63 protein-coding genes and 2 tRNA genes (2 of these 65 cut by a window edge) are annotated in these 57,671 nt (G+C 34.3%); 38 read left to right on the forward strand and 27 right to left on the reverse strand.

Features of this window, described 5'->3' with window-relative positions; translation table 11 throughout:
- From H5T44_02000 to H5T44_02010, 3 genes are all read right to left on the reverse strand, one after another.
- On the reverse strand, positions 1-326 hold the 5' portion of the coding sequence (locus H5T44_02000) for an epoxyqueuosine reductase QueH (GenBank protein ID MBC7081008.1). Its footprint begins 202 nt before the window's first position; the window shows 326 of its 528 coding nt (coding positions 1-326); its start codon is at positions 324-326; its stop codon lies beyond the left edge, outside the window.
- 62 nt (positions 327-388) lie between these two features.
- A tRNA-Pro gene (locus H5T44_02005) sits at positions 389-493 on the reverse strand.
- Positions 494-523: 30 nt separating this feature from the next.
- Positions 524-1,717: a PKD domain-containing protein gene (locus H5T44_02010; GenBank protein MBC7081009.1), complete on the reverse strand. Its 1,194-nt coding sequence runs from the start codon at positions 1,715-1,717 to the stop codon at positions 524-526.
- Positions 1,718-1,765: 48 nt separating this feature from the next.
- Here H5T44_02010 and H5T44_02015 point away from each other — a divergent pair, with 48 nt between their 5' ends.
- Together H5T44_02015 and H5T44_02020 are read left to right on the forward strand one after the other, a co-directional pair.
- Entirely contained in the window at positions 1,766-2,983 is a 1,218-nt protein-coding gene (locus H5T44_02015; protein MBC7081010.1) for a dihydroorotase family protein, read from the forward strand.
- Positions 2,976-3,440: a small multi-drug export protein gene (locus H5T44_02020; GenBank protein MBC7081011.1), complete on the forward strand. Its 465-nt coding sequence runs from the start codon at positions 2,976-2,978 to the stop codon at positions 3,438-3,440. Before H5T44_02015 ends, H5T44_02020 begins: the two co-directional genes overlap by 8 nt.
- Positions 3,441-3,448: 8 nt before the next feature.
- Here the strand turns inward: H5T44_02020 and H5T44_02025 are convergent, their stop codons facing one another.
- The 6 genes from H5T44_02025 to H5T44_02050 are packed head-to-tail and all read right to left on the reverse strand — an operon-like array spanning position 3,449 to position 8,407.
- Positions 3,449-4,552, reverse strand: coding sequence for a fructose 1,6-bisphosphatase (locus tag H5T44_02025; protein ID MBC7081012.1), 1,104 nt, complete (start codon positions 4,550-4,552; stop codon positions 3,449-3,451).
- A 36-nt stretch (positions 4,553-4,588) separates the two neighbouring features.
- On the reverse strand, positions 4,589-5,551 hold the full coding sequence (locus H5T44_02030) for a phosphoribosylformylglycinamidine cyclo-ligase (GenBank protein ID MBC7081013.1): 963 nt from the start codon (positions 5,549-5,551) through the stop codon (positions 4,589-4,591).
- A 33-nt stretch (positions 5,552-5,584) separates the two neighbouring features.
- Positions 5,585-6,205: a hypothetical protein gene (locus H5T44_02035; protein MBC7081014.1), complete on the reverse strand. Its 621-nt coding sequence runs from the start codon at positions 6,203-6,205 to the stop codon at positions 5,585-5,587.
- A gap of 55 nt (positions 6,206-6,260) precedes the next feature.
- Positions 6,261-7,031, reverse strand: a complete 771-nt coding sequence (locus H5T44_02040; protein MBC7081015.1) for a DUF4430 domain-containing protein — start codon at positions 7,029-7,031, stop codon at positions 6,261-6,263.
- A 45-nt stretch (positions 7,032-7,076) separates the two neighbouring features.
- Positions 7,077-7,853 (reverse strand): hypothetical protein, encoded by a 777-nt coding sequence (locus H5T44_02045; protein ID MBC7081016.1) that lies wholly within the window; start codon positions 7,851-7,853, stop codon positions 7,077-7,079.
- Positions 7,850-8,407: a GMP synthase subunit A gene (locus H5T44_02050; GenBank protein ID MBC7081017.1), complete on the reverse strand. Its 558-nt coding sequence runs from the start codon at positions 8,405-8,407 to the stop codon at positions 7,850-7,852. Before H5T44_02050 ends, H5T44_02045 begins: the two co-directional genes overlap by 4 nt.
- Positions 8,408-8,453: 46 nt before the next feature.
- Between H5T44_02050 and rimI the strand changes: the two genes are divergently transcribed.
- Positions 8,454-8,879, forward strand: coding sequence for a ribosomal protein S18-alanine N-acetyltransferase (rimI, locus tag H5T44_02055; protein MBC7081018.1), 426 nt, complete (start codon positions 8,454-8,456; stop codon positions 8,877-8,879).
- Here rimI and H5T44_02060 read toward each other — a convergent pair.
- A complete protein-coding gene (locus tag H5T44_02060; protein ID MBC7081019.1) occupies positions 8,876-9,187 on the reverse strand; it encodes a nascent polypeptide-associated complex protein in 312 nt (103 codons plus the stop codon). The genes rimI and H5T44_02060 overlap by 4 nt on opposite strands.
- A gap of 75 nt (positions 9,188-9,262) precedes the next feature.
- Here H5T44_02060 and H5T44_02065 point away from each other — a divergent pair, with 75 nt between their 5' ends.
- The gene (locus tag H5T44_02065; protein ID MBC7081020.1) at positions 9,263-10,657 is read left to right on the forward strand and encodes an NAD(P)H-hydrate dehydratase; all 1,395 of its coding nucleotides are present in this window, start codon (positions 9,263-9,265) and stop codon (positions 10,655-10,657) included.
- Here H5T44_02065 and H5T44_02070 read toward each other — a convergent pair.
- Together H5T44_02070 and H5T44_02075 are read right to left on the reverse strand one after the other, a co-directional pair.
- Complete coding sequence (locus tag H5T44_02070) at positions 10,644-11,633, reverse strand: bis-aminopropyl spermidine synthase family protein (protein MBC7081021.1); 990 nt, start codon at positions 11,631-11,633, stop codon at positions 10,644-10,646. The genes H5T44_02065 and H5T44_02070 overlap by 14 nt on opposite strands.
- Before the next feature lies 1 nt (position 11,634).
- Positions 11,635-11,976 carry an S-adenosylmethionine decarboxylase gene (locus H5T44_02075; protein MBC7081022.1) on the reverse strand — a complete coding sequence of 114 codons (342 nt, stop codon included), beginning with the start codon at positions 11,974-11,976 and terminating at the stop codon, positions 11,635-11,637.
- 304 nt (positions 11,977-12,280) lie between these two features.
- On the opposite strand from H5T44_02075, the gene radA reads away from it, so the two are divergent.
- The 5 genes from radA (at position 12,281) to H5T44_02100 (ending at position 17,454) form a co-directional block, all read left to right on the forward strand.
- Positions 12,281-13,219 carry a DNA repair and recombination protein RadA gene (gene radA / locus H5T44_02080; protein MBC7081023.1) on the forward strand — a complete coding sequence of 313 codons (939 nt, stop codon included), beginning with the start codon at positions 12,281-12,283 and terminating at the stop codon, positions 13,217-13,219.
- Positions 13,212-14,240, forward strand: a complete 1,029-nt coding sequence (gene hypE, locus H5T44_02085) for a hydrogenase expression/formation protein HypE (GenBank protein MBC7081024.1) — start codon at positions 13,212-13,214, stop codon at positions 14,238-14,240. Before radA ends, hypE begins: the two co-directional genes overlap by 8 nt.
- Positions 14,241-14,394: 154 nt before the next feature.
- Positions 14,395-15,564: a right-handed parallel beta-helix repeat-containing protein gene (locus tag H5T44_02090; protein MBC7081025.1), complete on the forward strand. Its 1,170-nt coding sequence runs from the start codon at positions 14,395-14,397 to the stop codon at positions 15,562-15,564.
- Between the two features lie 108 nt (positions 15,565-15,672).
- Entirely contained in the window at positions 15,673-17,136 is a 1,464-nt protein-coding gene (locus H5T44_02095) for a cysteine--tRNA ligase (GenBank protein MBC7081026.1), read from the forward strand.
- 21 nt (positions 17,137-17,157) lie between these two features.
- Positions 17,158-17,454: a transcription factor S gene (locus H5T44_02100; protein ID MBC7081027.1), complete on the forward strand. Its 297-nt coding sequence runs from the start codon at positions 17,158-17,160 to the stop codon at positions 17,452-17,454.
- A 13-nt stretch (positions 17,455-17,467) separates the two neighbouring features.
- Here the strand turns inward: H5T44_02100 and H5T44_02105 are convergent, their stop codons facing one another.
- Together H5T44_02105 and H5T44_02110 are read right to left on the reverse strand one after the other, a co-directional pair.
- Positions 17,468-20,119: a hypothetical protein gene (locus tag H5T44_02105; GenBank protein MBC7081028.1), complete on the reverse strand. Its 2,652-nt coding sequence runs from the start codon at positions 20,117-20,119 to the stop codon at positions 17,468-17,470.
- A gap of 36 nt (positions 20,120-20,155) precedes the next feature.
- Entirely contained in the window at positions 20,156-20,377 is a 222-nt protein-coding gene (locus H5T44_02110) for a hypothetical protein (GenBank protein ID MBC7081029.1), read from the reverse strand.
- Between the two features lie 102 nt (positions 20,378-20,479).
- Here H5T44_02110 and smc point away from each other — a divergent pair, with 102 nt between their 5' ends.
- Genes smc through scpB form a run of 3 tightly spaced genes read left to right on the forward strand, consistent with a single transcriptional unit; the run spans position 20,480 to position 25,258 of the window.
- Entirely contained in the window at positions 20,480-24,001 is a 3,522-nt protein-coding gene (gene smc, locus H5T44_02115; protein MBC7081030.1) for a chromosome segregation protein SMC, read from the forward strand.
- A complete protein-coding gene (locus tag H5T44_02120; GenBank protein ID MBC7081031.1) occupies positions 23,998-24,780 on the forward strand; it encodes a hypothetical protein in 783 nt (260 codons plus the stop codon). The genes smc and H5T44_02120 overlap by 4 nt, the downstream gene beginning before the upstream one ends.
- Entirely contained in the window at positions 24,770-25,258 is a 489-nt protein-coding gene (gene scpB / locus H5T44_02125) for an SMC-Scp complex subunit ScpB (GenBank protein ID MBC7081032.1), read from the forward strand. The genes H5T44_02120 and scpB overlap by 11 nt, the downstream gene beginning before the upstream one ends.
- Here the strand turns inward: scpB and H5T44_02130 are convergent.
- From H5T44_02130 to H5T44_02140, 3 genes are read right to left on the reverse strand one after another with little or no spacing between them, the layout of a single operon-like run.
- Positions 25,255-25,569, reverse strand: a complete 315-nt coding sequence (locus H5T44_02130) for a 50S ribosomal protein P1 (GenBank protein ID MBC7081033.1) — start codon at positions 25,567-25,569, stop codon at positions 25,255-25,257. The genes scpB and H5T44_02130 overlap by 4 nt on opposite strands.
- A 3-nt stretch (positions 25,570-25,572) precedes the next feature.
- Complete coding sequence (locus H5T44_02135) at positions 25,573-26,397, reverse strand: 50S ribosomal protein L10 (protein MBC7081034.1); 825 nt, start codon at positions 26,395-26,397, stop codon at positions 25,573-25,575.
- A complete protein-coding gene (locus H5T44_02140) occupies positions 26,397-27,041 on the reverse strand; it encodes a 50S ribosomal protein L1 (protein MBC7081035.1) in 645 nt (214 codons plus the stop codon). Before H5T44_02140 ends, H5T44_02135 begins: the two co-directional genes overlap by 1 nt.
- Positions 27,042-27,327: 286 nt before the next feature.
- Between H5T44_02140 and H5T44_02145 the strand changes: the two genes are divergently transcribed.
- Positions 27,328-27,735 (forward strand): DUF296 domain-containing protein, encoded by a 408-nt coding sequence (locus H5T44_02145; protein ID MBC7081036.1) that lies wholly within the window; start codon positions 27,328-27,330, stop codon positions 27,733-27,735.
- Here H5T44_02145 and H5T44_02150 read toward each other — a convergent pair.
- Both H5T44_02150 and H5T44_02155 read right to left on the reverse strand, forming a co-directional pair.
- Positions 27,730-28,191: a ferritin family protein gene (locus tag H5T44_02150; protein ID MBC7081037.1), complete on the reverse strand. Its 462-nt coding sequence runs from the start codon at positions 28,189-28,191 to the stop codon at positions 27,730-27,732. The genes H5T44_02145 and H5T44_02150 overlap by 6 nt on opposite strands.
- A 1-nt stretch (position 28,192) precedes the next feature.
- Entirely contained in the window at positions 28,193-28,621 is a 429-nt protein-coding gene (locus H5T44_02155; GenBank protein MBC7081038.1) for an Lrp/AsnC family transcriptional regulator, read from the reverse strand.
- 129 nt (positions 28,622-28,750) lie between these two features.
- On the opposite strand from H5T44_02155, the gene H5T44_02160 reads away from it, so the two are divergent.
- Genes H5T44_02160 through H5T44_02195 form a run of 8 tightly spaced genes read left to right on the forward strand, consistent with a single transcriptional unit; the run spans position 28,751 to position 32,967 of the window.
- On the forward strand, positions 28,751-29,428 hold the full coding sequence (locus H5T44_02160) for a peroxiredoxin (GenBank protein MBC7081039.1): 678 nt from the start codon (positions 28,751-28,753) through the stop codon (positions 29,426-29,428).
- Complete coding sequence (locus H5T44_02165) at positions 29,425-29,913, forward strand: ferritin (GenBank protein MBC7081040.1); 489 nt, start codon at positions 29,425-29,427, stop codon at positions 29,911-29,913. The genes H5T44_02160 and H5T44_02165 overlap by 4 nt, the downstream gene beginning before the upstream one ends.
- Positions 29,914-30,294: a desulfoferrodoxin gene (locus H5T44_02170; protein MBC7081041.1), complete on the forward strand. Its 381-nt coding sequence runs from the start codon at positions 29,914-29,916 to the stop codon at positions 30,292-30,294.
- The gene (locus H5T44_02175; protein MBC7081042.1) at positions 30,294-30,875 is read left to right on the forward strand and encodes an antibiotic biosynthesis monooxygenase; all 582 of its coding nucleotides are present in this window, start codon (positions 30,294-30,296) and stop codon (positions 30,873-30,875) included. Before H5T44_02170 ends, H5T44_02175 begins: the two co-directional genes overlap by 1 nt.
- A 4-nt stretch (positions 30,876-30,879) precedes the next feature.
- Positions 30,880-31,365: a rubrerythrin family protein gene (locus H5T44_02180; protein MBC7081043.1), complete on the forward strand. Its 486-nt coding sequence runs from the start codon at positions 30,880-30,882 to the stop codon at positions 31,363-31,365.
- A gap of 8 nt (positions 31,366-31,373) precedes the next feature.
- Positions 31,374-31,532, forward strand: coding sequence for a rubredoxin (locus tag H5T44_02185; GenBank protein MBC7081044.1), 159 nt, complete (start codon positions 31,374-31,376; stop codon positions 31,530-31,532).
- Entirely contained in the window at positions 31,529-32,692 is a 1,164-nt protein-coding gene (locus tag H5T44_02190; GenBank protein ID MBC7081045.1) for an FprA family A-type flavoprotein, read from the forward strand. The genes H5T44_02185 and H5T44_02190 overlap by 4 nt, the downstream gene beginning before the upstream one ends.
- Positions 32,689-32,967 carry a hypothetical protein gene (locus H5T44_02195; GenBank protein MBC7081046.1) on the forward strand — a complete coding sequence of 93 codons (279 nt, stop codon included), beginning with the start codon at positions 32,689-32,691 and terminating at the stop codon, positions 32,965-32,967. Before H5T44_02190 ends, H5T44_02195 begins: the two co-directional genes overlap by 4 nt.
- Here the strand turns inward: H5T44_02195 and H5T44_02200 are convergent.
- From H5T44_02200 to H5T44_02210, 3 genes are read right to left on the reverse strand one after another with little or no spacing between them, the layout of a single operon-like run.
- Complete coding sequence (locus H5T44_02200) at positions 32,938-34,173, reverse strand: pyridoxal phosphate-dependent aminotransferase (GenBank protein MBC7081047.1); 1,236 nt, start codon at positions 34,171-34,173, stop codon at positions 32,938-32,940. The genes H5T44_02195 and H5T44_02200 overlap by 30 nt on opposite strands.
- Before the next feature lie 11 nt (positions 34,174-34,184).
- Positions 34,185-34,856, reverse strand: coding sequence for a diphthine--ammonia ligase (locus H5T44_02205; protein MBC7081048.1), 672 nt, complete (start codon positions 34,854-34,856; stop codon positions 34,185-34,187).
- Entirely contained in the window at positions 34,853-35,839 is a 987-nt protein-coding gene (locus tag H5T44_02210) for an HlyC/CorC family transporter (GenBank protein MBC7081049.1), read from the reverse strand. The genes H5T44_02205 and H5T44_02210 overlap by 4 nt, the downstream gene beginning before the upstream one ends.
- Positions 35,840-36,007: 168 nt before the next feature.
- Here H5T44_02210 and ligA point away from each other — a divergent pair, with 168 nt between their 5' ends.
- From ligA to H5T44_02225, 3 genes are all read left to right on the forward strand, one after another.
- Positions 36,008-38,011, forward strand: a complete 2,004-nt coding sequence (gene ligA, locus H5T44_02215; protein ID MBC7081050.1) for an NAD-dependent DNA ligase LigA — start codon at positions 36,008-36,010, stop codon at positions 38,009-38,011.
- A gap of 80 nt (positions 38,012-38,091) precedes the next feature.
- The gene (locus tag H5T44_02220) at positions 38,092-39,435 is read left to right on the forward strand and encodes an NADP-dependent malic enzyme (protein MBC7081051.1); all 1,344 of its coding nucleotides are present in this window, start codon (positions 38,092-38,094) and stop codon (positions 39,433-39,435) included.
- Positions 39,432-39,842 (forward strand): toprim domain-containing protein, encoded by a 411-nt coding sequence (locus tag H5T44_02225; GenBank protein ID MBC7081052.1) that lies wholly within the window; start codon positions 39,432-39,434, stop codon positions 39,840-39,842. The genes H5T44_02220 and H5T44_02225 overlap by 4 nt, the downstream gene beginning before the upstream one ends.
- Here H5T44_02225 and H5T44_02230 read toward each other — a convergent pair.
- Genes H5T44_02230 through H5T44_02240 form a run of 3 tightly spaced genes read right to left on the reverse strand, consistent with a single transcriptional unit; the run spans position 39,829 to position 43,099 of the window.
- Entirely contained in the window at positions 39,829-41,565 is a 1,737-nt protein-coding gene (locus H5T44_02230; GenBank protein ID MBC7081053.1) for a succinylglutamate desuccinylase/aspartoacylase family protein, read from the reverse strand. The two genes, H5T44_02225 and H5T44_02230, sit on opposite strands and share 14 nt — an antisense overlap.
- Positions 41,566-41,624: 59 nt before the next feature.
- Positions 41,625-41,720: a MetS family NSS transporter small subunit gene (locus tag H5T44_02235; GenBank protein ID MBC7081054.1), complete on the reverse strand. Its 96-nt coding sequence runs from the start codon at positions 41,718-41,720 to the stop codon at positions 41,625-41,627.
- On the reverse strand, positions 41,702-43,099 hold the full coding sequence (locus tag H5T44_02240; GenBank protein ID MBC7081055.1) for a sodium-dependent transporter: 1,398 nt from the start codon (positions 43,097-43,099) through the stop codon (positions 41,702-41,704). Before H5T44_02240 ends, H5T44_02235 begins: the two co-directional genes overlap by 19 nt.
- 899 nt (positions 43,100-43,998) lie before the next feature.
- On the opposite strand from H5T44_02240, the gene H5T44_02245 reads away from it, so the two are divergent.
- The 6 genes from H5T44_02245 to H5T44_02270 all read left to right on the forward strand — a co-directional run bounded on the left by H5T44_02245 (position 43,999) and on the right by H5T44_02270 (position 51,141).
- Positions 43,999-45,294, forward strand: a complete 1,296-nt coding sequence (locus tag H5T44_02245) for a radical SAM protein (protein ID MBC7081056.1) — start codon at positions 43,999-44,001, stop codon at positions 45,292-45,294.
- 23 nt (positions 45,295-45,317) lie between these two features.
- Positions 45,318-47,162, forward strand: a complete 1,845-nt coding sequence (gene gatE, locus H5T44_02250) for a Glu-tRNA(Gln) amidotransferase subunit GatE (protein ID MBC7081057.1) — start codon at positions 45,318-45,320, stop codon at positions 47,160-47,162.
- Between the two features lie 1,752 nt (positions 47,163-48,914).
- On the forward strand, positions 48,915-49,415 hold the full coding sequence (locus H5T44_02255) for an HDIG domain-containing protein (GenBank protein ID MBC7081058.1): 501 nt from the start codon (positions 48,915-48,917) through the stop codon (positions 49,413-49,415).
- On the forward strand, positions 49,412-50,533 hold the full coding sequence (locus tag H5T44_02260; GenBank protein MBC7081059.1) for an HpcH/HpaI aldolase/citrate lyase family protein: 1,122 nt from the start codon (positions 49,412-49,414) through the stop codon (positions 50,531-50,533). Before H5T44_02255 ends, H5T44_02260 begins: the two co-directional genes overlap by 4 nt.
- 25 nt (positions 50,534-50,558) lie before the next feature.
- Positions 50,559-50,654: transfer RNA gene (locus tag H5T44_02265), tRNA-Leu, on the forward strand.
- A 46-nt stretch (positions 50,655-50,700) separates the two neighbouring features.
- A complete protein-coding gene (locus H5T44_02270) occupies positions 50,701-51,141 on the forward strand; it encodes a peptidase (GenBank protein MBC7081060.1) in 441 nt (146 codons plus the stop codon).
- A gap of 12 nt (positions 51,142-51,153) precedes the next feature.
- Here the strand turns inward: H5T44_02270 and H5T44_02275 are convergent, their stop codons facing one another.
- Positions 51,154-52,491: a Glu/Leu/Phe/Val dehydrogenase gene (locus H5T44_02275; protein MBC7081061.1), complete on the reverse strand. Its 1,338-nt coding sequence runs from the start codon at positions 52,489-52,491 to the stop codon at positions 51,154-51,156.
- 136 nt (positions 52,492-52,627) lie between these two features.
- Here H5T44_02275 and H5T44_02280 point away from each other — a divergent pair, with 136 nt between their 5' ends.
- Positions 52,628-53,812, forward strand: coding sequence for a magnesium transporter (locus H5T44_02280; GenBank protein ID MBC7081062.1), 1,185 nt, complete (start codon positions 52,628-52,630; stop codon positions 53,810-53,812).
- On the opposite strand, the gene H5T44_02285 is transcribed toward H5T44_02280, so the two are convergent.
- Positions 53,801-54,052, reverse strand: a complete 252-nt coding sequence (locus tag H5T44_02285; GenBank protein MBC7081063.1) for an RNA-binding protein — start codon at positions 54,050-54,052, stop codon at positions 53,801-53,803. The genes H5T44_02280 and H5T44_02285 overlap by 12 nt on opposite strands.
- A gap of 243 nt (positions 54,053-54,295) precedes the next feature.
- Between H5T44_02285 and H5T44_02290 the strand changes: the two genes are divergently transcribed.
- The 7 genes in view from H5T44_02290 to H5T44_02320 are tightly spaced (at most 45 nt apart) and all read left to right on the forward strand, a layout consistent with a single transcriptional unit that may run on beyond the window.
- Positions 54,296-54,568: a hypothetical protein gene (locus tag H5T44_02290; GenBank protein ID MBC7081064.1), complete on the forward strand. Its 273-nt coding sequence runs from the start codon at positions 54,296-54,298 to the stop codon at positions 54,566-54,568.
- Positions 54,529-55,134, forward strand: a complete 606-nt coding sequence (locus H5T44_02295; protein MBC7081065.1) for a hypothetical protein — start codon at positions 54,529-54,531, stop codon at positions 55,132-55,134. Before H5T44_02290 ends, H5T44_02295 begins: the two co-directional genes overlap by 40 nt.
- Positions 55,135-55,179: 45 nt before the next feature.
- Complete coding sequence (locus tag H5T44_02300) at positions 55,180-55,518, forward strand: hypothetical protein (protein ID MBC7081066.1); 339 nt, start codon at positions 55,180-55,182, stop codon at positions 55,516-55,518.
- An 8-nt stretch (positions 55,519-55,526) separates the two neighbouring features.
- On the forward strand, positions 55,527-55,706 hold the full coding sequence (locus H5T44_02305; GenBank protein ID MBC7081067.1) for a right-handed parallel beta-helix repeat-containing protein: 180 nt from the start codon (positions 55,527-55,529) through the stop codon (positions 55,704-55,706).
- A gap of 27 nt (positions 55,707-55,733) precedes the next feature.
- A complete protein-coding gene (locus H5T44_02310) occupies positions 55,734-56,123 on the forward strand; it encodes a hypothetical protein (GenBank protein ID MBC7081068.1) in 390 nt (129 codons plus the stop codon).
- 34 nt (positions 56,124-56,157) lie between these two features.
- A complete protein-coding gene (amrS, locus tag H5T44_02315) occupies positions 56,158-57,162 on the forward strand; it encodes an AmmeMemoRadiSam system radical SAM enzyme (GenBank protein MBC7081069.1) in 1,005 nt (334 codons plus the stop codon).
- A 39-nt stretch (positions 57,163-57,201) separates the two neighbouring features.
- A protein-coding gene (locus H5T44_02320) for an NTPase (protein MBC7081070.1) crosses the window boundary here: on the forward strand, positions 57,202-57,671 show its 5' portion. It continues 79 nt past the right edge of the window; 470 of the gene's 549 nt are visible here — the first part of the coding sequence; it begins with the start codon at positions 57,202-57,204; its stop codon lies off the right edge, out of view.

Below are 57,671 nucleotides of genomic sequence, written 5' to 3' on the forward strand. Positions count from 1 at the left end.
GTCGTTGAAAAAGCATCAAAGTAATTATCTTTCGCATATTTTGCGGTTTTATTAAGCCTGTATTCATAGCAATAAATGCATCTGTTGGGCCTTTCAAAATTTTTCATCTGCCTTAAATAATCTATAAAATCATATTTTTCATAAATTATTTTAACATCCTCAATTTTTGAATATTTAATCAAAGTATCCTTCCTTGCTTTATATTCCATATAAGGATGTATATTTGGATTATACCAATAACCAACAACTTCATATCCTTCATCATTCAATTTTTTATGAGGGTATACAAAACATGGCGCACAGCATACATGCATTAGAATTTTCATAAAGTTAAAACATTCTAAAAATTTAATTTTACCCATTAATTTATTTTGCTTTTTGCCTTTTATGGGCCCGCCGAGATTCTCAAGCAACCCGCAATGGGAGTTGCAATTTGAACTCGGGTCTATGGCTCCCGAAGCCACAAGGATAAGCCAAACTACCCTACGGGCCCATTTTGAAAAAATTTACTAATTTTTAAATTTTAAGATAATCTATTTTCCTCTAATAAGGCATTTTCGCTCCATGGTTTAAACAAGCTAAATATTGTAACTTCTATTGATGAAAATGAATTTAAGCCCGCATAATCATAAGCTATTACGGTTAAATTTTTACTTCCAATAGCTCCTCCCCATCTCCATTCATATGGTGGCTCAGTGTCATTATATTTTTCCTCCTCATTAACATAGAATTTTACCATGTTTATACCTATATTATCACTCGCACTCGCCTCAACTGTTATCTTTCCAACTATTATTGTTTTTCTAAGTGTGGGCAAGATTTTTCTTCCAAATACATAGAATTTTCTTTCTTCAGGTGTAATTATGCTTATTGAAGGGGATGTTTTATCTATTTTTATTGTTACATTTTTTATTTCTTCGCTATTTCCAGCAACATCAGTTGAATAAAACTCAAGAAGATGAATTCCTTCGCTACTTATATTGAAAGTTCCATTATAAACAGTCCAGTTTCCTCCATCCAGCCTGTAAAATGTTTTATTTACACCACTTGTCGCATCAGTTACGTTGAATGTAACATTTACATCGCTTATATACCATCCATTCTCGCCAGATGTACCATTTAACACACATTCTGTTACTGGTGCAACTGTATCTATAGTTACATTGCATATATCTGTTGCATAAGAACCATTGTTATCAGTTACATTCAAAACAACAGTGAAATTTCCATCTATCGCATAAATATGTGTTAAAATTTTACCGCTTCCAGTTGAGCCATCTCCAAAATCCCAGTTATAGGCAGTAATATTTCCATCTGGATCATAACTTGCGGATGCATCAAAAGTAACATTTCTAACATTCAAAATCTGGTCAGGGCCCGCATTCGCGACGGGCGGGCGGTTCAAAATTACTATTGTTTTCTCTCTCGAAGAGCCATAAATGGTGCCACTTATATTCCAAAGAACAACAAGCTTTACAGTATAGTTTCCAGGTTTTTCATATATATGGGTAGGATTCTTTGTTGTTGCTCCATATCCGTCACCAAAATACCAGACTCTATCTATAATCTGGGATTGATTTTGAGATGTATCATTAAAATGCACAACTTCCCCGGAAGAAGGTGTGGCGGGATACCAATCAAAATCAACTATGGGATCTGAGGCAATCACTGGCATAGCCATGATGATAGCCAAACTCAATACAAGCAATTTCTTCATGTGTTTATATGCAGAAAGAGTTTTTAAGCATATCGGCTTTTAATAATAATGATTGTTTGTGGTAATATTTATAAAAATGGCATAAAAAATGCCTGCTTGATTATAGAAGATGGGAAAATAGTTGGAATAAAAAAATATATAAAAGGGAGTAAAATTGATTATGGTAATGCAATCATTTTTCCTTCCGCTATTGATATACATGTGCATTTCAGAGAACCAGGAAATGAAGAAAAGGAAGATTTTTTTACTGGCACAAGAGCTGCTTCCCTTGCTGGAGTAACCTGTGTTTTTGATATGCCAAATAACAAGCCTCCCGTATCTAATAAAAAAATTTTTGAGGAAAAGAAAAGAAGAGTGAGCAAAAAAGCTTGCATTGATTTTGCTCTATATGGGGGAATAAAAGAGAAAGTTGAGGAAATGGATTGTATAGCATATAAGTTATTTTTATCGAAGGATAATGAGCTTTTTTGTGAGAATGTGAAAAAAATTCTTATTGAAGTAAAGAAAAGAAATAAAATAGTTGCAATACATGCGGAGAGCGAAGAATGTATACAAAGAAAAAAATCAAGGAATCTGGTAGAACATGAAAAAAATAGGGGCTTGGAATGCGAGCTAAATGCAATAAAGAAAATAGTTGATTTAAATAAAAAAATAAAAGCTAAAGTACATATATGCCATGTCACATCAAAAAAATCAATAGAAATCATAAAAAGGAAGGCAAGTTTTGGAGTAACCCTTCACCACCTACTATTTTCTTTTGAAAATCTTTTTAAAAAAGAGGGTTTTGGAAAAGTAAATCCTCCTTTAAGGAATAAATTTGAAAGGGAAATGCTTTTTGAAGTATTCAAAAAAGGAGAGATTAAGATTTTTGAGTCAGACCACGCCCCTCACTTGGTGGGGGAGAAGGAAAATTTTGAAGATGCGCCATGCGGGATGCCAGGGGTGGATGCTTTTGTGCCAGTTCTTCTTTATTTTGCGAAAAATGGAATGATTGATTTCAAGATAATTGAAAATTCTTTTTGCAGAAATCCAGCAAAACTATTTGGCATAAAAAAAGGAGAGATTAAAGTTGGAAATGATGCGGATTTCATGGTTATAGACTTAAGAAAAGTTAAAAAGATTAAGCCATTATCAAAATGTGGATGGAGTCCATATGAGGGAATGAAATGCATCTATCCAATGCATGTATATCTTAGAGGAGAAAAGGTGGTTGATAGCTTTGAATTTGTTGGAGAAAAGGGAAAGGGCAGGATGATAAATGGATGAAATAATAAAATGGCTTATAGTTATTGGTGCATCTCTCTCACCTTTTTCGGAGTTAAGAGGAGCAATACCTCTTGCATTCTATTATAAGCTAAACTTATTTTTTGCAATCCCATTGATATTATTTGCAAATTTTCTTCCTTCCCCTTTAATAATTAAATTTCTTTATCCTGTTGAAAGATGGCTTAGAAAATGGAATTTTTGGAATAAATTTTTTGAAAAAATGTATAAATATACGAGAAGAAAAACTGAAAAAAGCATCGAAAGATGGGAAACACTCGCCCTGATAATATTTGTAGCGATTCCCTTGCCTTTTACTGGAGCATGGACAGGAAGCTTAGCATCCTATCTTTTTGGCTTAAATTTCAGAAAATCATTGATATGCATATTTACAGGGATATGCATTGCTTGCATGATAGTTACATTACTTACATTTGCGGGAGTAAAAATTTTTGGATAATCAAAATTTCAAACTTCTTCAAATCTATCTTTAAGTTTTTCCATAATCTTTGGGAAAGTTGTATATTCCATTTCCTCTAATGGGAGGCGATGTGGTTCAAATGGGCCATGCCTGCGCATATATTCCGCTATTTCCATTGCTTTTTGGCGGGTGTAATCAAATGCGGGGTCATCAAATAAGTCTTCATGGGAAGTAATTTCTCCATTTTTTACTTGAAAACCAATTGCGGTAACCCTTGGAGGGCCATCAAAGCGTGTGCACTTTGCATTTTTAAGCGAGACGGGCATAATCGGGCCATTGTGGCTTCCTCTCATCCATCCAGAAACAAGATGGGGGAAAGAGAATGGTTCGAGAATTTCTCCGACCGCGGGCAGGCCCGATTGAGCTCTTACCGCAGCAACAGGGTCATCTTTTCCTACATATTCACCCGCTATCTGATATAATTTTTCTGTTGATATCACCGCTACAGGCTCATTTGTTGGCAATTTTTCTCTCGGAAAAACTCTTTTTATTACAAATCTCGATTTTGCTCCTATTAAAGCCAATAGGTCATACATTTCCTCAGGGGTATTCATCAGCACTTTTTTATGCTCTTTTATGTCCCATACCTCAAATGTAAATCCTGAATGCAGGCTTGGATCTATAATTAGGCCAGCGGTATTAAATGGATCAGCGAATATTTTAAAAATTGGCAGGTTAAATGCTCCCGGCTCCGTTTTATCCATTAAGAATGCAATAACCGGCTCTGATTTTCTTTCAGTAAATTCCATCTCTGCTATTCCTGGACCCATTCCCTTTATATTTCCGGAAAATGCATCTTTCAACAAGTCCTGACCCGCTCCATAAAATCCAAGTTTATTAGCTATATCGCTTGCGGATTTAAAAATATCCCATGCCAATGAATGCACTTCTTCATTATCCTCTCCTCTATGATGGGTCATTATAAGCTCTAAATCATCTCCACAATTGGTTACAAAAAAATCCTTTATCACTCCTTTCTCTTTTGCATCTTTAAGCATTTCCTCCGCTTTTTTTATAAGTCTTTCATCAACCCTTGAATGGCCTGGTGAGCCACCTACATCCGCTTTTATTATACTAAATGTAGTTTTCATGAAAGTGTAACGCATTATATGTTAAATTCTTTACTGTTAATATCTCAATCCAAGTTTTGGAACCTCTATACCATTACCTTTTTTAACTTTACCAACAATTTTTGTTTCTTCATATTTATTCAAAAAATCAACAACATCATCCGCAATTTCTTTTTCCACCGCCAATGCCATTCCCATTCCCATATTAAATGTCTGATACATTTCTCTATCACTTATTTTTCCCAATTTTTGGATTATCTTAAATATGGGTTGTGGCTCAAATGGTTGATCTATGCTTAAAAGGGCATTTTTTGAAATCCTCCTCATTTTCCTTAGCCCTCCTCCAGTAATATGTGCAATTCCTTTTATTTCAAAATTCTTCCATAAAGCAACAATTGGCCTGACATAAATTTTTGTTGGCTCAAGCAGCGCGTGTCCGATTATCCCTATTTCATCAATTTCATCATGAAATGAGTAACCATTTTCCTTAAAAACTTTCCTTGCTAGAGTATAACCATTCGAGTGAATTCCACTGCTCCTTATACCTATTATTACATCTCCTTCCTTCACTTCTTTTGGTATATCCTTTTCTACAATCCCCACACATGTCCCAGCCAGATCAAATCCTCTTATTATTTCAGGCAAGCTGGCGGTCTCACCCCCTATTATTGAAATATTTGCTTCATCTGCCCCCCTTTTTAATCCTCTTGCAATTTCCCTTGCTATCTCAACATTTAATTTCTCAAAAGCTACATAATCAACAAATGCAACTGGCCTCGCCCCCATTACAAGAGCATCATTGACATTCATTGCAATGCAATCAATTCCAACTGTATCCCATTTTTTCATTTCATTTGCAACCATTACTTTGCTTCCGACTCCATCAGTACATAAAACAATTTTAAAGCCATTTATTTCAACCCTGTCTTTTTTAAAACCTATTCCTTTTAAAATTTCATTAACAATTCTCTCTTCCTCATCAATATCAACTCCCGCTTTAGCATAAGTTAGTTCATCCATGCTTGAAATATTGCATCAGTAATTAATTTTTCCCTAAATTATTAAAGAAAAGAGGCTAATTATTGCAAGAGAGGTAATTGGAATTGCTGAATATTTTGATATCCCTGCATTCTCTCTTAGCTCAACTCTTTCAAAAACAAAAACAAAGATTGGAAGAACTAATGAAGTTGAGATTATATGCCATATCATAAAAGGAATTGCCAAGGTATAGCATAAGCTCAGATATTTCAAGTTTCCACCATAGTAGCCAAGCCACCACCCAAAATTTGTCCATAAATCATATAAAATTATAGATGGAATACTTAAAGATATAAAACATTTTGCGGATTTTTTTCTGAGCAAATAGCCAATTCCCGCAATTATTGAAAACCCTGACCATGTAAATAAAAATATAAAGTTATTCCCTATGAAAACATCAGTTATCACCATTATTATGAAAGGAACAAGAAAAGTAAAATATTCCTTCAAATACCTTCCAGAAATTAAGGAAATAGATGCAATCACAAAGAAAACATCTCCCGCTATAAAAATCGGTTGCGATATACCAAAAATATTCAAGTATATGGGGGGCGGTGGCGGGAGGAAGTTTCTCAGGAATATTCTCGAAATTATTCCAATTGAAATAAGTAGCGATGCTATTGCTATTTTTTTCATGTTCTGGGGCATATTCATGGATATCATTTTACCATTTAAATTTTTAACCATCTTATCACACCTTGAATAATATAGCTTCATCACTTGCGTTATTTCCCGCCATATCATATGCAATTGCATTTAATTTATATTTTCCTTTTCCATTATCAAAAAGCCAGATATAAGGCTCTTTTTCAGCCCTATAAACCAATTCACCATTTAGATAAAATTCTACTTTTTCTATCTCGCATTGCAAATCGTTTGCATCCACTTCAACATTGATTTCTCCTATAACAATGGAAAATCCAGGAAATGAAATTATCTGTCTATCAAAAATGTATATGCCACCACTCGGCTTTTTTATTTTTACAGAAGGGGCAATATCATCAACTGAAACATGAACGCGTATCCTTATCAATATATCGCAATTGCTTGGATTGCTTGAAAAATCCCCGTAGAACCAATCAACAACATCTCCTTCTTTTACTTCATATCTATCCGCCCCAACCCATGGGAGAGGTTCATCTGGATAATTTACCCAGTATTGCCATCCTTTCATCCCTTCATTTTTAATGCCATTTACTGAATCAACAAGCAATGAGCCATATTGGACATACCAACTATCATCGATAGTGTAGCTAAATTCCGCAATTTTTGATGCTTCATGCAAAGCTCCTAATGCGGTTGCATGATTTATTTTATATTCCTTTCCACTTTTCGCAATAGCTCTGAATTTCGCATTTTTAAAAAGATTTACATCTCCTTCCCACCCATCGATTGCTAAAGCAGGTATCATAGTGGTTGTTAATATTATTCCTACTAATATTGCAATTATTCCTTTTTTCATTTCATCACCTGTAAACTTTTTTTTACAATTGTAAAATAAATTTTACTATTTAAATTTTTGCAAGCCACAGCAAAAATTCCTTATTTCAACTTTTTTTGCTTCCTGCATTGCTTTTTTTGAAGGAATTGCAATTTCCTTTATTCCAAGCTTTACCAGCTCTACATCAAATTTTCTGGGGCGCATGCAACCTATTGAGAAATTAAAACCCTTTGAATATTCTATAAATTTTAATACTTCTTCCTTATTTATGGCTAGATTTTCAAAAGGGGTAAAAGGGGTTGGCATTACTATATTTAATACTATTTTTTTTATCTTATAATTTTTAAGTTTATCAATTACTTCCCATTCCTCAACTTTTCCATAGTTCAATCCGATTGTTATATGAGGCGTTATCTCATTTCCTGCTTCAATAAGGCGATTCATATTGGCAAAGTAATCATCGGATTTTTTTTCTAGATTAAAAACGTTTTTTATTGCATTATCAGATGGTAAATCAACAAATGCAATATCACAAGCCTCAACTAGTTGATCAGCCATTTTTTTGTCAACAAATCCAGGATGAATTGCAATATAAAACCTTTCTCTCAGTTTTTTAATTGCATCAATCATTTTATTGAGATTTATCAACTCTCCATTTCTGTTGAAACCTCCGCTTATAAGAATTCCATATCCTTTGAATTTTTCCCCTAATTTTAAAAGCCCTTCTCTATCTCCTATTTTTATCATTCCATTTAGATATTTTCCCATGCAATGCTTGCAATTTAGTTCGCAATCAGATATTGCAACAGGAATAAAATTTGGTTTTGGAAAATAAGCTATCATATCAATTCAATAAAATTTTTGAATATTTCTTTTCCATATTGAGTATGCTCAACTTCTGGATGAAATTGCAACCCAAAAAATGGCTTCTCCTTATGCATCATTGCCTGCACTCTACAATATTTAGAGGAAGCAAGTAAGGAAAAATTTTCCGGAATTTTAACAACCTCATCATTATGATTTTCCCAAACAAAAAATTTATCTGGCAATCCTTTAAATAGAGCATCCTTCTCAATTATCTCAATTTCAACCTTTCCATATTCTGGAGTAATTGCCTCAGCGCATTCCCCTCCAAAAAATCTTGCCATGTATTGATGCCCCGCGCATATACCCAATACAGGAAAATCAGCTTTCGCAAGATATTCATCGCAATTCCCAAGCTTTTCCCGCAGGCCAACGCGGGGGGCGCCCCCAGACAGCACTATGGCATCCGCATCCTCTATTTTTTCAAAAGGAGTTGTATTTGCCACTATTTCCGCTTTTACTCCTATATCTCTTAAGGTTCGCCATTCTAAATGCGTCCATTGTCCGCCATTGTCTATTACATATACTTTCATTAAGGATAAATTTTTTTTGTATAATATTTTTTGCGAAAATTTGAAAATGCATGAATGTTTAAGGAATGTGATCAGGAGATGCAGTGAAGATGACTTAAAAGAAGTGCTGGAAATAGAAAATTTATCATTTAACTACCCATATCCTCCCTACTTTTTTTATGAATATCTCAATAAACTTTTTTTTGTTGCAGAAGAAAATGGGAAGATTGTTGGATATATAATAGGAGATAGCGAAAGAAACATGATAATATCGATTGCAGTTCATCCTAGCCATAGGAGGAAGGGTTATGGAAAAAAATTGATGGAGCATCTCCTAAAATTTATGAAAGGAGATGTTTTTCTGCAAGTGAGGAAGAGCAACAATGGAGCGATAAAATTTTATGAAAATATGGGTTTTAAAAAGAAAGGTGAAATAAAAAACTATTATTTTGATGGAGAAGATGCTTATATAATGGTAAAGAGGATAGATTAAGAAGAAAGGTTAATTATTGCTTGAGCAATGTCTCCCTTTGCCTCTTCAAGGGCTTTTCTTGCCTCCTCCCTGCCTTTTCCAGTTTTTTCTGCGACCATCTCCACATCTTCTTCTCTTATTTTAACTCTTACTTTTGGCTCACCACTTATCTGATAGATTTTTTTGCCTTTCATGTCCATTATTCCAACTGTTGTTTTTTCAAAAACATATTCTTTATCCTTTGTTTCAATTATTATTCTTTCTGCATCAATCTCCTTAAAATCTATTCCCATTCTCTTCATGGCCAGACGAATTTGCTTTTCATCCATAAATAAAAACTTTTTCAATTATTTTAGTTTTTGCATAAATCACATAATTTTTAAATCAAATTTTACTTATTGAGCATGGAAACAAAGATTCTTGATAAAAATGCTGAATTTTTTGGCGTAACCACAGAGCAACTCATGGAAAATGCGGGTAGAGCTATTGCGAATGAGGCAAAAAAATTGCCATTTAAAAGATGGCTGATTTTATGCGGGCCCGGGAATAATGGAGGGGATGGATATGTTGCATCTCGCTATATAAAAAATTGCAGGGTAATTGTGATTGAAAAACCAAAAACAAAGCTTGCAATGAAAAATTTCAGGAGAGCAAAGACGAAGTGCAAAATTTACCATTATAGCAAGGAGAAATTTATCCAGCTTTTAGAAGAAAGCGATGCGGTAATAGATGCAATGCTTGGAATCGGAATAAAAGGTGAGCTAAAAGAGCCATATCGTCAAATAGTTGAAATTTTGAATAGATCAGAAAAATTTATTCTTTCTGTTGATGTTCCCACAGGTTTTGGAAGCGACTTAATGCTCAATCCAAATCTTACAATAACATTTCATTTAGTAAAAGACGGAATGGATGAAAGATGTGGAAAAATATTGGTAGCGGACATAGGGATACCAAAAGAAGCGGAGCAATATGTTGGGGCGGGGGAGCTAATTTTATATCCAAGGCGAAGAAAAGATAGTCACAAAGGAGAAAATGGGATAGTAGCGATTATAGGGGGAGGAGCATATACTGGTGCCCCTTTCCTGGCGGGTATGTCAGCTCTCAGAGCGGGATGTGACCTTGTTTATATTTGCTGTCCTTCTTCTGTTTGGAGTGTAATTGCGTCTTTCTCTCCTGATTTGGTTGTTAGAAAAATGAGCGGGGATTTTTTAACAGTTGATGGTTTAAAGGAAGTAGAGGATGTTATAGAAAAAGCGGATGCAATTCTGGTTGGGCCGGGTTTAGGCAAAAACAAGGAAATCATTGAAGCATGCAAATTCATCTTTGAAAATTATGATAAGAAGTTTGTTTATGATGCGGATGCAATAGAAAGCCTGAAAGGAATGAAATGTAACCAGAGAGTTGTTATCACGCCTCACTCTGGGGAATTCAAAAGATTGACAGGAATAGATTTGCCATCTGAAATTGATGAAAGAGCAAAAATAATCAAGAATGAAGCAAAAAAGCTGGATGCAACAATTCTTGCTAAGGGGGTAATTGATATAATAAGCGACGGAAAAAGGTTAAAAATGAATAAAATACATAATGAAGGAATGACTGTTGGAGGTACAGGTGATACGCTTGCGGGTATATGCTGTGCAATGCTTGCCAAAAAAATTGAGCCATTTTATTCCGCATGCATTTCAGCATTTATAAATGGAATGGCTGGAAATATGGCTTATGAAGAAAAAGGAAATATTACCGCAACTGATTTAATAGAAAAAATACCGATTGTAATTAAAAAATTCACTCAGGAGTAGCCCAACTTTCCTTGTCAATATAGAACTCTTTTCCTATATCAACATCACCTCTTATTATAGGCTTTATCTCCTTAATCGCTTCTATCCTATAAAAAGATGATTTATACCAGTTATAATCCATATCCACCTTCAACTTCTTGTAGATAGGGAGTTTGTGCTGATATGAGGAGAAATTTTTTTTCTCAATTGGATAGGTGCTGAATCTCCTTCTTATATCTGTTATCACAAAACCCATATCATAAATCATTTTCTGAATTTCATACCACTTTTTTAAAGATGCTTCAAGCGTCGTCAGCCCAAAATAACCCGCCCCATTTCTTTTTAAGGAAGAAGCTCCTCTTGATAAAAACAATTTTATTCCAGGTATAGTTTCAACTGGATCAGTGACAAAAACATCGAATTTTTTAGAGAATTTTTCATTTTCCTTCCTTATATCATTTACATATGCATCAACTGGTAAGCTATATTCATCCGCTACTTTGTTTATAAAATTAACAATTCTTTCATCTATATCTATTGCAACAACTTTTTTTGGCATAAAAGTTAGCCCGCATGCTATACTAAAAAAATCATCATCCCCTATAACAAATATTTTCCCTATTAAATCTCCTCTTTCATATACAAAAGCTAATCTCCTCAAAACATCTTCGCATCTCATATACCCTTGATCATATTTTTCTTTAGCTTCAGGGCGTTTTTTCATTATCCTCTTGTAATCTTTCTCTATTTGATGGAAAAAATTGTATCCTGTGCCACCACAAGCTTTACATTTAAAATCGATCCATCTCCATATATTCATCCCTTTTTTAGTTAGCCTTAATTTACCATCTCTTATTTCTATTATATTTTTCTTTTCCAATTCCCTTATTTTTTTATAAAATTCCCTCAAACTGGCATCCACATCAGCAATTAATTCCCATATTGAAATAACTCCTCTACTTAAGATAGAAATTATTTGGTATTCTATTCTATTCATTTCATCCTCTGTCAAGTATATAATGTCTGAAATTTTTCGGTTTCAAATATTTTATGAAAAGCTCGAAAGCAATCTCACTCTTCTTTTTATCACCGCATGTAAATATATCAAGATTAACTAATTCATATTCAGGCCAGGTATGAATTGAAATGTGCGATTCTGAAATTAATACAATGCAAGTTACTCCATGTGGATTGAATTGCTTTGTTAAAATTCCTATTTTCTCTATTTTTGATTCTTCAATCACTTTTTCAACTATCTCTTTTAGCACACTTTCTTCGGATATCAGTTTTTTATCCACGCCATAGAACTCTGCTATTATATGTCTTCCGAGTATCTTCATTTTTTCACCTCTCTCCAAGATAATAAAATTTAAGTATAAGATAATCCTAAATTATTTCTTAAATTTTTCGATGATTTCGAGAAATTTCCAGAATTTGAAAAATGCTTTACTCATTTTTATAAGGGATGAATTGCTATTTTACTTGATTGAAGGTAAAGAGTAAAATATTTTTGCTGAATGTGTGGAAAAAGAGATATAACAAAATGGGTTAAAATTAAGCAAGAGGAGGGTTCAATTTTCTCAAGGGTTAGAAATATGGGCGAGATAACTTTTATAAATCCAATATGTATTGAAAATTGATAATATGATCGATTTGGAAGATTTACCTGGTGTTGGGCCTGCAACAGCAAAAAAGCTAGAGGAAGCGGGTTATACCGATTTGATGGCAATTGCGGTTGCATCCCCTGCGGAGCTTGCGGAAATTGCTGAAATAGGCGAGGGCACCGCACTTAAAATAATACAGGCAGCTAGAGAAAAAGCGGATGTTGGCGGATTTGAGACAGGTGATACATTGCTTGAGAGATTGAAGGAAAGGAAACATCTTACAACCGGCTCAAAAAGTTTCGATGAGTTACTTGGTGGAGGATTTGAAACCCAAGCAATAACAGAACTCTTTGGAGAATTTGGCTCAGGAAAGACACAGATTGCACATCAGTTATGTGTAAATGTTCAGCTTAAGGAAGAAGAGGGTGGGCTGGAGGGTGAGGCAATTTTCATTGATACGGAAAATACATTTCGCCCTGAGAGAATAATTCAGATGGCAAATGGCTATGGAATGGATGGAAAAGAAGCATTGAAAAAAATACATGTTGCTACCGCATTTAATTCAAATCATCAAATGATGCTTGTTGAGAAAGCAAATGAAATTGCAAAAGAGCACAATGTAAGGCTACTAGTTGTTGATTCATTGACAGGGCATTTCAGAGCGGAATATATTGGAAGAAGTTCCCTTGCGGAAAGGCAACAGAAATTAAATAAACATATGCATAGTTTGCTAAAATTTGCAAGAATAAATAATGCAGTCATATGTGTAACAAATCAAGTCGCTGCTCGTCCAGATGTATTCTTTGGAGACCCAACTCAACCGATAGGAGGCCATATAGTTGGCCATACCGCAATGTTCAGGCTTTATTTAAGAAAATCAAAGGGAGGAAAGAGAATTGCTCGCCTAATTGACTCACCACACCTTCCAGAAGGAGAAGTTGTATTTTCGGTTTCGGAAGAAGGAATAAGAGATGCATAGAATAGAACTCTCGCATGGCGCTGGCGGGCGAGAAATGGCAAAACTTATAGAGGAGTTTATAGTAAAAAAAATTAAAAACGAGAAGGCGGAAGTTGCTTTGCAAGAAATGGATGATTCAGCGGTTTTTGAAGATATTGTCTTTACAACAGATAGTCATGTAGTTCAACCAATTTTTTTCCCTGGTGGAGATATAGGAAGGCTGGCGGTTGCTGGCACGATAAATGACATAGCTTCATTAGGGGCGAAACCTCTTGCAATGTCTCTTGCAATGGTAATAGAAGAAGGATTTGAGATGGAGAAATATGAAAAAATTCTTGAGAGTATATCTAAGACAGCAATTGAAGGAGATGTGGAAATAGTTACTGGTGATACAAAAGTTGTTGAGAGAGGGGGAATAAAGGATATGATTATAACAACCTCTGCAATTGGAAAAGAAACAAAATATCTAGAAGAAAATTTTGAATTCACAAAAAGAAATAAATGGCTTCTCGATTCTTGTCTAGAGGCAGGAGATAAAATAATTTTAACTGGAACAATTGCGGATCATGGTATTGCAATTATTTCTAAAAGAGAGGGATATGGATTTAAAGGAAAAGTCAAGTCAGATGTTGCTCCATTATATGGGCTTATTGAAAAAGCTTTAAAAGTAGGAGGGGTTGTTTCTGCAAAAGATGTAACAAGAGGAGGGATTGCAAGTGCTTTAAATGAAATGGCAAAAAAATCTAGGGTTTCTATTCATATCGAGGAAGAGAAAATACCAATAAAAGAAGCGACGCTTTCTGCTTGTGAGATGCTTGGAATTGATCCATACATAGTTGGAAATGAGGGGAAAATGGTTATAGGAGTGATGGAGGAGATGGCAGAGGATGTGCTTGAAGCAATTAGGAAACATAAATATGGCAGAGATGCGGAGATAATTGGAGAAGTGAATAATGGAAATTATGTTATTTTGAATACAAAAGTGGGGGGAAAAAGAATTCTTGAGATGCCAACAGGAGAAATAATTCCAAGAATATGCTGAGAGATATTATGTCCTTCTTTAATAATATTTAGATTTCAAGCGAGATTTTGCCAAAAATTTTTAAATATAAAAACTTATTTATAAATTGAAGGCTAAAAAATGAAAAGAAAATATCTGATATATGGGCTCATTTTGTTTGGGTTAATTGATAGCTTTGAGCTTTGTAAAAGAAGCAAGAGCAGACACTTTTTATGTTCCTGATCAGTATCTTACTATACAAGATGCTATCAATTCATCAAGCAATGGAGATATAATAAAAGTTAACACAACAGCAGAGCTTTATAGAGAAAACATTGTTGTAAATAAAGAAATAAGATTAGTTGTCGATCCTGTTATAGATGCTATGGGAGGAATAGAAATAACAGTTGAAGCATCCAACGTTTCTGTTGAAAATTTCACTATACTCAATGCATCTAAAGGAATTTATGCCCATAATACATCATTCATTTTACAAAATGTTACCATCAATAATTGCACAATATACAACTGTACATATTATCCTGGATATGGAATCGAATTTAATAAAGTAAATGAAAGCCTTATCAACAATACACAAGTCAACAATACCAACTATAGCATCCGCCTTTCCTATTCAAGCTATAACACCATCACCAACAACAATGTTGTTTCGAATTATGACGATGGCATCTGGCTTTGCTTTTCCACCAATAACACCATATCTAATTGCAATGTTTATAGCAATAACGATGATGGAATTTGGATAGAGAAGTCATCTGACAATACTATAACATATTCAAATATTTACAATAATACAGACGATGGGATAGTAGCATATGAAGCTTCAAATACTCAGGTTCATTATTGTAATATTTATGGAAATGCAGATTATGGAATTTACAATTACAATGAAGAAAAGGTGTATCAAGTAGATGCAACCTACAACTGGTGGGGTCATGCAAGCGGACCATATCATCCAACTTTAAATCCATTCGGAAAAGGAGATAATGTGAGCAAAAATGTTTTATTTAAGCCATGGCTTGAAGCACCATATGAAATCTCACTAACAGTAAGCGTAGTTAAACCAAGAAATGCATTGTATATCTTTGATAGAGAAATAATTTCATTGCGAATTCCAGTGATAATAGGAGGAATAACAATTGAAGCAACTGCAAGCTCAACTATAGGCATAGAAAAAGTAGAATTCTATATTGATAATGTTCTTAAATTCACAGATACAAGTGAGCCATATTCATGGAAATGGGATGAAAGAGCAATAGGAATGCATGAAATAAAAGTAATTGCATATAATAGCATTGCTCAAACAGCGGAAGACAGAATAAACGTCTTCATAATAAACTTCTAACCTTCTTTCCTCCCTATCTTAATTTAATTAACACACCCAGTAAAATTATGAAAAATATGGTGTGAATTTTTGAGAGATAAATTTTTTTAAACATAAATGTTTTATTTTATGCTCAAAATATTTAATACTCTTAGCAGAAAAAAAGAAGTTTTTATTCCAATTGAAGGAAGAAAGGTAAGAATGTATGTTTGTGGAATAACCCCATATAGCGATGCTCATATTGGGCACGCTCGCACGTATGTGGCATTTGATATAATAAGGAGATATCTTGAATATAAAGGATATGATGTTTTTTATGTTCAAAATATAACAGATATAGACGATAAGATAATAGATTCAGCAAATAAAATAGGTATGCCTCCTCTGGTTTATTCTGAGATGTATGCAAAAAGATGTCTTGAGGATATGAGAAAACTAGGAATAAGAGAAGCAAGTTTATATCCAAAGGCAACAGAACATGTTGAAGATATGATAAACTTTATAGAAAAATTGATTGAAAAAGGATATGCATATCTAAGTGATGGAGATGTTTATTTCAGTGTCAAAAAATTTGAAAGATATGGGATGTTATCAAAGCAGAATATGGAAGAAATAATAGCGGGTGCAAGGGTAAGTGGAGAAGGAAAGATAAATAAGGAAGATTTTGCTCTGTGGAAATCAGCAAAGCCAAATGAACCAAAATGGACAAGTCCATGGGGTGATGGAAGGCCTGGATGGCATATAGAATGCTCGGTAATGAGCTCAAAATATCTTGGTGTGCCAATCGATATACATGGAGGAGGTGAAGATTTAATATTTCCTCATCACGAAAATGAGATTTCTCAATCAGAAGCATTCTTTGGGAAAAGATTTGTTAATTATTGGCTACACTGCGGGCTTTTAAAGATAAGGGGTGAAAAAATGAGCAAATCTCTTGGAAATATAATAAATTTGAGGGATGCAATTGATGAATGGGGAGCTGACAATCTGCGCTTCTTTTTTGCTTCATACCATTATAGAAGTCAAGCAGATTTTAGTGAAGAAGGAATAGAGAATGCAAAAAATTCCTTGAAAAGGATCATCTCTATGAAGGAAAAACTTAGCGAGATGGCAGGAGAAAGCAAAAAATTTAGGAAGAAAGAGCTAAGTATAGAAGAAAAAAAATACTTAGAAGAGATAAAAAATATAAAAGCAAATTTCGAGAAAGCAATGGATGATGATTTTAACACTCCAAGGGCAATAGAAGAAATATTCAATTTTGTAAGGATAACCAATAAGTTTTTAATGGATAAAAAAGAGCCAAATAGTAGTGTTTGTAAGTTTGCATTAGATGAATTCATTAGCATGAATAGTGTATTAAATATATTCCAGGAAGAAAAGAAAATTGATGAAGCATCACTTATGGCTATTGCGGAGAAATATGGAATAAAAGAAAAAAAGAGTGAAAAAATAATAGAGAAAATTATTGAAATAAGGAGAGAGGCGAGAGAAAATAAAAATTACAAGCTCGCTGATGAAATAAGAGATGATTTGAGAAAATCGGGTATTGAGCTTGAAGATATAGGAAAAGAAACAAAATGGAAAATAATTTAAGCAAAATAGACTTCCAAAAGCATGTTTTGCCAAAAATGTGGCTCCTTGCTTTATCCGAAAGGGAATGAATTGATATGCAAAAAATGCGGCTATTCACAAAAAAAGGAAGATAAAAAAGTTGTTGTATCTAGAAGAAGAGAAAGTGAGGCGATTGTAATCGAAGAGGAAATAGCCCTTCTGCCAAAAACATCAATAATATGTCCTAAATGCGGAAATAATGAAGCATACTGGCTTCTGCGTCAGACGAGAGCGGCGGACGAGCCAGAGACAAGAATTTATATATGCACGAAATGCAACAATAGGTGGAGAGAGTATTAATTTTTGTATTTAATTATCCATTGTTTATGGGTTGATATGGGTTGAAGGCTGGGTCACCATATATAGTGAATTCTCTAAAGCAAACATATTTTTTATCCAAGAATATTCCACTTTCATATCTTGCTTTTGTTAGAGGAGGTGTCCATAGAAAAGTTGAGTTTGCATCTTTTGGAAGATATGCATTCTTTGCATTTCTTAAAGCCATTCCAATCGTCTCATTCTTATTGAGATTTATAATAAAATCTTCTGCTATAACCGCTCCAAAATGTGGTTCTGGAAATTCTCCTTTGATTAGATAATTTACCAATGCTTTTACAAAACCTTTTGCTCCAAATCCTTTGAAAATCAGTCCAGGCTCTATGTAGCCTGGATCCGCAGTAACGCGTGTTGATGCAACAATTGCATTAACTCCCGCATGTAAATATGCCTGGCTAAGGCAATTCTCCGGTAGCAGACCATCCGTTCTGCCAACAATACAACTCAGAACAAATATTGTGCTGGGCCCGTATTCCTCATTTACAATGTATCTTACTGAATAAGCTCCATGGGATGTTAATCCACTTTGAACAAACGGGATAAATCTTGATAGCCAAGTAACTGGTGGAAAGCCAAGGGAATCAAGAATAACATCTCCTGATTCATAAAGATAATAAATTCCATGGTTAAATACGAAAATAAGATTGCTATTTCTTTGATATTCTCCTCCTTTAACCACTCTCTCCCCACTTATGAATTCTATGAGATTCGGGAATAATATGTTAAATCTGCTGGTATATTTAGCCAAATCCTTAAAACCTTCTCTTTGAGATGCTAGAAGATGAGTGCTCCTCACTTCATATCCTCCTCCTTCCATTACTTTACTCAATCTTTTATTTATAAATAAGCTCTCACCTGTGGGCCATTTTGTTGGCTCCTCTCCTCCTTGCAAAATATTGAACAGAGTTGTCAAAATGGGCACCCATTGAAATTCTAGGCCCGCACCAGTTTGAACAGTTGCATTATTCTTCCAATCCCCTAACTTATTTACTATTTCATTGTAAAATATTGTTCTAGCAATGAGGGCGGAGCAGTCCTGAGCATCATATCCAGTTATTCTCCCAACCGCATTTTCTTGGAAAGGATAATATGTAAATGAATCATTTTCTAAATCATTTGGATTCGGGTCAATATTTCCATATATAAAATCACTCGGTAACTGCACACCTATTATATTATCACTATCTGGATTGTGGTAGTAAAACATTGGAACCATAGTTGGGTCTGCAATTATTGCAATATAAATCGGATTATTTGCGTAATAATTTCGTAGCTCTTTTGTATCAGATAAATTTGCAATCTTTGAAAGAATTGTATTTAATTGCCTATGAATTCCGAGAACATGTTTGTTGCAAGGATCAACCAACTTTTCATTAGTTGATGGATATACCACCCCTTCTATTCCGATATTTTCATTTCCAGCAAAAGCAAATTCAGGTTTTGCAAAAACAATTCCTTTATGATAAGAAGTTATATAGGGTGCAATGGATGATAAATTCTTCATAAGTGGTTCATATGGACTGGATATTTCTTCAACATCTATCTTCAATTTATATTTTCCTGATGTGAAGCTGATCCATCTTCCCAAAACATCCGCTCTATATTCCCCTGGCCTATTATATATTATTGTTTCATAATGGATTTTATCAGTAATTATATCTCCATTTTCTACCTCTGGTATGCCAGCTGAGGTTGATGTATAAATGTATATTTCTTCTTCTGGGTCGTATACAAGCAATATTAAATCATCACCTAGCTCACTTACATATTCAGAATTTTCATTGATTAAATCTATGCTGAGGCGAGCATATTTATAATCTTGAACTGAAAAGGTATTGGAAGAATAAAGAGCGAATCCATTTAATATAGCATTTATTGATTGTGCAAGCAAAACATTTGCGGAAAGAGTTTCATTTTCAAATTCATAAGTTGTTCTATTTAAAACCTCTACTCTAGATGTGTCCGCTGGATTTGTTATTGTAATATAATTTACCCCTCCAAATCTTGTTTTCAGAAATTCTATCATAAAATCATTTATTTCATCAACTGTGCGGAAACGCCATGTTGTTTTATATCCTTTTAAATCACCACACACAAAAGTATATTCTACACCCAATCTTTTTAATTCCTCCTTTATCTTATCTGTATTATTTGTAACAAAAACCGGAATATTTAAGTAGGATGCTAAAGGAGTTGCAACAACCCCAAGCTCGTAACCTTTTCTACTTTCTTCAATTAGTAGAATTGCATCGCTTCTTTTCCATAGTTTACTTATTTCTATTGATAGATTTTCTGCAGTTATTCCATGAAATTCTTTATAGTTAGCTGTATAAATTTTCTTAAATATTTCAACAGCCCTAGATGGGTTATCAAAATTTTCTACTAGAAGAGGAGCAACATCTACAGAACTACCATTATAAAACAATGAAGCAGGGGTTGCAATGAAAGGATAAAACGGATTTTCATCGCCTACAATTATCGGTGTGGCACCAGCGCTCCTCTCCGAGTTTAATTGATCAATGGTTTTAATGTCAAAGCCCTCAACTTCTTTAACACTTTCAATGCATCCAGAAAAAACTGTTGCAATAAGAGCAACACCTACAAGCGCAACAATTTTTTTATTTTTCATGAATGGATATTACTTTTAACTCTATAATAATTTCGCTCAAATTGTTTCAATTGAAAACATTGCTCCTGTTCCTTTTAAAACAGATTGTATTTTATCCGCGAACCATATCAAAGTATCTATATCCGGCTCTCTGCTCCATTCATAAACAAAATCATAGTTGCCTCTCAATGCCTTTAGACCGAGCTGAAGTAATCTATCTTTAATCTCGGATGGCCTTGCTCCCTCACTGCTGAATATTATGCTCACATAGGTCTTCATTGAAAAGAAATAATTAATTGATATAAAAAATTTTACAAAAGCTATTCATTGTAAAAATCATTAATATTATATATGCCTAAATAATTAATCCGTGGGGAAGGGATGTATATAAAATGCATTACACTCGAAAACTTTAAATCATTTGGAAATAAAATTAGCATACCGTTTCTTCCTGGCTTCACTGCGATAACGGGCCCTAACGGCTCTGGAAAATCGAATATTGTTGATGCCATATTGTTTTTGTTAGGTGTAAGGAGCCCAAAAACGATAAGAGCGGAAAGGCTTACTGATTTAATATATAAAGGAGATAAAGAAGCAAATTATTGTAAAGTATCGATAGTTTTTGACAATTCTTCAAGAAAAATACCAATTGATAGCGATGAAATTGTTCTTACAAGGAAAATAAAAATTTCTCCGTTGCCAGGAAACCCATCAAATTTTTACAGCTATTTTTACATAAACGGAAAATCTGCTTCACTAAATGAATTTGTTGAGCTCCTCTCCTCCGCCCGCATCTCGCCCACCTGCATAGTCCAGCAGGGGGATGTGAATTCAATAGTTGATATGGGGGATTTTGAGAGAAGAAAATTGATAGATGAGGTTGCGGGAATTGCAGATTTTGACAGGGATATTGAAAAAGCACAGAAGGAGAGGGAAGAAGTTGAAAGGAACATGGAGCATATTCTCATCATTCTGGATGAAATTAAAAAGCAGTTGAGACAGCTTAAAAAGGAAAAGAATGAGGCATTGCACTATAAGGAAAAATTGGAGGAGCTGAACAGAGCAAAAGCGATGCTTTCATATAAGAAGAAAGTTGAGATAGAAAAAGAAATAAAGGAAGTTTCCAAACAGATAGATTACTATGAAAAAGAAAAAATAGCTCATGAAAAAGAGCTCGCTGAATTGAAGAAGAAATACAAGGAAAAGCAAATATCATTTCAGGAAATAGAAAATAAGTTGATGGAGTTAGGTGGAGAGGAAATTTTAAAAATAAAGGAAAAAATAGATTTTTTCAGGGAAGAAAATATAAAAGCGAAGGAAAAAATAAATTATTACAGGAAAGAAATTGCTGAGAAAAAAGGAGAAATAGAGCAGATAAAGGGATTAATTGATAAAATAATCAAGGAAGAGAAAAAATGTGGAAATATAGTAGAAAATATAAAGAAAGAGATTGAAAGGATAGAAAAAGAAATTTCTTCGAGAGAGAGTGAAATTTCTCAGATAAAAGCGGAAACCGAAAAAACAGATGAAAAAACAATTTCTTTAAGCAGAGAGATTGCAAAAATAAAAAAAGAAATAGAGAAGGCAAAAGAAGAATTGCATTCCTTATTGCTTGAAAGAGATAGATTGACACAAAATAAAGAGGGAGTATCTGCGAAATTCAATGAATTCTTTAACATCAAGAACAATTTTGAAATAGAATTAAGAGAGCTAAAAATGGAAATAAGCGAGGTGCAAAAGATTGAAAAGGAAAGAAGGAATAGAAAGGAACAGCTTGAGAAAAAACTTTTCGAAAAAAAGAAGGAAGAAGCAAGCACAGGAGAAAAACTCAGGGAGCTGGAAAAAGAAATAATCAAATTGCAGAGAGAATTATCAAAACTCAAAATAAGTGAAGATGCATCTTTTTCACCTTCAACAAAAGAAATCCTCCGCTTAAGAGATGAGGGTATAATTAAGGGCATACATGGGACCATAGCGGAATTGATGAGGGTAGAGGAAAAATACAGGAAAGCCATAGAGGTGGCGATCGGCAGGCGGGCGGAGGCGGTGGTGGTTGAGGATGATGAGGTGGCAGCGAGGTGTATTGAATATCTAAAGAAAAATGATTATGGAAGGGTTACATTTTTGCCATTGAATAAAATGGTTACGGGAAAGCCGAGGGGTAAGGCCTTGCTTGTGATAAGGAATGAAAATGTTCTCGGTTTTGCAATAGACCTTGTTTCTTTTGATAAGAAATATGAGTCAGCAATATGGTATGGCCTTGGGGATACAATCATAGTAAATAATTTGGAGAATGCTCGATCAATGATGGGCGGGATTAGAATTGTAACTCTTGAGGGCGAGCTAATTGAGCCATCTGGAGCAATAACAGGAGGAAGCCTGCCAAAGAGCAGTATTTTTGAAGTCGCTGATCTGAGAAAAAGCATGGAATTAAAGTATAAGTTGATGGATTTGAGCATGCAGCAAGAGGAGCTAACCAATGCATTAATAAAAATAAAGGAAGAAATAAGCAAAATAGAGAATGAATTAAAGAATTTACCCGACTATAAATTAGAGGAAATTGAAAAATTGGAAATCAGGAAAAGAGAAATAGAAAGCAAGTTGAAGAGTATAAATGATGAATTGAAGAAATGGGAAGGGGAGTTAAATAAACTCAATGCATCTCTTGAAGAATATGAGAATAAAATAAAAGAAAAGCAAAATGAAATAAATCAGCTTGAAGAATTGAAGAAAAGAAAAGAAGAGGAGATAATAAGTCTGACAAGTGAGGAAAAAATAAAGAGAATAGAAAATCTAAAAGAGGAGATTGAAAAATTAAAAGAGGAAAGCAGGAATTTACTCGCTGATTTAAGGGGCAGGGAAAAAGAATTGGAAATTATTTTAGCTCAAAGAAATGAAATGGAAAGAAAGCTCGCAGAAAATGAAACGAAATTGAAAGAAATGGAGAAAGACCTAGAAGAGGAGGAGAAAAGATACGAAGAAAGCGGTAAGGAGATAAAGGCTTATGAAGAAATTGAGAAAAAAATTGTTTCAAAGACGAAGGGATTGAGTGAGGAAAGGGATAAACTTTATAAAGAAATTGTTGAAATTGAAAAATTAATTGATAGTATATCAACAAAGATGGAGGCAACAATTGATATAATATCAAAAACTAAGGCAAGATTACCATCTCTTGAAAGTGCTCTATCAGAAATTATAGATATAAAATATGAGTTTAAAGAAGAGGAGCTTTTGTCATTTGATGAGATAAAAAAGAGAATTAAGGAATTAGAGGAAATTTTACAGAATATGCAGCCGGTGAATATGAAAGCCGTTGAAGAATATGAAAAACAGGAAGAAAGGAAGAATAAGTTTGAAGAGGATTATAATAAATTGAAGGAGCAGAGAGATAATCTCATAAATCTTGAAGAGGAAATAAAGAAGAAGAAAAAAGAAACATTTTATGAAGTATTTAATGAAATAAGAAAAAATTTCGTAAGGATATACAGTGAGTTGAGTGGTGGGGAAGGTGATTTAGTTTTGCAAAATTCTGAAAATCCTTTTGAAGGAGGATTGATGATAAAAGTTAATAAAAATGGTAAAAAAATGAATTTGTATTCTCTTTCTGGAGGAGAAAGAAGTGTTGCATCTCTTGCCTTTATATTTTCAATGCAGGCATATGAACCTTCTCCATTTTATGTTCTGGATGAAATTGATATGTTTCTTGATGAAAAAAATGCGGAAAAGATAGCAAAAATGATTCTATCAAATTCCTCATTTGCTCAATTTATTATTGTCTCTCTAAGAAGAATTACAATAAAAAATGCGAACCATATCTATGGTGTAACTCTTTCAAATGGTGTATCGATGGTTGTTGGTAATATAAATGTAAAGGAAGTGGAAAAGATAGCGGAGATAAAATGAAGGAAGAACTAATAAATCATATAATAAAAAACAAAGATATGCTGTATAATCAGGAGGACATTCAGCACTATATAGAAATGATTGACAAGAAAGTTTTTATCAACAATCCTTTTGATAGAGCTATAGCAATATTATTTGAACTTGTTATTGAAAATGAGATAAATCCCATGAATGTGGATTTAATTTCTTTCTCCGCTTTATACATGAAAAAGGTAAAGGAGGAAGGAATAGATCTTTTTGTTGCGGGTAAAATAATATCCATGGCCTGGAAAATTTTAAGATTACAAAGCGAAAAAATTATAGAGAATATGGAAAGAAGGGACGTTGAGATTGAGATACCTGACTGGTATGGGGATGATGAGCTGTTTTACTACACACAGAAAGTTATCAATGATGAAATTCCACTAGAAGCCAAAATAAGAAGAATCCCATCCACTAGAGTTACAATATTTGATCTCATAAATGCTTTTGAAGAAGCAAAGAAAGAGATTGAAAAAAGAGAGAAAAATAAAAAAATAGTTGAGGAGAAGAATAATTTACCCCCACCAAAAGATCATTTGCATAAGGAAGATATTGAGGAAGATGTAAAAAAATTGATGAGAAAATTGAGCAAATTAAACGGGGAAGCGATACCCATTAAAAATCTCTACTCCAGCAGAGATGATATTATATCAGTGCTTTTGCCTTTGCTTTTCCTTGCTAAAGAGGATAAAATAGTGATATGGCAGGAAAACTTTCCGTTTGGAGAGATATATATAAGGGTTAAGCATGGACATTAGAAAAATTATAGAAGCAATACTTTTTGCATCTGGTAAGCCGGTTAGCAAGGAAGATATAAAAAAAATTTTTCTGTTTAAAGATAAAGAAATAGAAGATACAATAATGCAATTAAAGGAACAATATAAGGACTCAGCAATCGAAGTTATTGAGAGTGATGGTAAATATGCAATGCAGGTTAGGGAGAAATATGTTGAATATACAAAAAAATTTGCACCGATGGAAATACCAAAGAATTTACTAAAAACACTTTCAATAATAGCATATCATCAGCCAATAAAGCAATCAGAGCTAAGGAAAATTGTTGGTGAGAAGGTATATGAACATGTTAAAGAGTTACAGAAAAGAGGATTTTTAAAATTAGAGAAAGATAGAAGAACCAAGATTATAGAAACTTCACAATTTTTCTATGATTATTTTGGCTTTGATAAAAAAGATAAGGAAAAAATAAAGAAATCACTGTATGAAAGGATTGTTTAACCAAACAGTGCTCCTAAACCCGCTGCTATTTCTTCTTCACTGACCTTCTTTTCTTCTTTCTTCTCTTCCTTTTCTTCCTTCTTTTCTTTTCCTTCTTCCTTCTTCTCCGCTGGCATCACCGGCATTACTGGCATCGAAGATGCTTTTGATATTATTTCATCTATGTTCACTCCCTTGAGAGATGAGGTTAGCACTTTTATTTTTGCATCGTCTATCTCAATGCCCGCCGCCTGAAGCACTTTCTTCAAATTTTCATCGTTTATTTCCTTACCAGCTGCATGCAACAGCATTGCTCCATATATATATTCCATTTTTCAACCTCCGATTTTATTTTCCAATGCTTTAGCATGTAAATACGCTCTATTTATAAATGCTTCTATTGTCTCTTTGCTATATATATTTCTTTCTAACGCAACATTATATGCGGAATTATATGCTTTCATTATAATTTGTTCCAGAGCATCTTTTGCGGGATAGCAAATTTCAATTGCAAGGTTGATTGCCCTTGCAAAAGAAGTTTGAATTTCTCCAATTAACTTGTTGAAATCAACAGCAAGTATATCAGGAGGATAAATTATTCCATTTTCCATGAGCGCATTTATTTTCAATCCTATTTCAATTGGCTTTATATCCAATTTTCCAAGAACCTGAGCAATTTGTGGAGAAATAACTTCTCCTTTTTTAACAAGAACAACATCTTTTTCTATAACTACCTTTCCTTCTCTTATTGAAGCGGGAATTCCCGCTTTTTGTAGCTCACCAACTATAGGACCTGGTTTGAAATTTGTTTCACCCTTTTTTACTACTATATCCTCGCTCGCGATCTCCCCGCCCTTTGCTGGTGCTTTGGTTCTTGCACTTTCTATGAGTTTGTAGAGTTCTACAGGATTGAGGTTTGAGGCAATTATTGCGCTCTCCCCAACAATATAATTTGCAAGCTTCTCTGTCCCGTTTGAAAGAGCTATTCTCAGCAAGGTGTTTTTAGAAACTTTTATTATTGCTTTTCCTCTTAAGCTTTCTCTCATCCTCTGCATCTGATATGCTGGTATTCCTCTTATTCCTACAATTCCAAATACCTTATGGGATGATATTATATTTTTTATTTCCTCTAGTTCCTTAATTTTCCATTCCGCAGGCATTATATCACTCTCACAGGAAAACCCATGGTTGTTTTTACATAAGCAGAAGCAATGTTCATCCTCCCTCTTTCAAGTCTTCCTTCCACTCTATGCAAAACCGCTTCTATATTTTCCGCTATATCCTCAACACTCATATTTTCCTTCCCAACCATACAATGAATAAATGGTTTATCTTTGGAGCGCACCTTTACACTTTTTTTCAATTTTCCTACTAACTCACCTATATTTATCTCAGGAGGAACCGGCTTCGGCATCTTCCCGCGGGGCGCAAGTATCTTACCAAGGCTTTTTCCTATTAGAGGCATCAGAGATGCTTCCGCTATAAATAAATCATATTCTTCCGCGATACTTTTTGCTTTCTTTTTATCTTCTGCAAGCTCCTTTATTTCATCTGGCATTATAACTTTATTCGTTACCTCTTTTGCTTTGAGAGCAAGTTCTCCTGTAGCAAAAACTGCAATTTTTGCATCCTTACCCCTTCCTTTTGGCAGTTCTATCTCTTCATCTATCCTATTTTCCGGCCTGCTTAAATCTACATCTTTTAGATTTATGATTAGGTCTACTGATTGAATAAATTTCCTTTTTTTGTTATTTTTTTCGTTTATCGCATTCTTTACTGCTTCAACTATTTCTTTTGATGCCATAGTTCTAAATGGCAATAGCTTTTTATTATATAAAGGTTATTTAATTCATGTTTTTGAACAGGAAAGCTTAGGAAATTCATGATGTATATGGGTTGCTCTAACCTTGAATAAAAAGAAAAAAATATAAATAAATTATCCTTTATTTGCTATGCCCTGCGCAAAGAAGGAGAAGAAGGAAAAGAAAAAGAAAAAGTAATTCATAATTATTCATATTGGAAAAATTCTCTATCCTTTTTAATTATTTTGTTTTATCAAAAAATATTTATTCTTATCCTCATCTACTTCTATGCATAAAAGAGAGGGAAATTTTATAATTGCAAAATTTGTTGATGGAGAAGTAATTGAAAACCTGAAGAATCTATGTAGAAAAGAAAAAATAGAAACCGCTTTTATAATAAATGGTATAGGAATGCTCGAAAATGTTTTAATTGGATATTTTGATGGAGAAAAATATTTAAAGGAAAGAATTAGTGAGCCAGTTGAACTTATCTCCCTACAAGGAAATATATGTAAAGGTGAGAACGATTATATAATTCATGCTCATTCCGCGCTTGGAACAAAAGAACACAATTTGAAAGGCGGGCATCTATTTGAAGGAAAGGTAAAAATTGTGAATGAAATTCTTCTATATGTATTTAATGAAATAAGAATAAGCAGGAAGAAGAAAGGAGAAATTATGGAAATGCAATTATAATCCATCCATAAAAAATTCTTGATAATCAAACCATATACCGGATTTATGCAAATAATTTCTTTCTGCTTCAAGAAGTTCTCTATGCATCTCTTCTTCCTTTGCAATGTTTTCAAACAACTCCTTTAACTCTGAATTTTTTGCATTTTCGGATGCCTTTTTAAAATAATCATATGCCTTCTTTTCAAAGTCTATTGCGTACTCAAGCGCCGCATACTCGCCTGAGGTGGTAGAGAAATCTATTTTTCCAAATATGTCAGGGCTTTTGCTTTCTTTTTCAACAAAATTTCCAAAAATTTCTTTTGCAATTTTTCTGAATTTTTCTAAATGCCTTATTTCATCTTCAGCCAGTTTTTCAAACATTTTTTTACCATATACGTTTTTGCAAAGAGAAGATGCCTTCTTGTAAAATGCATATCCGTCCTTTTCAAGTTGAAGAGCCACATTTATTTCTTCCATTTCACACCTCCTTGATTTTTTCAAGTATTATTGCGGGACAGAGCCTCTTCACACCTTCTATTTTTCCTATTCTTGTCAGTATTTCAGAAAGTTTTTTCCCATCTTTTGCCCATATCTCTGCCATAATCATGTGGTCGCCTGTTGATATACTTACATTTTTTGCTTCATTAATTTTTGCTATTTCATTTGCTATTTCAAAAAGTTTTGTCGGCTCTATATCTACGCCTAGAAGAGCAATGCTATTATAACCAACTTTTTTTGGGTCAACCACTGCAATATATTTCTTTATTACACCCTCTTTTTCTAGATTATCAACTCTTTTTCTTATCGCTCCTTCGCTTAGTCCAAGCTCTTTTGCAATTTTTGTATAAGGAGTTCTTGCATTCTCTTCAAGAATTTCAATTATTTTCCTATCTTTTTCATCTAACATATAAATCTTTCATAAAATGCTCAATCAGTATATATTTTTTATGTTTTTTAATTTATTTCGGAAAAATTTTTATAAAAAACATCCAAAAAATTTATATAATCGGAATATAATTATTGCTGGTGATAAAAAATGGAAAATAAAATACCTCTATTAGGAGAAAAATTTCCAGAAATGGAAGTGCACACAACGCAAGGAAAAATAAAATTACCAGAGTTTTACAGGGGAAAATGGTTTGTTTTATTTAGCCATCCAGCGGATTTTACTCCAGTATGCACAACTGAATTTGTAGCATTTCAGCTTAGATATGAAAAATTCAAGGAAATGAACACCGAGCTAATAGGGCTTAGCATAGATCAGGTTTTTAGCCATATGAAATGGACAGAGTGGATAAAAGAAAACATAAAAATAAACAAAAAGCCAATTGAAATAAATTTTCCAATTATAGCGGACTCTTCCGGCGATGTTGCAAAAAGGCTGGGAATGATAAGCCCGTTTAAAGGTTCAAATACAGTGAGAGCAGTTTTCGTAGTCGATAATAATGGAATAGTAAGAACAATTCTTTATTATCCTCAGGAACTGGGGCGGAATATCGATGAAATTTTAAGGATAGTTAAAGGGTTGCAGATAATAGACAAGCAAAAAGTTGCATTGCCCGCCAACTGGCCAAACAATGAAATAGTGGGCGACAAAGCAATTGTGCCCCCGCCAGCGGACGAGGCTTCTGCAAAGGAAAGGCTCAAGATGGCTGAGGAAGGGAAAATAGAATGCCTTGACTGGTGGCTTTGCTATAAGGAAGTGGAGAAATGATTCCTGAGAGAGTTTTAAAAATGCTTAATAATCAGATAAATGCGGAGTTTTATTCCGCCTATCTTTACCTTTCAATGTCAAACTATTATGAAGGAATGAATCTCAAAGGATTTGCTAAATGGATGAAAATTCAAGCGAAGGAAGAGCTCGGGCATGCAATGAAGATATATGAATATGTTATTGAAAGAGGAGAAAAAGTTAAGCTCATGAAAATAGAAAGCCCGCCCTCTGAATGGAGCTCGCCTTTAAATGCTTTTGAAGAAGCATATGCTCATGAAGTAAAAATAACGAAAATGATAAACAATATTTATGCGGTAGCGATGGAAGAAAAAGATTTTGCAACTGTTTCAATGCTTAAATGGTTTATAGATGAACAGGTTGAAGAAGAGGCATCCACAAATGAAATTGTTCAGAAAATAAAGCTGGCGGGAGAAGAAAGATTGTTTTTAATTGATAAAGAATTGGAAAAAGCCAGAGGTGATTAAATGGCGAATAGATATGAAGTATATAAATGTGAGATATGTGGAAATGTTGTTGAAATTTTGCACGGAGGAAAAGGACAGCTTGTGTGCTGTGGGCAACCTATGAAGCGGATGGAAGCAAAGAAAGAAGAACAAGGATATGAAAAGCATCTTCCAGTTATAGAAAAAGTTGGAAATGAAATTCTTGTTAAGGTTGGGGGCGTTCCACATCCAATGGAAGAGAAGCACTTTATAGAGATGATAGAAATAATTACAAAAGATGGGAAAATAATCAGGAAATATCTTAATCCAGGAGATAAACCAGAAGCAAAATTCCCGATGATGGAGATAAAGGAAGCAAGAGAATATTGCAATATCCATGGGCTATGGGCAAAGGGGATTTAATGGAGATAATAGTTGATGTTAGAACAAGAGAGGAGTATATAAAAGAGCACATAAAGGGGGCAATAAACATACCCCTTCATGATTTACATCATTCCATCGATTTTTTAAAAGGCAAAGAAATATCGCTGTATTGCGACAGCGGGCGCAGGGCCAGCTCAGCAAAAGAGTTGTTGGCCAGAGAAGGAATTGATGCAAAAGTAATAAAGCCAGAGGAAATTAAAAAATATAGGAAAGAAAAAGGAAGTATAATATGTGCTTTGAATTATGTTTTCATAAGAGAAGGGAAAGAGGATGAATTTGAAAAAAATGCTTTTGAACTATGCAAAGAGGTGGAGTTGCCTGGCTTTCTTGGAGGTAAGTTGCTAAAAGCTAGTGGCATTTCTTCTGCTGGAAGCTCTCTAAAAGGAGATTTGAGCAATGAAAAGATTAAACCCTCAAAATATATAATGATAACTTATTGGGAAAGCAAAAAAGCTCATGAAGATGCACATAAAACAGATTTGTTTGTTAAGGCATTTGAAAAAATGAAAGATTATGTTGCGATGATTCCATATGAGGAATTTTATGAAATATTGAGGTGATAAAATGAAGAAGATGACTGAAAAAGCTTTAAGTGATGCTTTTGCGGGAGAATCAATGGCTCATATGAAATATTTGATATTCAGCGAGATAGCGGAAGAAGAAGGAAACAAAGATATAGCTCGCCTTTTCAGAGCAATTGCATTTGCGGAAAAAGTTCATGCAAAAAATCATTTAAAAAGCTTGGGGATTATAGGAAAAACATCTCAAAATATTGAAAATGCTATAAATGGAGAGAGATATGAAGTAGAGGAAATGTATCCGGTATATTATGAAACAGCAAATTTGCAAAATGAAGAAAGCGCAAAAACTTCCTTTAGATATGCTCTCGAAGCGGAGAAAATCCATGTTGAACTTTATAAAAAAGCAAAAAATGGTGGTATAGAAGGCGAAATATATATATGCCCCATTTGTGGTTATACTCATGTTGGCAAGCCACCAGAAAAGTGCCCGATTTGTAAGGCGGGCAAGGATAAATTTAAAAAATTTTAGGTGAGAAAATGAAAAAATATAAATGCATGATATGTGGCTATATATATGATCCAGAAGAAGGCGACATAGAAAACGGCATCCCGCCAGGCACCCTCTTTGAAGATTTGCCTGCGGATTGGGCGTGCCCGATCTGCGGGGCGAGCAAGGAAGATTTTGAAGAAATATGATCGAGGAAATAAAAAAAGATATATACTTTGTTGGAGCGATTGACTGGCATCGAAGGCTATTTGATGAGCTAATACCTTTGCCTGATGGAACAACTTACAATTCTTATCTAATAAAAGATGAAAAAATTGTTCTAATTGATACAGTTGATCCTTCTAAGGAAAGAGAGCTTGTTGAAAATTTGAATGAATTGGTTGGCAGAGTAGATTATATTGTTGCAAATCATGCGGAACAGGATCATTCAGGGGCAATTCCTGCAATACTCTCCATTTATAAGGAAGCAAAGGTTTTAACAAACGAAAAATGCAAGGAGTTTCTGAAGGATTTATTGTTAATACCAGATGAAAGATTTATTACAGTTGAAGACGGGCAGGAAATATCTATAGGAAAAAGAAAATTGAAGTTTTTACTCACTCCATGGGTTCATTGGCCTGAAACAATGCTTACCTATGCAAAAGAAGACAAAATTCTTTTTACATGCGATTTATTTGGCTCACATCTGGCAACAAGCAACATTTTTTCAAAAGATGAAAAATTATATTCCTCAGCAAAAAGATATTATGCGGAAATAATGATGCCTTTTAGGAATAAAATAAAGGAATACATTTCAAAGATAGAAAAAATGGAAATCGATATAATTGCACCCAGTCATGGCCCGATATATAAAGAAAAGGATTTTATATTAAATGCTTACAAGGAGTGGGTATCGGATAAGGTTAGGAAGGAAGTTGTAATAGCATATGTTTCAATGCATGGGAGCGTCGAAAAAGCGGTTTCATATCTTATAGATGAACTGGTAAAAAGGAAAATAGAGGTCAGGCCGTTTAATCTTTCAAAAACAGATATAGGAGAGCTTGCAATTTCCCTTGTTGATTGCTCTACTTTAATAGTTGCATCTCCTACTGTGCTCGGGGGGCTCCATCCGCTGGTTCTGTATGCATTGTATCTTGCTTCATTGCTTCGCCCTAAACTAAAATTTGTCTCCTTTATTGGCTCCTATAGCTGGGGAAGTAATGCATTGGCACAATTAAATGAAATTATTGGAAAGATGAAAGTGGAAGTTATAGAGCCATTGATAATGAAAGGGCATCCCAAGGAAAAAGATTTTGAGAGAATAAGAGAAATGGCGGAGGAAATAGAGAAAAGGCATAGCAAATTATGAATAGCAATAAATTAAGAAAAATAACAAGAGAATTTAATAAGCATAGAGCCCCTGAATGTTTTGCAAGAACATTGAGAAATGGAAGGAATAATCTTGTAATTGTTTTCTCGGGAACATCTTCCTTTTCCTGCTGTTTTGATGAGCATTTTGAAGACTATAGGCAATTGCTTAAAGAGGAAAATGAAAATTATGAGATTGAAAAAGTGATAAGGATTGGAAATGCTTTTGTTGTAACATATAAAAAATTACCTGATACAGCTTGCAACTCTTTTTAGTCCTTCTTCTATCAAACTCAGATTTTCGACAAGTGGGCCATAACTTATTCTCACCGCCTGCCTTAAAGTATCTCCAAAGCCCATTCCAGGAATAAAAAGAACACCTGTCTTCTTTAAAATTCTTTTTACAAATTCTTCCCCATCTTCATTTACTTTCATAAGGGTATATAATCCTCCCTGAGGAACCAGACAGGGCATATTCAGATATTCTTTTATACAATTGATGGTTACTTCAGCCGCCTTTTTGTAATCGTTTTTTATCTTCTCTATATATTTCTTTAAGCTCTTATCCTGAATTGATTTTTCAATATATGAAACAAAGGTCATTTGATGCATTGTATCCGGGCATAATATAGTGCATTGCTGTACTCTCTCCAACCCTTCAATTATTTCCTCATTTGCATCAACCCACCCCATCCTCCTTCCCAGACCACGCCCCCATTTCGAGTTGCTGTGCACTGCAATTAATTCAGGGTAATCCGATGGGCTAAAAGAAAAATATGCGGGGGGCTTTATGAAGCATTGGGTTTTGTAGGCATAATCTATTATAAGGTAAGATTCATTTTCATGGCATATATCTATTATTGTTTTTACAAAGCTATCACCAAAAACTTGTGAAGATGGATTATCAGGTGATGGAAAGATAATTAACTTGGGCTTTTCCTTATGATATATTTCCTTAAATTCCTCAGATAATTCATAATCTGGTTTATACTCCCATTCTTCCTCATCAAGGACTTTAAGCCTTACTATCTTTGTTTCTTTATTTACCATCTTTATTTGTCCTGGATAATTTGCATATGTTGGGTCAAAAATTAAAATTTTATCTTCCTTATCGAGAAGAGAGATTAATAAATCATGGGTGAGCTGGGTTGAAGATTGTCCAACAATAATATTTTCTTTTTCAATTTTAACTCCGAAAAGTTCTTTTTCCATTTTCGAAATTGCCTCCCTACATTCATCCAACCCGAGAGTTGGGCTATATGCCCCAGATTCATGAAACTTTTTTCTATCCTGACATATTTCCATATATTCCTCTCTTAGCAATTCTGGTGAATGATGCCCAACCCATCCTCCTCCAAAAGAAATCACTTCATCTGGATCAAGCCCCATATTTATAATGTTCTGTCTGCTGGCCATTTTCATTATTTGGCGTATCGGTGATGGCTCATTTATCATCTCTTTTACAAGGTTTGATAAACCCATAATGGTGTATCTCAAATATGGTTATATTTTTTTTGTAATCTTATCTTTTTTATCTCATACACCTTTTTGCCCCCAAAAGATTTTATTTCCGCCTCAATTATTTTCATCCTATACTTATAAATCGGACAATCAACAACGAGCGTCTCATATTCTCCTCCTTCACCGCTTATATTTACTCCATACCTCTCGTTTAACTCTTTCATTTCTTCTATAAATTTTTCATCCATAATTCTTCCAAGAAATCTCTCATCCATCCCCCCCGCAGCAACCGCCACCACCATGCAAGAAAAGCCAGCATCCAGGATATCATAAAGCAGGTCATCCTGCTTCTTGCGCCATAAGGGGGCAAAGGATTTTATATCCAAATCTTCCGCAACTTTTTCTATTCTTGTTTTCTGGTACTCGCTCTCTATAGCTCCATATACAACTCCATCAACATCTGCTTTTTTTATAGCCCTTTTTAAATCATCGAGCTCATTGCCAGAGGTTTTTTCAAAAATAAGAGGAATTCCCACTGATTTTGATATAAAAGGAGTTAAATCTATATTTTCTACATGGTACATCCATGAAAAATCTTTTGCTTTAATAGTTATAAGATATTTTATATTCCACCCATAATTCATAGCAACATACATTGCATGCAATGAATCTTTTCCCCCGCTTATAAGGCATCCTACATTCATCCTAAATCATGCTCATCTTTTATGTCTCCAAATATCTCTTCTATAAGATCTTCCATTGTCACAAGCCCTAAAATTCTTCCATCAATTGATTTAATAACCGCCATGTGGGTTTTTCTTCTCTGCATTTCTCTTAGAATATCATCCGCATTCATTGATGGATCCACCTTAATTATATTTCTGGCTATTTGCCTAATTTTCATATTCTTATCAATTGAAGAAGCATAAATGGCGTCCTTTACATGAACCATTCCTATTATATCATCTTTATTTTTTCCATATACTGGAAACCTGGAATAACCTGTCCTCAAAAACTTTTTCAGAAAGGATTCCACAGTTTCATTTTCACTAACACACACCATTTTCTCTGGAGGTATGCATATTTCCTTAACTTTTGTATCATTAAAATCGAAGATTTCTTCTATTAATTTCTTTTCATCTTTTTCTATTGTTCCATTTTTTACACCAATATCAAGCATTATTTTTATTTCTTCTTCATCAACTCTTGATTTTTCTTCATCTTTTTTAACTAACTTTAAAACAATTTTTGAAAAAGAGTAGAGGATTTTTGCTATAGGATAAAAAATTTTTCTTATAAGGTATAAATAATTTGCTATCTTGATTGCAAATTTGTAGTTATTAACACCAAATGCTTTTGGTAAAGCTTCTCCAAAAACTATTACAGAAAATGTCATCAATGCGGTAATTAAACCAATTCCAATGCTTCCAAAAAAATTTGCTGATATCACCCCTCCAATAACTGATGCGGTTACGTTTACAATATTATTGCAGATTGTAATTGAATTTATGACTTCTTCGGGTTTTTCAAGTAGTTTTTCAAGTAAGATAGCTTTCTTATTATTTTTAATTGCCTCGCCTCTTATCCTTATTCTATCAACTGATACAAAGGCCATTTCTGCGGCTGAAAAAAATGAAGATAGTGCAAGTAATATGCATATGAGTATTATCAGGACCCACCATAACATTTTTTTCTGATAAAAAGAGAGTTATATAATTTTTTTGTTTTTTTAAAGTAAGCAGAAATAGCTTATGGAATAAAAAGTGTTTTCATTCAAAAAAGATATGGTGTTAATGTGCGCTATTATCTCGCAATTGAGAGCAAAATTTTTTAATTGATGTTTTAATATTTTAATATGGATAAAGAAGAAGCAATTAAAAGAATCGAATGGCTCAGGAAAGAAATAAACAGGCATAATTACCTTTATTATGTTTTGAATAAGCCAGAAATATCTGATGAAGAATATGACAAATTAATGCAGGAGTTAATATCTCTCGAGCAAAAATATCCTGATTTAATAACACCAGACTCACCCACCCAGAGAGTTGGGGCACCTCCTGCTGAGGAGTTCAAGACTGTAGCTCATGTAAAGCCTATGCTCAGTTTGGATACTGTAAATGATGTTGAAGAAGTAATTTCTTTTGATAAAAGAGTAAAAAAGGAGGTGGGTAGCGAGAATATAGAATATGTTGCGGAGCCAAAAATGGATGGTTTGAGCGTCGAGCTAATATATGAAAACGGGAGATATATTCGGGGCTCTACAAGAGGAGATGGAATAAATGGGGAGGATATTACTGAGAATATAAGGACAATAAAAGCGGTGCCACTTTTGCTAAGGGGTGAGGAAATTAAACCACCATCTTTTCTCGCAGTGAGGGGAGAAGTAATAATGCATATTGAAGATTTTGAAAAATTTAATAAGGAATTAATTGAGAAAGGGGAAGAGCCAATGGCAAATCCAAGAAATGCAGCATCTGGTTCATTGAGAAGACTTGATCCTAGAGAAACCGCTATGCGTCCGCTTGATATATTCTTCTATGAAATAATGCGAGCGGATGGAATTGAGATAAAAACCCAATGGGAAGCGCTAGAATTGCTTAAAAAATGGGGTCTAAAAACAAATCCTCACTCAATAAAGTGTAGCATTATAGAAGAGGCAATAAAATATCACGAAGAAATGAATAGGAAGAGGGAAGAGTTGAGCTACGAAATAGATGGAGTGGTGATAAAAGTAAACGAAATTAAATATCAAACCCTTTTAGGAGAAAAAACTCGTTCCCCAAGATGGGCCATTGCCTATAAATTCCCACCCCGCAAGGAAGAAACGCAGGTGATGAATATAGTTGTTCAAGTTGGAAGAACAGGCATCCTCACGCCTGTTGCACTTCTTAAACCAGTTGATGTTAAAGGTGTTACTGTATCAAGGGCAACATTACATAATGAAGATTATGTAAAACAAAAGGATGTTAGAATAGGTGACTGGGTAAGAGTTGGGAGGGCGGGAGATGTCATACCTGAGGTAATGGAAGTGATAAAGGAAAGAAGAACGGGTAACGAAAAAATTTTTTCAATGCCAGATAAATGCCCGGTTTGTGGAAGCAGTGTTGTAAGAGATGGAGCATATTATAGATGTACAGGTGGTTTATCTTGCATATCCCAGCTAAAAAGGAGTATAGAGCATTTTGCTTCAAAAAGAGCGATGGATATTGAAGGACTTGGAGGAAAAACAGTTGAACTGCTAGTAGACAGGGGAATTATAAAAAGGGTCAGTGATATATACAAAATAAAGAAAGAAGATCTGTTAAATCTTCCCAGATTCGGAGATAAATCTGCAGAAAATTTAATAGAAGGAATAGAGAAAAGCAAGGAAAAGGACCTTGCTCGGTTTATTTATGCTTTAGGCATTCCTAATGTGGGAGAGCATATGGCAAAATTGCTTGCAGAGAAATTTAAAGATATTGATACTCTGATGAATGCAAAAGAAGAGGATTTGATGAGCGTGCGAGAAATAGGACCTGAAACAGCGAGCAGTATTGTAAATTTCTTTAAGGAGGAAAAGAATAGGAATGAAATAGAGGAATTGAAAAAATGCGGAATAAAAATGAAATATGAAGAAACAAGAGGAAAATTATCTGGAATAACATTTGTTTTCACAGGCGAGTTAAAGAGTTTTAGTAGAGAGGAGGCAAAAGAAATTGTTGAAAAAATGGGAGGAGGAGTTGCATCCTCTGTAAGCAAAAAAGTTGATTATGTTGTTGTGGGTGAAAACCCAGGTAGCAAATATGAAAAAGCAAAAGAACTTGGATTGAAAATAATAAATGAGGAGGAATTTAAGAAAATTATAGGGGAAGGGAGTTAACTTTAAAACCCCTGATATGAAGTAGCCTTCTTCTTAAGGAAAAATTTAATTTATCTAAAAGTATTATGCTCGGTGATTTAATGGAAAAGAAAACAGTTGAAGAATTGTTGGAAAAGGCAAAAAAGCCCGCGCAGGAAGCACTGAAGTTGCATCCCTTTTATAAAGGAAAAGTTCAAATAATGCCAAAATGCCCTATAAGAAATTTTGATGATTTTGGAATATGGTATACGCCAGGTGTTGCGGAGCCGTGCAAGGATATTGCAAAAAATCCAGAGAAGGTTTTTGAGCACACCAACAAAGGAAATTATGTTGCGGTTGCAAGTGATGGGACAAGGGTGCTTGGACTGGGTGATATCGGCCCGCTTGCTGGATTGCCAGTTATGGAAGGAAAAGCTCTACTTTTTAAATATCTCGGAGGTGTGGATGCATTTCCAATAATGATAGATACAAAGGATGCGGAAGAATTTATACAGGCGGTAAAATGGATTGCCCCTACATTTGGAGGGATAAATCTTGAAGATATTTCATCGCCAAAGTGCTTCTATATTCTTGACAGACTCAGAGAAGAGCTCGATATACCTGTATGGCATGATGATCAGCAGGGAACAGCAGCTATAACCCTTGCGGGTGTGATAAATGGGCTTAAAGTAGTTGGAAAAAAACTCAATGAAGTTACTTTTTCAATAATTGGAACAGGAGCAGCAAACATATGTCTTATAAGGACTTTGATAAAAGCGGGAGTAAATCCAAAAAATATAATTGCTGTTGACTCAAAAGGAATTTTGCATCCTAACAGGAAAGATATAAATGAAATGAAGGAAGAAAATCCCTATAAATACAAGATAGCGATGGAAACAAATGGTGAAGGAAGAGAAGGAGATATGAAGGAAGCAATAAAGGGCACGGATGTATGCATCGCCGCCTCAAAACCCGGGCCAGGAACAATTAAAAAAGAATGGGTTGTGGAAATGAATGATGATGCAATAATGTTTGCTGAAGCAAATCCCATACCAGAGATATGGCCCTGGGAGGCAAAAGAAGCGGGAGTTAGAATATTTGGAACAGGGAGGAGTGATTTTCCAAACCAAGTAAATAATAGCCTTGGTTTCCCTGGCATATTCAGAGGCACATTAGATGTTAGGGCGAAGACAATAACTGATGAGATGCATATAGCTGCAGCATATGCAATAGCGGAAGTCGCTGAAAAGAAAGGATTAAGAGAAGATTATATTGTTCCAACAATGGATGAATGGGAAGTATTTCCTCATGAAGCAACCGCGGTCGCAATGAAGGCAATTGAGCAGGGAGTAGCAAGAATAAAGCTAAGTAGTGAAGAAATTTATGAAATGGCGGAAAAAGCGATAAGAAGTGCAAGAGAGCAAACCCAGCTTTTAATGAAACACGGTTTAATAAAAATTCCATGAGGAGGAACGAGGAAAATCTATATGAAATAGAGAAAGCAATAGAGAAGTTGAAAGAAGAGAACAGAAGCATACCGATAATTGTAGAAGGAGAAAAAGATGTAAAAGCACTGCATGAATTGGATGTAAGAGGAGAGATAATAACACTCCATGGAAGTGTATCAAATTTATGCGATGAGATTGCTTTAAAGTATAAAGAAGTAATTATCCTTACTGACTGGGATGAAGAAGGATGGAAATTATGCAGAAGAATAGAAGAAAATCTTAGAGGCAGGATAAAATGCAATACTGATTACAGAATAATTTTTTCTAAAATCATGAATTCAAGAAATGTTGAAGGAATGCCAAAATTCATAAAAAATTTAAGAAAAAAGGTTCGTGAAAAAAGCGAAAAAATCATCTCAAAATAAGAAGATAAGCCTCTATTTCATTCTCCACAACTTTTCCTTCATAGTACATCTTTGCAATCAGCTTATGCTTTCCAATTGTATTACATATCTCCCATTCATATGGTTTTTCATTATCTTCATATTTCAATTCATTATCTAAATAAAATTCAACTTTTTCATAATTTCCCTCTACCTTCATATTCATTTTTCCAATTATAAATGTTTTACCAATTTTTGCTATTTTTCTTCCCATTATGTAAAGATATCCTTCCTCTGGCTCCTTTATTCCTCCTATTCTTATATGTAGCACGGGTGATTGCCACCATATACTTCCTTTTATTTTTTCAACCCCATCAATTGTATTCAACTCTTCATAATAGCCTTCATTTGTTCTTTCCCATATTATTCTGAGATAAGAATTTCCATAAATCTCTTTTCCTACTATTTGGGAATATATACCATCTACTTTTGCAAATGCAATTGCATATAAATCAGTTGCATCCTCAGGCAAATCTATTTCTTCCTCCCAAATTTTTCCATCCCAGTATGTGCCTCCTCTATAACTTCCATTATATTCATCATGAATTTCTCCTCTTATTCCATTTGATATATCAGAAAAGCTATAAACTAAATAAGTTTCCTCTGCTACAAGTGCCCCATAAACCTGCCATTTAAGTGTAATTTTATTTCCTTTAAAAAATTCCTCATCATTACACCACATTATATAAGGTTGAGCCAGATCTGTTTGATGAAGAGCAACTCTTATTACCTCAGCAATATACCCGCTTTTTTCATCTCCAAATTGTCTTTCTGGTGGGTCCTTTATTTTAGACATCTCAGGTGTTATCCATAGAATATTGCATCTCTCATATCTTCCTACCACAAATTCTTTTTCCGTTTTGCTACTCGCCCCATACGCCCAAGCCGCTATACAGCCCGGCGCCTCATAGCCCACCGTAAGAGGAATTGTGCCAACGGTATCTTCATTTAAAATTCCTCCATAAGAGCCGATAAATTCACCTAGGCGAAGAGATGAGATGTGATAAAAATAGAAGTCAGGAGGTGCATAATAATATATTTTTCCAGAAGGGGAAATTGCTGAAACATCTTTATGCGTGGAAGACCAAGGGTAAAGAATCATTCTTGCTCCTCCATGAAAATCAACTCCCACTCTTATTGAATGATTTTCTATAAAACTGCATAGCGTTTTACCATTTATACTTCCCCAGAGTTTTGAATTTACACCTTGCCAGTCATAATCTGCTTCTCTGTTCAAATCCCATCCATTTTTATCCCATCTCTGCTTGTTATCAAATCCATATGGATTATGGCTTATTTCAATGTATATCTCTCTGTTATCCAGAAGATATTTTATCCATTTATCATTTTCATCTATTCTATCCATCAGCCATTTTGTAAACCAGTATAAACCAATTGTTCCGACAGTTTCATCTCCATGAGGGCCCCCTAAAAATAAAACTTCTGGTTTCAAAAAACCATTACTCTCATTTGTTATCCTTAAATAATACAAATCATATCCTCCATCAACTTTTCCATATCCAAAAATTTCATTTGCTTTAAAAACCTCAATGTATTCTGGATGCTTCTCTTCCAGGCTTTTATACCAGGAAACAAGTTCTTCATAGCTCTCAGGCTTCTTTTTTTCGTAATATGCCTGTGAAAAACTTGTAGCAAATGTTATAAAAATAGCAAATATCGCCACCAATTTACTTTTTTCAATCATTTTAACACCATCATGTATTTTTAAGCGGATAAAAAACTTTTCTGATAGCCTAGATCAGCTTATTTTTTTCTTATGGCTCTATATATGCAATACAATAGCCCGCCATAAAAGACAGCACATCCAATTATTGCCATTGCTATTGCGCCCGCGGACATTTTATCCTCCATAAAAGGAAGGAAATTAAGAAAATCAGTAAAAAAATTAATAAGCCACCCAAAGAATAGCTAAAGAGAGTGATTGAGGAGGCTATAAGCATGAAAAGAAGCACCGCTGGAGCAAAAAATTTTAAAGAGAAACTCCACCATCTTCCAACTTTTATTTCCGATACTTTATTTATATACTTCCTTAATTTTTCCTCTCCCATTAAATAGGCAAATATTATGCATTCAAGCAAACCAACAACAACAAGTGCAAAATCCGAAATAAAGTGGTCCGCTGTTTCTATTAAATATATATTTTTTCCAATTAAAAGTCCAGAGATTAATCCAATAGAGCATATTATAAAATTTGAAAGTTGCCTCATTATTTTAAATTTCTCACTTATGCTCTTTGAAATCGCCTCAACCATTGAATATGCGGAGGTCAATCCAAATAATAATAGAATAGAGAAAAAGATTATTCCAAAAATTGTTTGCATGAATGGAATTTTTGATATAACTGTTGGATATGTTACAAATGCCAGGGCGAAGCCACTCCTCGCAATTTCTTCAAATTCCATTCCAGTGGCAAAAGATAGATAACCGAGGGTGCTAAAAACCGCAAAACCTCCTAAAAATGCAATTCCACTATCTGCAAATGCGGTAATGAAGGAGTTGTTGGCTATATCTGATTTTTTTTCTAAATAGCTTCCATAGGCAATCATTATTCCTTGAGCAAGGGATAGGGAAAAGAAAACTTGTGCAAAAGCGGACAGCCAGGTAGAGGGCAATAAAAGTTTTGAGAAATCGGGAGAAAGATAAAATTCTAATCCTTCCATAGAATTTGGCAATGATAAACCAACGAATGTCAATATAAGGAGTAGTATCACTGGAAATGGAACCGCTATTGAAGAAAATTTACCGATGGATTTAACTCCTTTATAAAGAATAAGATAAATAGCAACCCATACAAAAAGAATTGAAAAAATAATTTGTTCTCCACTAACTAAAAATTTGTTATAGAAAAAAGAAGATGCATTTGGTTCCCATACCATGAAAATTGAATGAAAAATATAACATAAGCTCCATCCAACTATCACGCAGTAATATATTGAGATAAAAAATGCAACAACCACACCCAACCATCCCGCAAACTCACTTCTTTTAGATATTTTTTTAAGCGATAATGGAGAAGATTTTCTAAAAATACTACCTATGGCAATTTCCGCCATTAAAAGAGGGATTCCAACAACAAAAAGAGCAATTATATATGGAATTAAAAAAGCACCTCCACCACTTTTATAGCAAACATATGGAAAACGCCATAAATTTCCTAAACCAACCGCTGAGCCAATTGCTGCAAACAAAAACGAAGCCCTTGACTGCCATTTCTCCACATTTGTAATCAATTTGATATATTTATATGTTTAATTCCGCATTTTTGAACAATTATTGAGAGGTTCTTCTTTTCACTAACTGGTGAAAGAAATAGAATCTAAAAACTAATAAACATATTATAAAACCAAAATTTCATTCTTACTTCTTGAAATATTCCATTTTTTTGTTTTTGATCTAACTGTTTCTCCAAATGTTCTTTTAACTCCTGATAGAATTTTTCCTTACTTTTATTACAGACTCTATCCCTTCTTTGCCCAGATAATTAAAATTCTCTTTACTATCTATCCTCTTTCTCCACAAACTCTCTTTATTTTCTTATTGCCTGTATTCTTCTTTGCCCTCTCTATCAATGGTTTCAAAATTTTTCCATCACCAGTCTTTTCATCAGGTATTTAAAAGGCAAGTAATTTCTTTATTTTTACATCAACTGCAATATGTACTTTACTCCATCCTTTTCTTATTCCCCACTTATCTCTCATCTACTCTCTATTCGTTATTTTCACCCGGAAGAATCATATCATCTTCAAAACCTTGCAAAAGAAAATCAATGTTTATCTTTTGCAATCTCTTACATATAGAACAATCCACTCTTTTTAGCTTTGGTATATATTGCTAGAGTTTCCTCAGAAATTCTTTATCTAGCAAATGGAAGAAAAGCAACATGAATATGGAAATTTATATGGTCTTCCTCTTTTCTTGTGTCTCATTTTTTCTAATTCTTAATCTCATGTTTCTATGAAATCGAGAGATATGTAAAATTCTCCTCTCCTTACCAGCTTTTCATTATATTCGCCCCAATTTATTTCTGGCATTTTTATTTCCCTGCATCTTCAGCGAAAAATATTTAAATTTACATCCAATTTATTGACGTTCAAAAAAAGAACGTCCAGGTGTTGATATGAAAATATTGTTGGTTAATGCATATAAAAATGCGGGATATTTTAGCAGACTCAGAGCAAAGTTTTTCATTCCTTCATTAACACTTTCTCAGGTTGCAGCATGCACTCCCAGAAAATATGAAATAAAAATAGTAAATGAATGGTATGAAAAAGTTAATTTTGATGAAGATTGTCATCTTGTAGGTATTTCCGCTTTTACTCCCGATGCCTATCGGGCTTATGAAATTGCTGATAAATTCAGGGAGAGAGGAATTAAAGTTGTTATCGGTGGCTACCATGCAACCGCAATGCCGGAAGAAGCAAAGGAGCACGCGGATGCCGTTGTTATAGGAGAAGCGGAAAATAGCTGGCCAAACTTAATAAATGATTTTGAAAAAGGAAAATTGAAGCCATATTATGGGTGGGAAAAAATAAAAGGTGAAGATATTCCTCCCGCAAGAAGGGATTTGGATAATTTGCGCCCGTTTTCCTCAGCCCTCCAGGCGACGAGAGGATGCCCATATAGGTGTGGGTTTTGTCAGCTAACTGGTTTTGGTGATAGCATACATAGAAAGAGGAGGATAGAGGATGTTATAAGGGAATTTTCTTTTTTGCCAACCAAGTTGGTTTGGTTTCATGATGCGTCTCTAACAATTGATAAGGAATATAGCAAAAATCTTTTCAGTAAAATTATTGAGAGTAAAATCAGAAAAAAATGGATTGCATTTGGAAACATGCACATTCTTTCAAAAGATACGAAAATTCTGAAACTGGCAAAAAAAGCGGGTTGTGTTGGATGGATGGTCGGGCTTGAAAGCATTTCTCAAAGAATAATTGATGAAGAGATTAAGAAAAAAGGAAATATAGTAGAGGAGATTCCAAAAATGGTTGAAAGAATTGAAAAAGAGGGAATGATGGTATGGGGTTCTTTCATTTTTGGTTTTGATAATGATGGAAGAGATGTTTTTGATGCAACCTATGAAAAAATATGTGAGTGGGGAATATCTCTTGCACAGTTTGCCATTTTAACTCCTTTGCCAGGAACTCCTATATTTCAAAAAATTTTGAGAGAGGGCAGAATAATAACATTTGATTGGTCAAAATATGATATGGCACATGTTGTTTTCAATCCAAAAAATATGAGCATTAAAGAGCTTGAAGAAGGTGTTAGAAAAATTTGCAGAAAATTTTATTCAATTGATCAGATAGCAAAAAGAGCTTTTAATACAAAAGGTTTATTCAACAAATTCCTAAATCTTTTTGCAAATTTAAGTGCAAGAAGCCTTTGGAATTTCTATTTTAACAAACAAAAATAATTAATAGAAAAAATATTTAACTTGTGGATTATAAAAGCCTTGGATTTAAAGCGGGACTAGAAATTCATCAGCAAATAGATACACATAAACTTTTTTGCCCATGCCCATCTGAGCTAAGCGAAAAAGCGGAAGAAACATTCTCGAGAAAATTGAAGGCAACAAAATCAGAAACCGGCCTTACTGATAAGGCAGCAATTGAAGAGGAGAAAAAGGGCAGAAAATTTATCTACTACATCACTCCCTCCTCCTGCCTGGTGGAGGCGGATGAGGAGCCACCCCATGAGGTAAATCAGGAGGCAATTGATTTTGCGATAATGGTTGCGATCATGTTTGGAGCGACAATTTTTGATGAGATACATTTTATGAGGAAAATTGTTATAGATGGGTCAAATACAACGGGTTTTCAGCGCACCGCCCTTATTGCGATGAATGGAAAAGTGGGCGATGTAAATATTGAAACAATATGCATAGAGGAGGATGCTGCCCGCAAAATAGAGGAAAATGAAAGAGAGGTTAAATATTCTTTAGATAGGCTAGGTATCCCTTTAATAGAGATTGCTACTTCCCCGACAATTTCCTCTCCCTTGGAGGCAAAGGAAATTGCTGAAAAAATAGGTTTGATGCTCAGAGCGACAAAAAAAGTGAAGAGAGGAATTGGCACGATAAGGCAGGATTTAAATGTTTCAATAGAAGGAGGAGCAAGGGTGGAGATAAAAGGTGTTCAAGAGCTGAATGATATTCCAAAAATACTTGAAAATGAGGTTAAAAGGCAAATTGAGCTCATTGAGGTAAGCAAGCGATTGAAAAACTTAAGTTTTGATTTTGAAATAAAAGATGTAACAAAAGTTTTTGAAAATACATCTTCAAATTTCATAAAAAAAGCGATTGAGAAAGGATTTGTTAAGGCAATAAAGCTCCCGGGTTTCAAAGGAATATTATCTGGGGTAATATATAAAGAGCACCGCCTTGGAAAAGAGCTTGCAATGCATGCAAAAATAAATGGTGGAGGAATAATTCATTCAGATGAGCTTCCGAATTATGGAATAAGTGAGGAAGAGGTACTGAAAATAAGAGAGGAGTTGAAATGTGGGGAAAATGATGCTTTTGTTATATCCGCTGGAAATGCAGAAAATGTGGAAAAATGTCTCAGGGCGGTTTTTGAAAGAGCTAAAAAAGCGTGTGAGGGGGTGCCTAAGGAAGTAAGAAAAGCTATTCCAGATGGAACAAGTGAATATATGCGCCCTCTTCCTGGGGCGGAGAGAATGTATCCAGAGACAGATATAAGGCCAATAAGGATAAGCAGGGAAAGAATTGAAAAAATAAAAAGAGCAATGCCCGAGATGCCAGATAAAAAAATTGATAGAATATTCTCATCCTATAAACTGACAAAAGAGGAAGCCAGCCAGCTTGTAATGCTTGAAAAAGATGAGATCTTTGAAGAGATTGCGAAAAAATTCGGGCAAGAAAAAATTGTTTCAAGAATACTGCTGAATATAATTCCTCAAATAGAAAAAGATGGTTATGAAGTGAGTAAAGAAATGATCGAGATTGTTTTAAAAGGGCTAAATGAAAAAAAATATGCAAAAGAGGGCATAGAAAAGTTGCTCGCATATTTAGCAAAAAATAGAGAAGCAAATCTTGATTCCGCAATAAAGGCCTGCGGGCTTGGCTATTTAAGCGATGAAGAAGTAAGGGAATTCATAAAAAAAGTTATAATTGAGAGAATAGAGTTCATCAAAGAAAAAGGAGAAAATGCAATTCAGCCGCTTATGGGCATTTTAATGGCACATTTGCGCGGGAGGGCGGATGGAGCAACAATAAATAGAATATTAAAAGAGGAAGTAGAAAAAATAATTTATAAGAGGTAGGTGAGGCTTTAATCACCAGCATCAAGGATGGTGCATAATAAATATAAGGCCAGATATTCGTTAGATTACTTGACGGGTTTTTTTATTTTTTTCACCTAGAATAAAAAATATTTTTAGCCAAAATACAGGATGCAGATTCTTTATTCCGTGTATAAGAGTTATATAGGGTTTTATATCATTCACTTTTTAGCTTTTAAGTCTCTATTTTTATCGATACCAAAAACTTGGAAATTTGTCTTTCTAGATATAATAGTCAATGTTCTTCCAGTGCACAACCTGCATCAATTATCAGCGTTTTTTTATTTTTTGAAATAAGATAGCCCAATATTATCTCTTTTTTACCTCCAAAATGGGCGTTTTCCCAGATGTAATCCACTATATCTTTATAAGTTATATTAGGGAATTTTTTGAGAGAACATATGTACTATGCACCTCTTTTCTTCGTTTCTTTTGTTCTCTTTATGCCTCTCCAGAAACAATTGTTTACTTCAATCGTTTTTTAAGCCTTGAAGAAATCTAGTAAATTCTTCCATTAAACCTAAAAGGCTTCTAAGCCCAAAAAAGCCGCTCAATGGAAAAACAATAAATCCTGTAAACCTGTGATGCTTCTACAAAACCCTCCAAAGCTTAGGCTACTCAATAAAAACGGGACAGAACAAGCATTGGCGAAGAAGCCAATATCACCTTTACACTCACCCATTCGACAAAAAAGGAATAAGTCATAAAAAGTATAAAGCATCTAAAAGGGAAAAGGATATTCAGATTCAATCATTTGGGAAACCTACTTTTGTAGCATACATGAAACTCGATATAAACTAATCCTTTTGATGCTTCACCCAAATAATAGGAAAACTAGCCTTTGGAATCCATTAACCCTCAAACCCACCAAAATAGGGAATTGAGATCTCCTCAAATCGTTATTAAAATGTTATTCAAATATGGTCTCAAATAATTTCTTTCCAGAAAAGAAATTTTTTGATGCTAATTGAAAACATCTCTTTATTTAAACACCTTTCATGCTCTAAAATCATGAGCGTCATCTTTCCCCTCCATTATATTCTTCCGATTCCCCTCAAATGAATAATATCCATCAACTCAAAATTTTATTAAACTGCTGTTTTGACCATTTCAAGAGCTATGTCCGCTTTAATAGCTCTGCTCTCGTCTCCTCTTACAAAATTATTATTCTAAGAAAAGCATTTGCGGGATCAAAAGATTTAAATCAACGCATTTTTTATATCTCCCCTTAATATCTTCATTATCTATCTGAGCTTGGTTATTGTTATGTTCTAAACCATTATACGCTATTGGAATGCAATGAATTAATTCGCATAACTTTAAAAAATATTTATTAAATGCGATCCTGTAATGCTCTCTTCTCTTGCTAAAATTTAATTATTTTATCTTTTCCTGTTTTTTGTATTCATTATATTTCTCCATCAATCGCATTTAGTATTTTCTATTTTATATTTGGCTTTAGCTTTTTATCAGATTAGCATATTTCTTTAGGATACCTCATTTTTTTCAAATCGCCTTTTCAACAAATCTTTTATTGCAACTATTGCATTTATACATTTGTTTTATAACGTATTTATTATATCTTTTACCAGCATTTACAACATCTTCACATCCATAATATTGGGCATTTCATTTTCCCCCAAAGAGAAAATGAAAAGGGATTTATAGATGTCAGGAATATGTGGAAAAGCAAATTCCCGAAAAATTAAAATAAAAATACAAGCATTTCAATCTATGAAGCTAGAAGAAGAATTTCCTCTGTTAAAGGAGATAAAAAGCGAGGAAATAAGAGGGAAGGTTGAGAAATGTTACGAAATTGCAATGAAAAGAGGAAAATGGAATAGCTTGAGAGAAATACCATTTACATTACTCCTTGAAAAGCCATATTCATATGTTGAGCATGTAAATAATGTAGCAAAGATGGCATATGAGATAGGAAAGATTAAGGGATTAAATATGGACAACTTAATTGCGGGTGCAATTCTGCATGATATAGGAAAACTGCTTGAATATGAAAAGAAGGATGGAAAGGTTGTTAAATCAAAATTTGGAAAATATATTCGCCATCCTGTGAGTGGGGCATCAATTGCAATGGAAGTAGGGCTTAATGATGAGATAGTGAATATAATTGCTTCTCATTCAAAAGAAGGAGAATTTGTTGAAAGATGCGAGGAAGCGATAGTTATTCATCACTGTGACTTTATAGATTTTGAAATTGCGGGTGGTAAACCATGAAAATAAATGAAGAAAGTTTTTCCGGAACTGAAAATGAGAGAGATTGCATAGTTAGAGTTTTTCCTGGAGATGGAGAAATTATTCTGAAAAGCAAGATATCTCTATACAAAGAGCACATAGAAGAAATAGTTAGGAAAAGGCTGGAGGAAATTGATGTAAAAGCAAATGTTGAAATAACTGAAAATGGGGCAATAGATTATGTTATAATATCACGCCTTGAATCCGCAATTGCAAAAGCAACAGGTGAGGATATTGTTGATAAAAAATTTAAAAGAGGAAAAACATCAAAGGATAGGATCAGGAGGAGTAGATTATATATTCCAGGAAATAATCCCAGGTTAATAAATAGTGTTGGAGTATATGAATGCGATTGTATAATTCTTGATTTAGAAGATTCTGTAATTTTTGAGCATAAAATAGATGCACGTTATCTCGTAAAAAATGCTTTAAAAAATCTTGATTTTGGAAAATCTGAAATATGGGTAAGAATAAATAAGGAAATGGCAAGAGATGATATATTGCAAATAGCATATGGAAATCCTCATGGACTATGTATTCCAAAAACAGAGAGCAAGGAAGATGTAGAGGTAATAGAAAAAATAATTGATGAAGCAGGTCTTGATTGCTATTTAATGCCAATAATAGAAACTGCTAAAGGAGTTGCAAATGCAAATGAAATTGCGAGAGCAAGTGAAAGAATTGTTGCAATTGCATTTGGGGCGGAAGATTATTCAAGGGATGTAGGATGCAAGCGCACCTGGGAAGCATTATTTTATCCAAGATGCCAAGTTTTAATTGCGTGCAAATCTGCTGGTTTGCAGGCTTTAGATACAATTTATCCAAATGCTGAAGATGAAAAAGGACTGAGCGAAGAAGCGAGAAGAGTTTTTGAAATGGGTTTTGATGGAAAGGGAGCAATTCATCCTTCCCAGATTGAAATAATTCATGAATGTTTTACTCCAACAGCTGAGGAAATAGAGGAAGCAAAGAGAATAATAGAAAAAATAGAAGAGGCCAAGAAAAAAGGGTTAGGTACCGCTACTATTGATGGAAGAATGATTGATTTGCCTGTTGAGAGGAAAGCAAGGAGAATACTAAAGCTTGCGGAGATAAAATAAAATATCCTAATGCTATTTTATTCCAGCAGGGGTAGCCAAGCGGATAAAGGCGCAAGGTTCAGGGCCTTGTGGCGCAGGCCTTCGTGGGTTCGAAATGCAAACGAAAATCCCACCCCCTGCATTTCTAGCTTTTTGGAAGAATTTTAATAAATTCGGGATTTAGTATTATGAAATTGTTTCATTCCAAGGAGATAGATTTTCAAAAAATAGCTCTCGCCCTTAAAGAAAATTTTGGGGTTGAAATAAAAGATGCCGGGTTTCTTGAGGTGCCAGTGAATGGATATAATAAAAGGAGGGGGCAATATGATGCAAAATATCTTTTGAAATTTATTTCAGATGCCTCAATATGGGTTGTGGATGTAGATATCTATATTGAAGGAATGAACTTTGTTTTTGGGCTCACAATCGCGAATAGGGCAATTGTATCCAGTTATAGAATTCCTCAAGAAATAATAGCAAAGGAAGTTGTTCATGAAGTTGGGCATTTATTTGGTTTGAATCATTGTAAAAATGAATGTGTAATGAGATTCTCAAATAGTGTGGCGGATGCAATTACGAAGCAAGCATTTTTATGCTGTGATTGCAAGAAAAAATTGGGGAAGAGATAAAGGGGTAAGAGATTAAATCCAGCCCCTATCCTTCATTGCCTGAACAACTCTTTCGACACTTACTATGTATGCTGCGGTTCTCATATGAATATCTTTTCCTTTTTTCTTGTATTCCTCCCTCTTATTTATTACATCCCAGAATGCCTGGCTCATCTTTTTATCAAGTTTTTCATATACTTCTTCATAGTCCCAGTAATAGCCATATACATTCTGTACCCATTCAAAGTAGCTAACTGTTACTCCACCCGCATTTGCAAGGAAATCCGGTAAAACAAGCACTCCTTTCTTATGAAGTATTACATCCGCTTCAGGTGTTGTTGGACCATTTGCAAGCTCAAGCAATATTTTTGCTTTTATCTTATTTGCATTTCCTCCATGTATTACATTTTCAATAGCTGCTGGTATGAGCACATCTACTTTAAGCTCTAACAGTTCTTCATTTGTTATCTTCTTGCCATCTTTGTATGCGGTTACACTTCCTTCCTTTTCTTTTATTTCAACTGCCTTATCGAAAGGAATTCCATCCTCATTGTATATTCCTCCTTTTGTATCGCTTATTGCAACAACCTTGGCATTTTTGAACAATTTCTTTACAAGCAAGTGAGCATATTGGCCAGCGTTTCCATATCCTTGAATTGCAACAGTTACCGCATTTTCTGGATTTACATTTTCCTTGATTTTCATAAGCTCTCCATATGATTTATGCATATTTTCCATATTTGACTCAAGCAGCAGATTTATATATTTTGCTCCTTCTCTGAGCACAAACATCCCTCCCCTGGCGGTGGCATCCGCCCTGCCCTTGCTTCCTCCTATGGTGAGGGGTTTGCCCGTTATTACGCCTGGAGCATTGTAGCCAACTATTTTGCTGTATTCATCCATCATCCATGCCATTATCTGGGGGTTTGTATATACATCTGGAGCGGGTATATCTTTTTCTGGGCCAACGAAGCGAGAAATAGCTCTTATGTATCCTCTTGCAAGTCTCTCCTTTTCTGCTTCACTCATTTCTTTTGGATTGCATATTATACCTCCCTTTCCCCCTCCATAAGGAAGATCAACGATTGCAGTTTTCCATGTCATCCATGCAGCTAACGCCTTCACTGTATCTAAATTCTCTTCTGGATGCCATCTTATTCCACCTTTAGTTGGTCCTCTTGCATCATTATATTGCACCCTGAAACCAGTAAAAATTTTTGTTTCTCCATTGTCCATTTTAACTGGTATAGTTACTATCAATGTCCTCATTGGCTCTCTTAGCATCTGATGCGAAGCTTCATCAAGCTCCATTATTTTTGCCGCTTCATCCAACTGCTTTTGAGCTATTTTAAAAGGGTTTTTTTCTTCCATATTTTCACCACTGATAATAAAAAAACTAAATTTAAAGCTGATTTGATAATTGTTAGCATGTGTCACGAAAGTATTTAATGATTAAAAAGGATAGCCCTTAGGATGGAAAAAGAGCCACCACCTAAAGGCGATATGCATGCTACTAACTATAGCTGCAGAGGCAAAGAAAGATTTGAAGGAAATTTTGGTAGCTCTCTCCATCTCAACTTTTGGTGATTTACTAACCGCTTTATCAATGGGCTATTTTAATGAAGCATTGAGTGTTTTTCCCGCTCTTTTAATATTAATTCCTCCAGCAATAGATATGAGAGGAAACATTTTTTCTTCTCTGGGCTCTAGATTGGGAACATATCTACATACTGGTGAGATAACTCTTGGAAAGAAAAATTCTTTGCTAAGAGATAATATTTTCTCCTCTTTTAATTTAACTTTTTCGATGAGCTTTTTCCTCGGTTTCATTTCCTGGATAATTGCGAGAAGGATTGGCATGGAAGCAAGTTTTCTTGAATTAATTTTAATTTCATATCTTGCTGGCTTATTTTCCGCATTTATAATGCTTTTTTTAACCTTAAATGTTGTTTTCTTTGGATATAGAAAAGGATGGAATCCGGATAACATAATCGCTCCAATAATAACATTTGCGGGAGATGTTTTTACTCTCCCTTTATTATTCATTTCACTGAAAATTATTGGCAAAATTGACCATAAAATCCAGTTTGTTATGCTATTATTTTTTGTATTCCTAACCATACTCAGTTTTTCCAAAATAAAGAAAAAAAATTTCAGAAGAATTATAATAGAAAGCACACCTTTGCTAATTGTCTGTGCCCTTCTCAGCTCTGCATCCGGCGCAACTCTTGGCTTTCAGCACACCGAACTTTTTGCAATTCCCGCTTTGCTCACAATCATTCCTGCCTTTCTTGAAGACGGGGGCGCGATAGGTGGCATACTCGCAGCCCGCTTTTCCTCCGCCCTTTTTACTGGAGAAATTAAGTTCGCGAAAAAGCCACCGAGAAAAGTTTTGAGATTGTTTGCAATAGTGCATTTTGTTGGCTTTATAGAATTTTTTTCGATAGGAGTTATAGGGTATGCGGTTAATAGAGCTTTTATGATAGAAGCAAATATATTCCAAATGATAGCAATATCTGTTATTGCGGGCCAGATACTTATTCTTATAATGGATTTGATGGCATATTACACATCAATATATTCCTTTAAAATAGGGATAAATCCTGATAATGTAACAATACCTATCTTAACAAGTGTTGCGGATTTCGCTGGTGCTTTATGTGTTGTTGGAGTAGCTTATCTATTCCTTTGATAAAAGTATTTCTATCGCTGAGATGTGTTTATTCTCTATTTCCTCAGTGAAAATCTTTATCTCTTTTATCTTTGCATCTTTTACGAATTTGTTTATGCTTATTTGGCTTGCATCTACAGCAGTGGAAATTGCTTTCCCCCTTGCCTTAATGCAAACTTCTTTATTTCCTTTTTCAAATTCCATTGCAACAGCGGTGGCATATTTTATAGGAGCTTTGTCACCAACATATATTGTCTGCATCGAAAAGAAATAAATAAGGGATATATATTTTTTCGGAGAGAAAGATTCTCTACAAATCTTCTCTTCAATCAGTGTGTTTGTATTCTGCTTTATTTTCTTATGCCATATTCATCTTATTAATACAAATTAACGAAAATTCGTATGATTTCCTAATAATTTCTCCTGATGCTTGGCTTGATGAATTAAGCACCTTTAAGCAACACAAGGAAAGCAAGGGAATAAAAACAATAGTAGTAGGGTTAAGTGAAGTATTTCATAAAGAATGCTTATGATGAATGGAATACAAAATATGTATTGCTAGTAGGAGGAAGAAAAACTGGGCTGAAAGAGGATTGGTATATGCCAGTTAGATATGTATGGGTAAATGATAGAAGTTCTTCCTGGGAATATGAAAGATGCTTTTTAAGCGATTTATATTTTGCAGATATTTATGATAAAAATGGAAATTTTTCTTCATGGGATACAAACAATAACGGGTGTTATGGAGAATACCCGCAGAAAGCAGGACGGAATTAAAAAGAGTTATAGAAAATACAATAAGGTATGAAGAAAGCTTGTCTCCTAGAAGAGCAATTTTATGCAGTGAAGATGTATATCCAAATGATTACTGGGATGTTGCAGAGGGAGAGTATATACTCGAAAAAATTGCGGAGAAGTTAAATAGTTATGAAATCGTTAAAATTTATTCGCAAGATATAAGCAGTAAAAAAATAAATGAAGAAATAAATAAAGGAGCAGGGCTTGTCATTTTTGAGGGCGCGGGCAATCATCATTTGTGGGCTACTCACAGAAAAGACAGTAATGAATGGGTATTTTATTATCCCTGGAATATACTGAAGATTAAAAATGATTGCTTGCCAATTCTCATTACTTCAGGTGCCCATCTTTCGCAATTCAATAGGAGCGATTGTTTTAACTGGTTATTCCTAGCATATGGAAAAGCGGTTGCTAGCATTGGCTCAACAGGTCTATACTGGATCATCCATGGAGAAAATTTAACAGATGTTTTTCTAGGGAAATTGCATGTTTTGCTTTGCGAGGAAATTGAGAATAAAAGCAATTTAGGAGATGCATGGGCCTAGGCAATAAACAGATATTTATTAGAAGCATCTTTTGAAAATGTCTCAATGCCATTTTATATAAAAGCGGTTGAGGAGTTGATAATTTTTGACAACCCTCCTATCTCGCTGATTTCAAATAAAAAAATTGGGTTTAATATAGTATTGCACGTTGGTGGGAATGGGGAAAGAAATTATACAAAAATACAGGATGCAATAAATGATTCAAATGGTGGAGATACAATAATTGTTCATGGAGGAATATATGAGGAAAATCTAACAGTCAATAAATCCCTGAAAATTTTTGGTGAAAATGCAAAAATAAAAACATCATCAATAGAGATTTACTCAAATGATGTTTATATCGAGGGATTTTCTATAGAGGGAGTTAAAAAAGAGATACAATAAAATGTTATGTGGACAATTTTTATTTTTCCAAAAATGAATTATATTCCTGTGGGAAGGGTTTATTTGTAGTGGGAGAAAATAGCAAAATAGAGGGCAATATTATAAGGGGAAACGAAGTCGGTATATGGGTTGAAGGGAGAAACTGTGTTATGAAGGAAAATGAGATAACAAATAACTGGTATGGATAGAAAAATCAGATATGGTATGCTATTTGGGTGGAGGGAAAAAAAGGATTTATAGAAGGAAATAATATATCAAGAAATTGCTATCCAATATATCTATACAAAACCTCTGATACAAAAATATCAAAAAATATAGAAGGTGTGCAATTCTTGGATTCGAAAAATAATTCTTTTGAAGAAAATTTTTTAGAGCAAAACCAGAGATATGGTTTGTATTTAGGAACCGGATGTGTTGGAAATAAGATAATCAGGAATATTTTTGTTGAAAATATCCCAAATGCAAGAGATGAGTCAATTAATATATGGAATGAAAATTATTGGAGCGATTATATAGGGTTGAAAATAAGAATTCTATGGATTTCAGGAGTTTCATATTATATACCAAAGTTCTCTTTTGAATGTAACCCGAGAATTGAGAAATAACGCCAAATTATTTATATCAATATGGTTTAATTTTGTGGAGAAAGAGGCAAAATTTTGGGTTTCAAAAGGAGAAAAGGTGCAGTGTAATTTATGTCCCCATAGATGTGTTCTTAAGGAAGGGGAAAGAGGAATATGCGGGGTGAGAAAAGCAAGTAGTGGAAAATTATTTACTCTAATATATGCGTCCGCATTCTCCGCCTGCCCTGACCCGATCGAAAAAAAGCCACTGTTTCATTTTTACCCTGGATCACTTGTATATTCCCTTGGGAGCGTGGGTTGCAACTTGAAATGCATGCACTGTCAGAATTTTTCAATAAGCCAGGCATTGCCAGAAGAATATTATTTGGAGGAAATTCTTCCGCATGAAGCAATTGAGAGAGCTAAGAGATGTTGTGATGGAATAGCTTGGACATATAATGAGCCAACCATATGGGTAGAGTATGCTGTTGATTGTGCAAAAATTGCAAAAAAAGAAGGGCTATACACTGTTTTTGTTACAAACGGATACATAAACGAGGACGCAATTTATGAGGTATCAAAATATGTTGATGCTGCTAATATAGATGTAAAATCAATGAGCAAAGATTTTTATAAAAAAATATGCGGGGGAAAGCTGGAGCCTGTGCTTGACGCATGTAAAAGTTATAAAAGTAAGGGAGTTCATGTGGAAATAACATATCTTGTGATACCAACGAAAAATGATGATAAAGAGGAAATAAAAAAATTTTGTAAATGGGTTTTAGAAAATCTTGGAAATGAGCAGGTAATTCATTTCACTGCTTTTTATCCACATTATAAGATGAGTGATTTACCTCCAACTCCATTAAAAAAACTTTTAGAAGCATATGGTATTGCCAGGGAAGAAGGCTTTCACTATGTATATTTAGGAAATGTTCCTCATGGAGAATATGAAAATACCTATTGCCCGACTTGTAAAAACTTGCTTATAGAAAGGCACGGATTCTCTTCGCAGATAGTTGGTTTAAAAGAAGGAAAATGCTCCAAATGCGGAGAAAAAATAAAAGTGATAATGAAATAAAACACATTGTTTTTAAATTTAAATGTATTTACATATATTATGGATGTCGTTCCGAAAATTGGCATAACTGGGGCGCCGAGAGCGGGAAAAACTGAGGGGGTAATCAGAATAATGGAGAGATTGAAGTATAAATATACTTTTGGAGGAATGATAACAAAGGAAATTGAGGAAAACGAAGAAAGAGTCGGATTTAAAATAATTGATTTAATGACAAAAGAGGAAAGAATTTTTGCTCATGTAAATATTGAATCTTCTTATAGGGTAGGAAAATATAAAGTAAATTTGAAGGTTTTGGATGAATTTGGAATACCAGCAATAGAGAGAGCTATAAAAGATGAGAGAGTAGATATTGTTGTTGTTGATGAGGTTGGAAAAATGGAGCTGGAGAGCAGAAAATTCAGGGAAACAATTAAGGAGGTTTTAGATTGCGAGAAACCCGCTATTATAACATTGCACAAGAAATCTAGAGATGCAACATTGCAGGGGATAAGAAACAGGAATAATGTTAG

Source organism: Thermoplasmatales archaeon (genome assembly GCA_014361195.1).
Classification (GTDB): Archaea; Thermoplasmatota; E2; order UBA202; family JdFR-43; genus JACIWB01.

Coding starts and splice junctions, on each gene's coding strand:
- H5T44_02025 (MBC7081012.1), bottom strand. CDS start 4,552: ATGAAAACTACATTTAGTATAATAAAAGCGGATGTAGGTGGCTCACCA.
- H5T44_02210 (MBC7081049.1), bottom strand. CDS start 35,839: ATGTTATGGTGGGTCCTGATAATACTCATATGCATATTACTTGCACTA.
- rimI (MBC7081018.1), top strand. CDS start 8,454: ATGCATGAATGTTTAAGGAATGTGATCAGGAGATGCAGTGAAGATGAC.
- H5T44_02200 (MBC7081047.1), bottom strand. CDS start 34,173: ATGGGTTTATCAAACCTTGTAAAAGAGATGATAAATGAGCCATCACCG.
- H5T44_02040 (MBC7081015.1), bottom strand. CDS start 7,031: ATGAAAAAAGGAATAATTGCAATATTAGTAGGAATAATATTAACAACC.
- H5T44_02065 (MBC7081020.1), top strand. CDS start 9,263: ATGGAAACAAAGATTCTTGATAAAAATGCTGAATTTTTTGGCGTAACC.
- H5T44_02245 (MBC7081056.1), top strand. CDS start 43,999: ATGAAAATATTGTTGGTTAATGCATATAAAAATGCGGGATATTTTAGC.
- H5T44_02205 (MBC7081048.1), bottom strand. CDS start 34,856: ATGAATGTAGGATGCCTTATAAGCGGGGGAAAAGATTCATTGCATGCA.
- H5T44_02010 (MBC7081009.1), bottom strand. CDS start 1,717: ATGAAGAAATTGCTTGTATTGAGTTTGGCTATCATCATGGCTATGCCA.
- H5T44_02260 (MBC7081059.1), top strand. CDS start 49,412: ATGAAAATAAATGAAGAAAGTTTTTCCGGAACTGAAAATGAGAGAGAT.
- H5T44_02135 (MBC7081034.1), bottom strand. CDS start 26,397: ATGCCTGCGGAATGGAAAATTAAGGAACTAGAGGAAATAAAAAATATA.
- H5T44_02175 (MBC7081042.1), top strand. CDS start 30,294: ATGGAGATAATAGTTGATGTTAGAACAAGAGAGGAGTATATAAAAGAG.
- H5T44_02075 (MBC7081022.1), bottom strand. CDS start 11,976: ATGAAGATACTCGGAAGACATATAATAGCAGAGTTCTATGGCGTGGAT.
- H5T44_02280 (MBC7081062.1), top strand. CDS start 52,628: ATGCTACTAACTATAGCTGCAGAGGCAAAGAAAGATTTGAAGGAAATT.
- H5T44_02190 (MBC7081045.1), top strand. CDS start 31,529: ATGATCGAGGAAATAAAAAAAGATATATACTTTGTTGGAGCGATTGAC.
- H5T44_02275 (MBC7081061.1), bottom strand. CDS start 52,491: ATGGAAGAAAAAAACCCTTTTAAAATAGCTCAAAAGCAGTTGGATGAA.
- H5T44_02045 (MBC7081016.1), bottom strand. CDS start 7,853: ATGATAGCTTATTTTCCAAAACCAAATTTTATTCCTGTTGCAATATCT.
- smc (MBC7081030.1), top strand. CDS start 20,480: ATGTATATAAAATGCATTACACTCGAAAACTTTAAATCATTTGGAAAT.
- H5T44_02235 (MBC7081054.1), bottom strand. CDS start 41,720: ATGTCCGCGGGCGCAATAGCAATGGCAATAATTGGATGTGCTGTCTTT.
- H5T44_02225 (MBC7081052.1), top strand. CDS start 39,432: ATGAGGAGGAACGAGGAAAATCTATATGAAATAGAGAAAGCAATAGAG.
- H5T44_02130 (MBC7081033.1), bottom strand. CDS start 25,569: ATGGAATATATATATGGAGCAATGCTGTTGCATGCAGCTGGTAAGGAA.
- H5T44_02150 (MBC7081037.1), bottom strand. CDS start 28,191: ATGGAAGAAATAAATGTGGCTCTTCAACTTGAAAAGGACGGATATGCA.
- H5T44_02255 (MBC7081058.1), top strand. CDS start 48,915: ATGAAGCTAGAAGAAGAATTTCCTCTGTTAAAGGAGATAAAAAGCGAG.
- H5T44_02050 (MBC7081017.1), bottom strand. CDS start 8,407: ATGAAAGTATATGTAATAGACAATGGCGGACAATGGACGCATTTAGAA.
- H5T44_02165 (MBC7081040.1), top strand. CDS start 29,425: ATGATTCCTGAGAGAGTTTTAAAAATGCTTAATAATCAGATAAATGCG.
- H5T44_02030 (MBC7081013.1), bottom strand. CDS start 5,551: ATGGATGAACTAACTTATGCTAAAGCGGGAGTTGATATTGATGAGGAA.
- H5T44_02035 (MBC7081014.1), bottom strand. CDS start 6,205: ATGAAAAAAATAGCAATAGCATCGCTACTTATTTCAATTGGAATAATT.
- H5T44_02140 (MBC7081035.1), bottom strand. CDS start 27,041: ATGGCATCAAAAGAAATAGTTGAAGCAGTAAAGAATGCGATAAACGAA.
- H5T44_02105 (MBC7081028.1), bottom strand. CDS start 20,119: ATGAAAAATAAAAAAATTGTTGCGCTTGTAGGTGTTGCTCTTATTGCA.
- H5T44_02060 (MBC7081019.1), bottom strand. CDS start 9,187: ATGGATGAAAAGCAAATTCGTCTGGCCATGAAGAGAATGGGAATAGAT.
- H5T44_02145 (MBC7081036.1), top strand. CDS start 27,328: ATGCATAAAAGAGAGGGAAATTTTATAATTGCAAAATTTGTTGATGGA.
- H5T44_02015 (MBC7081010.1), top strand. CDS start 1,766: ATGATTGTTTGTGGTAATATTTATAAAAATGGCATAAAAAATGCCTGC.
- ligA (MBC7081050.1), top strand. CDS start 36,008: ATGGATAAAGAAGAAGCAATTAAAAGAATCGAATGGCTCAGGAAAGAA.
- H5T44_02285 (MBC7081063.1), bottom strand. CDS start 54,052: ATGCAGACAATATATGTTGGTGACAAAGCTCCTATAAAATATGCCACC.
- H5T44_02300 (MBC7081066.1), top strand. CDS start 55,180: ATGCCATTTTATATAAAAGCGGTTGAGGAGTTGATAATTTTTGACAAC.
- H5T44_02100 (MBC7081027.1), top strand. CDS start 17,158: ATGTTTTGCCAAAAATGTGGCTCCTTGCTTTATCCGAAAGGGAATGAA.
- H5T44_02230 (MBC7081053.1), bottom strand. CDS start 41,565: ATGATTGAAAAAAGTAAATTGGTGGCGATATTTGCTATTTTTATAACA.
- H5T44_02120 (MBC7081031.1), top strand. CDS start 23,998: ATGAAGGAAGAACTAATAAATCATATAATAAAAAACAAAGATATGCTG.
- H5T44_02070 (MBC7081021.1), bottom strand. CDS start 11,633: ATGAATAGAATAGAATACCAAATAATTTCTATCTTAAGTAGAGGAGTT.
- H5T44_02180 (MBC7081043.1), top strand. CDS start 30,880: ATGAAGAAGATGACTGAAAAAGCTTTAAGTGATGCTTTTGCGGGAGAA.
- scpB (MBC7081032.1), top strand. CDS start 24,770: ATGGACATTAGAAAAATTATAGAAGCAATACTTTTTGCATCTGGTAAG.
- H5T44_02095 (MBC7081026.1), top strand. CDS start 15,673: ATGCTCAAAATATTTAATACTCTTAGCAGAAAAAAAGAAGTTTTTATT.
- H5T44_02110 (MBC7081029.1), bottom strand. CDS start 20,377: ATGAAGACCTATGTGAGCATAATATTCAGCAGTGAGGGAGCAAGGCCA.
- H5T44_02195 (MBC7081046.1), top strand. CDS start 32,689: ATGAATAGCAATAAATTAAGAAAAATAACAAGAGAATTTAATAAGCAT.
- H5T44_02160 (MBC7081039.1), top strand. CDS start 28,751: ATGGAAAATAAAATACCTCTATTAGGAGAAAAATTTCCAGAAATGGAA.
- radA (MBC7081023.1), top strand. CDS start 12,281: ATGATCGATTTGGAAGATTTACCTGGTGTTGGGCCTGCAACAGCAAAA.
- H5T44_02220 (MBC7081051.1), top strand. CDS start 38,092: ATGGAAAAGAAAACAGTTGAAGAATTGTTGGAAAAGGCAAAAAAGCCC.
- H5T44_02170 (MBC7081041.1), top strand. CDS start 29,914: ATGGCGAATAGATATGAAGTATATAAATGTGAGATATGTGGAAATGTT.
- H5T44_02270 (MBC7081060.1), top strand. CDS start 50,701: ATGAAATTGTTTCATTCCAAGGAGATAGATTTTCAAAAAATAGCTCTC.
- H5T44_02155 (MBC7081038.1), bottom strand. CDS start 28,621: ATGTTAGATGAAAAAGATAGGAAAATAATTGAAATTCTTGAAGAGAAT.
- H5T44_02185 (MBC7081044.1), top strand. CDS start 31,374: ATGAAAAAATATAAATGCATGATATGTGGCTATATATATGATCCAGAA.
- hypE (MBC7081024.1), top strand. CDS start 13,212: ATGCATAGAATAGAACTCTCGCATGGCGCTGGCGGGCGAGAAATGGCA.
- H5T44_02020 (MBC7081011.1), top strand. CDS start 2,976: ATGGATGAAATAATAAAATGGCTTATAGTTATTGGTGCATCTCTCTCA.